The 46,087-nt window shown below is 53.4% G+C and carries 45 protein-coding genes (1 of these 45 cut by a window edge); 16 read left to right on the forward strand and 29 right to left on the reverse strand.

Annotated elements, in window-relative coordinates; genetic code table 11:
• Both cadA and dtpD read left to right on the forward strand, forming a co-directional pair.
• Positions 1 to 160, forward strand: the end of a protein-coding gene (gene cadA / locus ACLJQJ_RS17910) for a lysine decarboxylase CadA (protein WP_001100652.1). The gene continues 1,985 nt to the left of window position 1, outside the view; only the last 160 of its 2,145 coding nucleotides appear in the window; its start codon lies off the left edge, out of view; it ends in the stop codon at positions 158 to 160.
• 55 nt (positions 161 to 215) lie between these two features.
• Positions 216 to 1,676: a dipeptide permease DtpD gene (dtpD, locus tag ACLJQJ_RS17915; protein ID WP_000856793.1), complete on the forward strand. Its 1,461-nt coding sequence runs from the start codon at positions 216 to 218 to the stop codon at positions 1,674 to 1,676.
• Positions 1,677 to 1,724: 48 nt separating this feature from the next.
• On the opposite strand, the gene glnB is transcribed toward dtpD, so the two are convergent.
• The 5 genes from glnB to purL form a co-directional block, all read right to left on the reverse strand.
• Positions 1,725 to 2,063: a nitrogen regulatory protein P-II gene (gene glnB, locus ACLJQJ_RS17920; RefSeq protein ID WP_000717694.1), complete on the reverse strand. Its 339-nt coding sequence runs from the start codon at positions 2,061 to 2,063 to the stop codon at positions 1,725 to 1,727.
• Between the two features lie 76 nt (positions 2,064 to 2,139).
• Complete coding sequence (gene glrR, locus ACLJQJ_RS17925; protein ID WP_024131115.1) at positions 2,140 to 3,474, reverse strand: two-component system response regulator GlrR; 1,335 nt, start codon at positions 3,472 to 3,474, stop codon at positions 2,140 to 2,142.
• Positions 3,474 to 4,238 carry a two-component system QseEF-associated lipoprotein QseG gene (gene qseG / locus ACLJQJ_RS17930; protein ID WP_001054239.1) on the reverse strand — a complete coding sequence of 255 codons (765 nt, stop codon included), beginning with the start codon at positions 4,236 to 4,238 and terminating at the stop codon, positions 3,474 to 3,476. Before qseG ends, glrR begins: the two co-directional genes overlap by 1 nt.
• 1 nt (position 4,239) lies before the next feature.
• On the reverse strand, positions 4,240 to 5,670 hold the full coding sequence (gene qseE / locus ACLJQJ_RS17935; protein WP_001670672.1) for a two component system sensor histidine kinase QseE/GlrK: 1,431 nt from the start codon (positions 5,668 to 5,670) through the stop codon (positions 4,240 to 4,242).
• Positions 5,671 to 6,319: 649 nt separating this feature from the next.
• Positions 6,320 to 10,207, reverse strand: coding sequence for a phosphoribosylformylglycinamidine synthase (gene purL, locus ACLJQJ_RS17940; protein ID WP_063809319.1), 3,888 nt, complete (start codon positions 10,205 to 10,207; stop codon positions 6,320 to 6,322).
• Between the two features lie 21 nt (positions 10,208 to 10,228).
• Here purL and ACLJQJ_RS17945 point away from each other — a divergent pair, with 21 nt between their 5' ends.
• Positions 10,229 to 10,462: a hypothetical protein gene (locus tag ACLJQJ_RS17945; RefSeq protein WP_001747289.1), complete on the forward strand. Its 234-nt coding sequence runs from the start codon at positions 10,229 to 10,231 to the stop codon at positions 10,460 to 10,462.
• Entirely contained in the window at positions 10,463 to 12,007 is a 1,545-nt protein-coding gene (gene mltF / locus ACLJQJ_RS17950; protein ID WP_000734249.1) for a membrane-bound lytic murein transglycosylase MltF, read from the forward strand.
• A gap of 50 nt (positions 12,008 to 12,057) precedes the next feature.
• Here the strand turns inward: mltF and tadA are convergent, their stop codons facing one another.
• The 4 genes from tadA to murQ are packed head-to-tail and all read right to left on the reverse strand — an operon-like array spanning position 12,058 to position 15,538.
• The gene (tadA, locus tag ACLJQJ_RS17955; protein ID WP_001134564.1) at positions 12,058 to 12,609 is read right to left on the reverse strand and encodes a tRNA adenosine(34) deaminase TadA; all 552 of its coding nucleotides are present in this window, start codon (positions 12,607 to 12,609) and stop codon (positions 12,058 to 12,060) included.
• Between the two features lie 24 nt (positions 12,610 to 12,633).
• Positions 12,634 to 13,269: a phosphatidylglycerophosphatase C gene (gene yfhb, locus ACLJQJ_RS17960; protein ID WP_000253558.1), complete on the reverse strand. Its 636-nt coding sequence runs from the start codon at positions 13,267 to 13,269 to the stop codon at positions 12,634 to 12,636.
• A 3-nt stretch (positions 13,270 to 13,272) separates the two neighbouring features.
• Complete coding sequence (locus tag ACLJQJ_RS17965; RefSeq protein ID WP_063809648.1) at positions 13,273 to 14,634, reverse strand: PTS transporter subunit EIIC; 1,362 nt, start codon at positions 14,632 to 14,634, stop codon at positions 13,273 to 13,275.
• 10 nt (positions 14,635 to 14,644) lie between these two features.
• Positions 14,645 to 15,538 (reverse strand): N-acetylmuramic acid 6-phosphate etherase, encoded by an 894-nt coding sequence (gene murQ / locus ACLJQJ_RS17970; protein WP_001048535.1) that lies wholly within the window; start codon positions 15,536 to 15,538, stop codon positions 14,645 to 14,647.
• Between the two features lie 115 nt (positions 15,539 to 15,653).
• On the opposite strand from murQ, the gene ACLJQJ_RS17975 reads away from it, so the two are divergent.
• Complete coding sequence (locus ACLJQJ_RS17975; protein WP_000995694.1) at positions 15,654 to 16,502, forward strand: MurR/RpiR family transcriptional regulator; 849 nt, start codon at positions 15,654 to 15,656, stop codon at positions 16,500 to 16,502.
• A 38-nt stretch (positions 16,503 to 16,540) separates the two neighbouring features.
• Here ACLJQJ_RS17975 and ACLJQJ_RS17980 read toward each other — a convergent pair whose 3' ends face one another.
• Positions 16,541 to 17,458: an oxidoreductase gene (locus tag ACLJQJ_RS17980; RefSeq protein WP_000684023.1), complete on the reverse strand. Its 918-nt coding sequence runs from the start codon at positions 17,456 to 17,458 to the stop codon at positions 16,541 to 16,543.
• A gap of 21 nt (positions 17,459 to 17,479) precedes the next feature.
• Positions 17,480 to 18,676 carry an OFA family MFS transporter gene (locus tag ACLJQJ_RS17985; protein ID WP_001276364.1) on the reverse strand — a complete coding sequence of 399 codons (1,197 nt, stop codon included), beginning with the start codon at positions 18,674 to 18,676 and terminating at the stop codon, positions 17,480 to 17,482.
• A gap of 115 nt (positions 18,677 to 18,791) precedes the next feature.
• Between ACLJQJ_RS17985 and ACLJQJ_RS17990 the strand changes: the two genes are divergently transcribed.
• Both ACLJQJ_RS17990 and ACLJQJ_RS17995 read left to right on the forward strand, forming a co-directional pair.
• Positions 18,792 to 19,718, forward strand: a complete 927-nt coding sequence (locus ACLJQJ_RS17990) for a LysR family transcriptional regulator (RefSeq protein ID WP_001022463.1) — start codon at positions 18,792 to 18,794, stop codon at positions 19,716 to 19,718.
• A gap of 37 nt (positions 19,719 to 19,755) precedes the next feature.
• Positions 19,756 to 20,016 (forward strand): YfhL family 4Fe-4S dicluster ferredoxin, encoded by a 261-nt coding sequence (locus ACLJQJ_RS17995; protein WP_001196291.1) that lies wholly within the window; start codon positions 19,756 to 19,758, stop codon positions 20,014 to 20,016.
• A gap of 111 nt (positions 20,017 to 20,127) precedes the next feature.
• On the opposite strand, the gene acpS is transcribed toward ACLJQJ_RS17995, so the two are convergent.
• From acpS to rseD, 12 genes are all read right to left on the reverse strand, one after another.
• On the reverse strand, positions 20,128 to 20,508 hold the full coding sequence (gene acpS, locus ACLJQJ_RS18000) for a holo-ACP synthase (protein ID WP_000986043.1): 381 nt from the start codon (positions 20,506 to 20,508) through the stop codon (positions 20,128 to 20,130).
• Positions 20,508 to 21,239: a pyridoxine 5'-phosphate synthase gene (gene pdxJ / locus ACLJQJ_RS18005; RefSeq protein WP_000818964.1), complete on the reverse strand. Its 732-nt coding sequence runs from the start codon at positions 21,237 to 21,239 to the stop codon at positions 20,508 to 20,510. Before pdxJ ends, acpS begins: the two co-directional genes overlap by 1 nt.
• Positions 21,240 to 21,250: 11 nt before the next feature.
• A complete protein-coding gene (recO, locus tag ACLJQJ_RS18010) occupies positions 21,251 to 21,979 on the reverse strand; it encodes a DNA repair protein RecO (protein ID WP_000399380.1) in 729 nt (242 codons plus the stop codon).
• 11 nt (positions 21,980 to 21,990) lie between these two features.
• The gene (era, locus tag ACLJQJ_RS18015; RefSeq protein ID WP_000102230.1) at positions 21,991 to 22,896 is read right to left on the reverse strand and encodes a GTPase Era; all 906 of its coding nucleotides are present in this window, start codon (positions 22,894 to 22,896) and stop codon (positions 21,991 to 21,993) included.
• Positions 22,893 to 23,573: a ribonuclease III gene (rnc, locus tag ACLJQJ_RS18020; RefSeq protein ID WP_001068341.1), complete on the reverse strand. Its 681-nt coding sequence runs from the start codon at positions 23,571 to 23,573 to the stop codon at positions 22,893 to 22,895. Before rnc ends, era begins: the two co-directional genes overlap by 4 nt.
• 273 nt (positions 23,574 to 23,846) lie before the next feature.
• A complete protein-coding gene (gene lepB / locus ACLJQJ_RS18025) occupies positions 23,847 to 24,821 on the reverse strand; it encodes a signal peptidase I (RefSeq protein WP_000002559.1) in 975 nt (324 codons plus the stop codon).
• Positions 24,822 to 24,837: 16 nt separating this feature from the next.
• Positions 24,838 to 26,637, reverse strand: coding sequence for a translation elongation factor 4 (gene lepA / locus ACLJQJ_RS18030; RefSeq protein ID WP_000790154.1), 1,800 nt, complete (start codon positions 26,635 to 26,637; stop codon positions 24,838 to 24,840).
• Between the two features lie 250 nt (positions 26,638 to 26,887).
• The gene (gene rseC, locus ACLJQJ_RS18035; RefSeq protein ID WP_000589087.1) at positions 26,888 to 27,367 is read right to left on the reverse strand and encodes a SoxR-reducing system protein RseC; all 480 of its coding nucleotides are present in this window, start codon (positions 27,365 to 27,367) and stop codon (positions 26,888 to 26,890) included.
• Positions 27,364 to 28,320: a sigma-E factor regulatory protein RseB gene (gene rseB / locus ACLJQJ_RS18040; RefSeq protein ID WP_000812021.1), complete on the reverse strand. Its 957-nt coding sequence runs from the start codon at positions 28,318 to 28,320 to the stop codon at positions 27,364 to 27,366. The genes rseC and rseB overlap by 4 nt, the downstream gene beginning before the upstream one ends.
• A complete protein-coding gene (rseA, locus tag ACLJQJ_RS18045; RefSeq protein ID WP_001168374.1) occupies positions 28,320 to 28,970 on the reverse strand; it encodes an anti-sigma-E factor RseA in 651 nt (216 codons plus the stop codon). The genes rseB and rseA overlap by 1 nt, the downstream gene beginning before the upstream one ends.
• Before the next feature lie 31 nt (positions 28,971 to 29,001).
• A complete protein-coding gene (gene rpoE / locus ACLJQJ_RS18050; protein ID WP_000003307.1) occupies positions 29,002 to 29,577 on the reverse strand; it encodes an RNA polymerase sigma factor RpoE in 576 nt (191 codons plus the stop codon).
• Positions 29,574 to 29,738: a rpoE leader peptide RseD gene (gene rseD / locus ACLJQJ_RS18055; RefSeq protein ID WP_014344135.1), complete on the reverse strand. Its 165-nt coding sequence runs from the start codon at positions 29,736 to 29,738 to the stop codon at positions 29,574 to 29,576. The genes rpoE and rseD overlap by 4 nt, the downstream gene beginning before the upstream one ends.
• Positions 29,739 to 30,002: 264 nt before the next feature.
• On the opposite strand from rseD, the gene nadB reads away from it, so the two are divergent.
• Positions 30,003 to 31,625 (forward strand): L-aspartate oxidase, encoded by a 1,623-nt coding sequence (nadB, locus tag ACLJQJ_RS18060; RefSeq protein WP_000989187.1) that lies wholly within the window; start codon positions 30,003 to 30,005, stop codon positions 31,623 to 31,625.
• Here the strand turns inward: nadB and trmN are convergent.
• Positions 31,610 to 32,347 (reverse strand): tRNA(1)(Val) (adenine(37)-N(6))-methyltransferase TrmN, encoded by a 738-nt coding sequence (gene trmN / locus ACLJQJ_RS18065; RefSeq protein WP_000083343.1) that lies wholly within the window; start codon positions 32,345 to 32,347, stop codon positions 31,610 to 31,612. The genes nadB and trmN overlap by 16 nt on opposite strands.
• A 129-nt stretch (positions 32,348 to 32,476) precedes the next feature.
• Between trmN and srmB the strand changes: the two genes are divergently transcribed.
• On the forward strand, positions 32,477 to 33,811 hold the full coding sequence (gene srmB / locus ACLJQJ_RS18070) for an ATP-dependent RNA helicase SrmB (RefSeq protein WP_000219174.1): 1,335 nt from the start codon (positions 32,477 to 32,479) through the stop codon (positions 33,809 to 33,811).
• A gap of 17 nt (positions 33,812 to 33,828) precedes the next feature.
• Here the strand turns inward: srmB and ACLJQJ_RS18075 are convergent, their stop codons facing one another.
• The gene (locus ACLJQJ_RS18075) at positions 33,829 to 34,728 is read right to left on the reverse strand and encodes a LysR family transcriptional regulator (RefSeq protein ID WP_077950950.1); all 900 of its coding nucleotides are present in this window, start codon (positions 34,726 to 34,728) and stop codon (positions 33,829 to 33,831) included.
• Between the two features lie 102 nt (positions 34,729 to 34,830).
• Here ACLJQJ_RS18075 and eamB point away from each other — a divergent pair, with 102 nt between their 5' ends.
• Complete coding sequence (gene eamB, locus ACLJQJ_RS18080) at positions 34,831 to 35,418, forward strand: cysteine/O-acetylserine transporter (protein WP_063809646.1); 588 nt, start codon at positions 34,831 to 34,833, stop codon at positions 35,416 to 35,418.
• Positions 35,419 to 35,479: 61 nt separating this feature from the next.
• Here eamB and grcA read toward each other — a convergent pair whose 3' ends face one another.
• A complete protein-coding gene (gene grcA, locus ACLJQJ_RS18085) occupies positions 35,480 to 35,863 on the reverse strand; it encodes an autonomous glycyl radical cofactor GrcA (RefSeq protein WP_000627811.1) in 384 nt (127 codons plus the stop codon).
• Positions 35,864 to 36,181: 318 nt separating this feature from the next.
• Here grcA and ung point away from each other — a divergent pair, with 318 nt between their 5' ends.
• The gene (gene ung, locus ACLJQJ_RS18090; protein WP_000179978.1) at positions 36,182 to 36,871 is read left to right on the forward strand and encodes a uracil-DNA glycosylase; all 690 of its coding nucleotides are present in this window, start codon (positions 36,182 to 36,184) and stop codon (positions 36,869 to 36,871) included.
• 115 nt (positions 36,872 to 36,986) lie between these two features.
• Here the strand turns inward: ung and ACLJQJ_RS18095 are convergent, their stop codons facing one another.
• On the reverse strand, positions 36,987 to 38,024 hold the full coding sequence (locus tag ACLJQJ_RS18095; RefSeq protein WP_000997368.1) for a tRNA/rRNA methyltransferase: 1,038 nt from the start codon (positions 38,022 to 38,024) through the stop codon (positions 36,987 to 36,989).
• Positions 38,025 to 38,227: 203 nt separating this feature from the next.
• Between ACLJQJ_RS18095 and trxC the strand changes: the two genes are divergently transcribed.
• The 5 genes from trxC (at position 38,228) to ACLJQJ_RS18120 (ending at position 43,952) form a co-directional block, all read left to right on the forward strand.
• Positions 38,228 to 38,647, forward strand: a complete 420-nt coding sequence (trxC, locus tag ACLJQJ_RS18100; protein WP_001098732.1) for a thioredoxin TrxC — start codon at positions 38,228 to 38,230, stop codon at positions 38,645 to 38,647.
• A gap of 72 nt (positions 38,648 to 38,719) precedes the next feature.
• On the forward strand, positions 38,720 to 39,400 hold the full coding sequence (tapT, locus tag ACLJQJ_RS18105; RefSeq protein ID WP_000183642.1) for a tRNA-uridine aminocarboxypropyltransferase: 681 nt from the start codon (positions 38,720 to 38,722) through the stop codon (positions 39,398 to 39,400).
• A gap of 53 nt (positions 39,401 to 39,453) precedes the next feature.
• Complete coding sequence (pat, locus tag ACLJQJ_RS18110) at positions 39,454 to 42,114, forward strand: protein lysine acetyltransferase (RefSeq protein ID WP_000082638.1); 2,661 nt, start codon at positions 39,454 to 39,456, stop codon at positions 42,112 to 42,114.
• Between the two features lie 114 nt (positions 42,115 to 42,228).
• The gene (pssA, locus tag ACLJQJ_RS18115) at positions 42,229 to 43,584 is read left to right on the forward strand and encodes a CDP-diacylglycerol--serine O-phosphatidyltransferase (protein ID WP_000949286.1); all 1,356 of its coding nucleotides are present in this window, start codon (positions 42,229 to 42,231) and stop codon (positions 43,582 to 43,584) included.
• A 44-nt stretch (positions 43,585 to 43,628) separates the two neighbouring features.
• The gene (locus tag ACLJQJ_RS18120) at positions 43,629 to 43,952 is read left to right on the forward strand and encodes a YfiM family lipoprotein (protein WP_001264478.1); all 324 of its coding nucleotides are present in this window, start codon (positions 43,629 to 43,631) and stop codon (positions 43,950 to 43,952) included.
• Here ACLJQJ_RS18120 and ACLJQJ_RS18125 read toward each other — a convergent pair.
• Complete coding sequence (locus ACLJQJ_RS18125; RefSeq protein ID WP_000807818.1) at positions 43,949 to 45,250, reverse strand: MFS transporter; 1,302 nt, start codon at positions 45,248 to 45,250, stop codon at positions 43,949 to 43,951. The two genes, ACLJQJ_RS18120 and ACLJQJ_RS18125, sit on opposite strands and share 4 nt — an antisense overlap.
• A 103-nt stretch (positions 45,251 to 45,353) precedes the next feature.
• Positions 45,354 to 45,809 carry a DUF4385 domain-containing protein gene (locus tag ACLJQJ_RS18130; RefSeq protein WP_000985653.1) on the reverse strand — a complete coding sequence of 152 codons (456 nt, stop codon included), beginning with the start codon at positions 45,807 to 45,809 and terminating at the stop codon, positions 45,354 to 45,356.
• Between the last annotated feature and the right edge of the window lie 278 nt (positions 45,810 to 46,087).

Below are 46,087 nucleotides of genomic sequence, written 5' to 3' on the forward strand. Positions count from 1 at the left end.
TGAAATGATCACCGAGGAAAGCCGTCCGGTACTGGAATTCCTGCAAATGCTGTGCGAAATCGGCGCTCACTATCCGGGCTTCGAAACCGATATCCACGGCGCCTATCGTCAGGCAGACGGACGTTACACCGTTAAGGTGCTGAAAGAAAATACGAAATAAGTACCAAAGGGAAGTGGCTTGCCACTTCCCTTTTTTCACGCAGCAAGGAGACTTTATGAAAACACCCTCACAACCGCGCGCGATTTTTTACATCGTGGCGATTCAAATTTGGGAATACTTCAGCTTTTACGGCATGCGTGCCTTACTCATCCTTTATCTTACCCACCAGCTTGGTTTTAATGACAGCCACGCGATCAACCTCTTCAGCGCCTACGCCTCTTTAGTTTACGTTACCCCTATTCTTGGCGGCTGGCTTGCCGACCGCCTGCTTGGCAACCGCGTGGCGGTTATCACCGGCGCCTTATTGATGACGCTGGGTCATGTGGTATTGGGCTTAGAATCTGATTCAACGCTGAGTTTATATGCGGCGCTGGCCATTATTATCTGCGGCTACGGCTTGTTTAAATCCAATATTAGCTGTCTGCTGGGCGAACTTTACGCCCCTGATGACAACCGCCGCGACGGGGGATTCTCGCTGCTCTACGCCGCCGGGAATATTGGATCGATAGCCGCGCCGATCGCCTGTGGTCTGGCGGCGCAGTGGTATGGCTGGCATGTCGGCTTTGCGCTGGCGGGCGTCGGAATGTTCATCGGCCTGCTCATCTTTTTAAGCGGTCATCGCCACTTTCAGCAGACGCGCGGTGTTAATCGCCCCGCGCTGCGGGCGGTTAAATTCGCCCTTCCAACCTGGGGTTGGCTGGTATTAATGCTGTGTATCGCGCCGGTATTCTTCACCCTCCTGCTGGAAAATAACTGGTCTGGCTATGTGCTGGCCATTGTCTGCGTCTTCGCGGCGCAACTTATCGCCCGTATTATGGTTAAATTTCCCGAACACCGTCGCGCCTTGTGGCAAATCGTTCTGTTAATGATCACCGGCACTCTCTTTTGGGTTCTGGCGCAGCAGGGCGGAAGTTCGATCAGTTTATTCATCGACCGTTTTGTCAACCGCCACTGGCTGAATATGACCGTCCCCACCGCATTGTTCCAGTCGGTCAATGCGATTGCGGTGATGGCGGCGGGCGTGGTGCTGGCGTGGCTGAGCAGCCCGAAAGAGAGCGCCCGCTCGGTGCTGCGCGTCTGGCTTAAATTTGCCGTGGGGCTGGTATTGATGGGCGGCGGTTTTATGCTGTTGGCGCTAAACGCGCATCAGGCCCGGTTAGACGGGCAGGCATCAATGGGAATGATGATCGCAGGGCTGGCGCTGATGGGCTTTGCAGAGCTGTTTATTGATCCGGTCGCGATGGCGCAAATTACCCGCCTCAACCTGCCTGGCGTCACGGGCGTACTGACCGGTATTTATATGCTGGCGACCGGCGCGGTCGCTAACTGGCTGGCTGGCGTCGTCGCGCAACAAACCACGGAATCGCAAATTAGTGATACGGCGGTAGCCGCCTATGGACACTTTTTCTCGCAAATGGGCGAGTGGACGCTAAGTTGCGTGGCGCTGATCGTCGCCATTGTCGGCCTGAGATGGGTTTGCACCCGGACAACATCGGCGCTACCGCAGGGCGATTAAACGGTGGTTCGCTGCCCACAAGGAGGGGACGGGCAGCGAATCGGCACATCAGATAGCCGCGTCGTCTTCTTCGCCAGTACGGATACGAATAACGCGGGCGACATCAAAGACAAAGATCTTACCGTCGCCGATTTTCCCCGTCTGCGCGGTACGAATGATGGTATCAACACAGGTATCCACGATGTCGTCAGGCACAACGATTTCAATTTTTACCTTCGGCAGAAAATCCACCATATATTCCGCGCCGCGATACAGCTCGGTGTGGCCTTTTTGACGGCCAAAGCCTTTGACTTCAGTGACCGTCATGCCGGTAATACCTACCTCGGCCAGCGCTTCACGGACATCGTCCAGCTTGAAGGGTTTAATAATCGCATCAATCTTTTTCATGCTATTCCTTGAAAAGGTCGCCTGTGTTTTGATCGGTTAAACGTAACATATTTCGCGCTACTTTACGGCATGAAAACTACTCTTTGAAATCATTCGCATCCAGTTCGTGACGGGAGAGTAGCTTATAGAATTCCGTGCGGTTGCGCCCCGCCATCCTTGCCGCGTGCGTCACGTTACCTTTGGTAATTTGCAGTAACTTGCGCAGATAGTTCAGTTCAAATTGGTTTCGCGCTTCGGCAAAGGTGGGCAGCGCGGTGTTTTCGCCTTCCAGCGCCTGTTCGACCAACGCATCGCTGATCACCGGCGAAGAGGTTAACGCCACGCATTGTTCAATGACGTTGACCAGTTGGCGCACGTTGCCCGGCCAGCTTGCCGTCATCAGCCGTTTCATTGCATCAGTAGAAAAGGCGCGAACAAACGGTTTATGCCGCTGTGCCGACTGTCTGAGCAGATGATTAGCCAGCAGCGGAATATCCTCGGTACGCTCCGCCAGCGCCGGAATTTTCAGGCTCACGACATTCAGCCGGTAGTACAAATCTTCACGAAATTCGCCCCGCGCCATCGCCTTCGGCAGATCGCGGTGCGTCGCGGAAATAATTCGCACATCGATATCAATATCGCGATTGCTGCCCAGCGGCCTGACTTTGCGCTCCTGTAACACCCGCAGCAGCTTCACCTGTAACGGCGCGGGCATATCGCCAATTTCATCCAGAAACAGCGTGCCGCCTTCCGCCGCCTGGAACAACCCTTCACGATTGCTTACTGCGCCGGTAAAGGCGCCGCGCGCATGGCCGAATAATTCGGACTCCAGCAACTGTTCCGGCAACGCGCCGCAGTTGATGGCGACAAACGGCTTGTTACTGCGCGGGCTGGCATTATGAATCGCCTGTGCGAAAATCTCTTTCCCGGTGCCGCTTTGTCCGTTAATCAATACGCTGACATCCGACTGCGCGACCATGCGCGCCTGTTCAAGCAGTCGCAGCATCAGCGGGCTACGGGTAACGATAGCGTTGCGCCAGCTATCGTCCGTCGCGGGAGCGGACTGCTCCAGCGCTTCATCTATCGCTTTATATAACGCGTCTCTGTCGATCGGCTTCGTCAAAAAGCTGAATACGCCTTTCTGGGTAGCGGCCACCGCATCCGGAATGGAACCATGCGCCGTCAGAATGATAACCGGCATTCCCGGCTGTACTTTCTGAATTTCTGTGAACAGTTGCATACCATCCATTTCGTCCATGCGCAGGTCGCTTATTACCAGATCCACTTTTTCCCGATGTAGTACCCGTAGTCCTTCCTGGCCGCTCTCTGCGGTCACGACGCTGTATCCTTCACTGGTCAGGCGCATACCGAGCAATTTCAGTAATCCGGGATCGTCATCGACCAGCAGCAGGTGCGCCGGTTTACGGCTTATCATGGCGTTACCTCATCTTGTGACGGCGACGGCGCCGCGCCATCTTCAGACGTCGCGGGTTTGTCATTCGTATGCGGCGTATCGGCGTTGTAATTCCCTGCCGGTTTTCGTGTCGAAAGCTGGCGCTCAATATCGGTTAAACTCTCCAGCTTACGGGTGGTAAGATCGAGCTGCGTTTGCAAGGCCTGTTGCTGCTGGCGCAGCGCATCCAGCTCACTATCTGACGTTTGCTGGAGTTTGCTATAACGCTGACGTTCGGCAGAAAGCGCCAGTTGCAGCGCCTGACCGTCATGCCAGATTTGGTAGACGGGCCGTACCTGAGCCGGTATTTGCGCGCTTAACGCCTCCAGACGGGTCACGATGGCGCGCCGCTCCGGCGGCGTAATTTTTGCATCCGCCAGTAAAATCCCGCGCCTGAAGGCATTTTGCCAGTTATCATCCGTCAACGCGCGCGCCTCTGCGCGCGACTGAACCGGCATCAGACGATCGGCGCAGTCAATCGTGCGTAGCCAGTACAGCGGATTCGTCTCCACCGCCTGCCCGCGTAGCGACCAGATATCCGCGCACGCCGTCGGGAGATAATCCGCCAGTTGATAATGGGGGAGCGTGTCCTGCGCTGCGCTACCGGGCAGTTGCTGTGAAGCATGGGGAACACATGCTGTCAGCGCCAGACACGATATGCCCACCGGTATTCCCCACCGCAAAAGGCATCGTTTAATAGTTTGGACGAAAACGTGTGACATACGCACCAGGCTTAAATTCATATTAGTGTTTGTCAGATGCAGGCAATGGCAGCGAGATGCGAAAACAAACTTCCTGCGCGTTGTCATCCACCAGTTGGATCTCTCCCTGCATTCGACGAATACAATCTCTGGCGATACTCAGCCCTAACCCACTGCCTTTTACCGCCCCTTTTCGCTGGTGGCTTCCCTGGAAAAAAGGCTCAAAAATCATTTCTCTTTCGGTTTGCGGAATCGGTTCGCCGCTATTAACCACATCGATATAAACCGTGGAGCCCTGAGAGCGACTACGGATACAAATGTTACCGGATTCAGCGCCATAGTGCACCGCGTTGGAATAGAGATTATCCAGCACGCTCATCAGCAACATGGGCTCTGCTATGCAGCGTTCGGCCTCCAGGTCGACATCGGTATGCATCATTTTAGCGCGGGCAGGCAAACTGTGGGCGGAAACCACCATATCCACAAGCGGCGCGATATCGACCGCTTCCAGCTCTGTGGCACTGTCTACCAGTTTCCGGTTGTAATCAAGCAATTGCTCAATCAATTTTTGTAAATTACGACTGCTGTCATCCAGAATATCGACCACCTCTTTTTGCTCCGGCGTCAGCGGCCCAACCACCTGATCGGCCAGCAGCTCTGTCCCCTCGCGCATACTGGCCAGCGGGGTTTTCAGCTCATGGGACAAGTGACGTAGAAACTGATGGCGCTGGGATTCCAGCCACGCCAGACGCTCACTCAGCCAGATAATGCGCTGCCCCACCGATCGTAATTCACGCGGACCGGTAAAGGTGACGGTATTCCCTAAAGAACGGCCTTCGCCCAGGCGATTAATCATCCGTTCAATTCCTTTCACCGGCCCGATAATCATGCGGGTAAAAAGTAGCACCATCGCCAGGCTCACCAGAAATAGCACCAGCGCCTGCCAGCCGAAAAATTGTCCGCGCTCGGCGATTTCTTGTTGTAACTGCTGCCCACGCGAATAAACCACAGTACGCGTCGCCTGCACCATTTCCGTATTCGCGTTGGCAAAGGCCTCCAGACGCGCGGCCGCTGCCGCTTCCGGGCCGCTATCTTTACACTGCAATTGCGCCAGCGCGTTTAAATCCTGGCGTAACGCCTGATACAACTTATCATCCGGCAATACGCCGGCATGGGCGTCCAGCATATCGCTATAGCGCTTACGCTGGCTTTGATACACTTTTGCAAGCGTCGGATCGTCAAGCACGCAATACTGTCGGTAGCTTCGCTCCATCTCCAGCGCGACGTTGGTCATCGCCTCGCTGCGCCGGGCGTCAATAAGCGTGCTGCGGTTAGTCACCGCAGCCTGATCGCTTAACGCGTTAAGGCTTTGCCACGCCTGCCAGGCCAGAACCAGCAACGGCAGCAGGATCAGCAAAAAGGCCAGCATGACCAATTGTCGTAAAGAACGGGGGAAAACAGACCAGCGCTTCAACGTGTCGCTCACATAAAAGAAGAATAAAAAAGATGCTAACCGAGGGAAGCGCCAGATACAACAAAGCCGGGCTAAACCCGGCTTTGTTATGGAATAAGGCGGTGCCTAACTCGACGTTTCGCCCGGAGGTTGATAAAGCTACGCTATTATCAGAAGTTGGACGGCAGGCACCTTGTTGTGCGTCATTCGAAGTTTATGTAGCGCGTCCCTAAGGGGCTGACATAAGAAGGTGAATGAGCCACTGGTTATCATTATGCAGTAATTGTGCCAACATTCAAAAGACTTTGTTAACACAATGATAGATATGAAAAATATCGCTATTCATGCTAAAAATGGCTCTGTCTGTTTTTTGCCCTTTCTGTCGCCAATCAGCAACACCTGTAACACCTAAAAATAAAACAATTTAAAATCAAATAGTTAAATGTCTCTTTTTGGCGACAACCTATCCCCCACTCATGTCGGGATTTCCCGACACTTTAATCTTGCGGCATAAGCACTAGTTTATTGCCGGATGGCGGCGTAAACGCCTTATCCGGCCTACCGCTTGACGTTCAAGACGGTAGCTTCAACCGCGCTTCCCCGTGGGCCTGATAAGCGCCGTCTACAAAAAAGCCCCTCGTGAAGAGGGGCTTAATGGCTATCGGGCTAATTAACCAAGCTGCTTACGCGCATTACGGAAGATACGCATCCACGGGCTATCCTCGCCCCAGTTTTCCGGGTGCCAGGAGTTGGCGACGGTGCGGAATACGCGTTCCGGATGCGGCATCATAATCGTCACCCGACCGTTTTCGGTCGTCACCGCCGTGATGCCGTTCGGCGAACCGTTCGGGTTAGCCGGATAGGTTTCGGTCACCTTACCAAAGTTATCAACGTAGCGCAGAGCGACCAGGCCTTTGCTCTCAAGCGCGGCAAGATGCGCATCGTCACGCACCTCAACGCGCCCTTCCCCATGGGAAACCGCAATCGGCATCTGTGAGCCTACCATTCCTTGCAGCAGCAGCGATGGGCTTTGCGTCACTTCCACCAGGCTGAAGCGGGCTTCGAAGCGGTCAGAATGGTTACGTACAAAACGCGGCCACAGTTCGCTGCCCGGGATCAGCTCGCGCAGATTCGACATCATCTGGCAACCGTTGCACACCCCAAGCGCCAGCGTCTGCGGACGATGAAAAAAGGTTTCGAATTCGTCGCGCACCCGATGGTTAAACAGAATGGATTTCGCCCAACCTTCGCCCGCCCCCAGCACGTCGCCGTAGGAAAAGCCGCCGCAAGCCACCAGCGCATGGAAGTTGCCCAGACCGATACGACCGCCCAGCAGGTCGCTCATATGGACGTCAATCGCGTCAAAGCCCGCACGATGGAACGCCGCCGCCATCTCCACGTGAGAGTTCACCCCCTGCTCGCGCAGTACAGCGACTTTCGGTCGTGCGCCTGTCGCAATGTACGGCGCGGCGATATCTTGATTAATATCAAACGACAGCTTCACGTTGAGGCCCGGATCGGCATCATTCGCTTTCGCCTCGTGTTCCTGGTCAGCACATTGCGGATTGTCGCGCAGACGCTGCATCTGCCAGGTCGTTTCCGCCCACCAGACACGCAGCGTAGTGCGGCTTTCGCTGAATACCGTCTGGTCATTAGCGGTAATCACAAAGCGATCGCCAGCCAGGGCCTGACCAAGGTAGTGGACGCAGTCAGCAAGACCGTACTGCGCCAACAGCGTTTCGACCGCGTCTCTGTCTTCAGCGCGTACCTGAATCACGCCGCCCAGCTCCTCGTTGAACAGTGCGGCCAGATGGTCATCGCCCAGCGCGGCGATATCGACCTGCACGCCGCAGTGGCCGGCAAAGGCCATCTCGGCCAGCGTCACCAGCAGACCGCCGTCGGAACGGTCGTGCCAGGCCAGTAATTTACGCGCAGCGACCAGCGCCTGCATGGCGTCATAGAAGCCTTTCAGTTGCGCGACGTCACGCACGTCCGCAGGTTTGTCGCCAAGCTGACGATAGACCTGCGCCAGCGCCGTTGCGCCCAGCGCGTTGTGGCCCTTGCCAAGATCGATCAGCAGCAAGGCGTTATCTTCCGTTGACAGCTGCGGCGTAAGGGTGTGACGCACGTCTTCCACGCGAGCAAATGCGGAAATCACCAGCGACAGCGGCGAGGTCATTTCGCGCTGTTCGTTGCCTTCCTGCCAGCGGGTTTTCATCGACATCGAATCTTTACCCACCGGAATGGTCAGGCCAAGCTGCGGACAGAGTTCCTCTCCCACCGCTTTAACCGCGTCATATAAACCAGCATCTTCGCCAGGATGACCGGCTGCCGCCATCCAGTTAGCGGAAAGCTTGATGCGCTTGATATCGCCAATCTGCGTCGCGGCAATGTTAGTCAACGCTTCACCGACGGCCAGACGGGCGGAAGCGGCAAAGTCCAGCAGCGCCACCGGCGCGCGCTCGCCAATCGACATCGCTTCGCCGTAGTAGCTGTCGAGGCTGGCGGTAGTGACCGCGCAGTCAGCCACCGGGACCTGCCACGGGCCAACCATCTGGTCACGCGCCACCATACCGGTGACGGTACGGTCGCCAATAGTGACAAGGAAGGTTTTTTCCGCCACGGTCGGCAGATGCAGAACACGATTTACCGCGTCGGCAATCGTGATATCCGCGCGGTTCAGCGCATCGCCTTTCGCCTTCAATGTTTGCACATCGCGGGTCATTTTCGGCGTTTTGCCCAGCAGGACATCCAGCGGCAGGTCGATCGGCTGATTGTCGAAATGGTTATCATGCAACGAGAGATGCTGTTCTTCGGTAGCGTCGCCAATGACCGCATACGGCGCGCGTTCGCGCTTACACAGTTCATCGAACAGCGGCAACTGGTCAGCCGCGACCGCCAGCACATAGCGCTCCTGGGATTCGTTACACCAGATTTCCAGCGGGCTCATGCCCGGCTCGTCGCTAAGAATGTCGCGCAGTTCGAATTTCCCGCCGCGCCCGCCGTCGCTCACCAGCTCCGGCATGGCGTTGGAGAGACCGCCCGCGCCCACATCATGGATAAACAAGATTGGGTTAGCGTCGCCCAACTGCCAGCAGCGGTCGATCACTTCCTGGCAGCGGCGTTCCATTTCCGGGTTATCGCGCTGAACAGAGGCAAAATCGAGATCCGCATCAGACTGGCCGGAAGCCATTGAAGAAGCCGCCCCGCCGCCGAGGCCGATATTCATCGCCGGGCCGCCAAGGACGATCAGCTTCGCGCCAACAACGATCTCGCCTTTCTGCACGTGATCGGCGCGAATATTACCGATCCCGCCCGCCAGCATGATCGGCTTATGGTAGCCGCGCAGCTCTTCGCCGTTGTGGCTGTTCACTTTCTCTTCATAAGTACGGAAGTAACCGGTCAGCGCCGGGCGACCAAATTCGTTGTTAAACGCCGCGCCGCCCAGCGGGCCTTCGGTCATGATATCCAGCGCGGTGACAATACGTTCCGGCTTGCCAAAATCCTCTTCCCACGGCTGTTCAAAGCCCGGAATACGCAGGTTGGAAACGGAGAAGCCCACCAGCCCGGCTTTTGGTTTCGCGCCACGCCCGGTGGCGCCTTCATCACGAATTTCGCCGCCGGAACCGGTCGCCGCCCCCGGCCACGGAGAGATAGCGGTTGGGTGGTTATGCGTTTCGACCTTCATCAGAATGTGCGCGGGCTCCTGATGAAAATCGTAACGGCCAGTATTGTGATCGGCGAAGTAGCGCCCCACCGCAGATCCTTCCATCACCGCGGCATTGTCTTTATAGGCAGAGAGCACATAGTCCGGCGTGGTTTCGAAGGTGTTTTTAATCATTTTAAACAGCGACTTCGGCTGCGGTTTACCGTCGATAATCCAGTCGGCATTAAAAATCTTGTGGCGGCAGTGCTCGGAGTTCGCCTGGGCGAACATGTACAATTCGATATCGTTCGGGTTGCGCCCCAGTTTGGTAAACGCCTCCTGCAAATAGTCGATTTCATCTTCCGCCAGCGCCAGACCAAGACGCAGGTTGGCGTCAATTAACGCCTGACGGCCTTCTCCCAGCAGATCGACACTGGAAACCGGCGCAGGCTGATGGTGGATAAACAGTTTTTCCGCATCGGTTAAAGAAGAGAACACCGTCTCCATCATACGGTCGTGCAGCTCTGCGGCCACTTGTCGCCACTGTTCCGCCGTCAACGTCGAAGCCTCGATATAGTACGCTACGCCACGCTCCAGACGATCAATCTGTTGCAGGCCGCAGTTGTGGGCGATATCCGTTGCTTTTGAAGACCAGGGGGAGATGGTACCAGGACGCGGTGTGACCAACAGGAGTTTACCCGCCGGCGTATGGCTGTTAAGCGCCGGGCCGTATTGCAACAGACGGGTAAGCTGCGCCTGCTCGCTATCATTTAACGGGGCGTTCAGGTCAGCAAAATGGACATACTCAGCGTATATATTGTGGACCTGGAGGTTGGCAGCCTGAAAGCGCGCCAGCAGTTTATTGATACGGAATGCAGACAGTGCAGGCGAACCACGCAGAATTTCCATCATAAGTCTCTCGTCTTCTAAGCTTTGGTGTGCGCAAGGGGGGAAACGGCCGTCATTATAAAGAATCTGACGCGCCGACGAAACCGTTTGCGTAGAAATAAAATCACCGCTTTTTCTTGTCATACGGTGCGGCTATCGTTGCGAATAAGTTGCCAACTGGCGCATTGTTACGCAAAATGCCGCTCATTAATGACTTATCTATTGCAGCAAAACATCTTTTTCAGCCCGAGGCAACGCACGATCCAGAGAATTAACTAATTGAAAAAATTAAAGATTAATTATCTGTTCATCGGCATATTGACGCTGCTGCTGGCAGCAGCCCTTTGGCCCTCAATCCCCTGGTTCGGTAAAACCGAAAACCATATCGCCGCGATTCAAGCCCGGGGGGTACTGCGCGTCAGTACGATCGACTCGCCATTAACCTATTCCGTTATCAACGGTAAAAAATATGGTCTGGACTATGAACTGGCGCAGCAGTTCGCCAACTATCTCGGCGTGAAGCTGAAAGTGACGGTACGCCAGAATATCAGCCAGTTGTTTGACGATCTGGATAACGGCAATGCCGACCTGCTCGCGGCTGGGCTGGTCTACGACAGCGCGCGCGTTAAAAACTATCAGCCTGGTCCCATGTATTATTCGGTTTCGCAACAGCTCGTCTACCGGGTCGGACAATATCGCCCACGTTCGCTGGCGACCGTTAACGAGAATCAGCTTACCATTGCGCCAGGGCACGTCGTGGTCAATGATTTACAGCGTTTAAAAGAGACAAAGTTTCCCGATCTGAGCTGGAAAGTGGATGATAAAAAAGGCTCGACGACGCTGCTGGAAGAGGTCATCAGCGGCAAACTGGATTACACCATTGCCGATTCAGTGGCGATCAGTCTGTTTCAGCGCGTTCATCCCGAGCTGGCCGTGGCGCTGGACGTCACGGATGAACAGCCCGTGACCTGGTTTAGCCGACTGGACGACGATAATACGCTCTCCGCCGCGCTGCTCGATTTTTTCAATTCGATCAATGAAGACGGTTCTCTGGCGCGGATCGAAGAGAAATATCTGGGACATGGCGATGATTTCGACTACGTTGATACCCGCTCTTTCCTGCGAGCGGTGGATAACGTCCTGCCGGAGCTGGAACCGTTATTTAAAAAATATGCCAAAGAGATAGACTGGCGCCTGCTGGCGGCGATTTCTTATCAGGAATCGCACTGGGATCCGCTGGCGACCTCGCCAACCGGCGTGCGCGGCCTGATGATGCTGACTAAAAATACCGCCCAAAGTCTGGGGCTGACCGACCGTACCGATGCGGAGCAAAGCATCAGCGGCGGCGCTCGCTATCTTGAAGATATGATGGCTAAAGTTCCCGAAACCGTTCCGGAAGACGAGCGTATCTGGTTTGCCTTAGCCGCCTACAATATGGGTTATGCGCACATGCTCGATGCCAGATCGCTGACGGTAAAAACCAAAGGCAATCCGGATAGCTGGACCGATGTGAAGCAGCGTTTGCCTCTGTTAAGCCAAAAACCGTATTACAGTAAGCTAACCTACGGTTACGCGCGTGGACATGAGGCTTATGCTTATGTGGAAAATATCCGTAAATACCAGATAAGTTTAGTGGGGTATTTGCAGGAAAAAGAAAAGCAGGAAGCGGAAGCCATGAAACTGGCGCAGGATTACCCGGCGGTGTCGCCGGAGGAGCTGAATAAAGCGCCCTTCCCCCTCCTGTCGTTTTTATCGCAGTCATCAGGCTACCTGACGCATTCGCCGTCTTTACTGTTTACGCCGCAGAAGAAAGAAGAAAAATAGCGCGATGGTCTTATCGGATGGCGACGCGCAACGTCTTATCCGGCATTGCGCTATACTGTCGGCCCCGCGCCTTCCGCACGGTCGGCTTTCTTCAGGGCTTTAATTTCCTGACGACGCATACGGAAAAAATCACTGAGCAGCGTCGCACATTCATCGCGCAGCACCCCTTCAATAATGTCGACCCGGTGATTCATTCCCGGATGGTGCAGCACATCAATTAGCGATCCGGCCGCGCCGGTTTTTGCATCGCGCGCGCCAAAGACAACGCGTCCAATGCGGCTATGCACCATAGCGCCTGCGCACATCACACAGGGTTCCAGTGTGACATACAGCGTGGTATCCAGTAACCGATAATTCTGCAATACCAGACCGCCCTGACGCAGCGCCATTATTTCAGCATGCGCAGTAGGATCGTGGCGGCCAATGGGTCGGTTCCAGCCTTCGCCAATGACGCGATGGTTATGCACCAATACCGCGCCAACCGGAACCTCGCGTTCGTCCCAAGCGCGTTTCGCCAGCGTCAGCGCGTGGCGCATCCAGTATTCGTGATCTAATTCGACATCAGACAAAGAGGTAACTCCGGTAATGAAAGCGGGCGGCATTATACACAGACGCTATGCGTTTCACTATTCGAGCTGCTGCAACTCGCCGTGCGGCGTCACCCGCCAGCGATGCTGGCAAAAATAAAGCAGCGGGTTATCCTGTTTGCTGTCGCTGTAGCCGCTATAAAGACGCAACGGCGTACCGATTTTACGTTCCAGTTGCGCGACTTTTTCATGGCCCAGACAGCGCACGGTTAATACCCAGCCGCCATACCGTCGCGCCATCTGGCTGGCGATGAGGTTAACGCGCGGCAGCCACGGCGTATCAAAATAGACTTGCTCTACCAATGATTGCGGAGAACCGGTAATAAGCCAGATATCCGCGTCAGAGCTCAATAGATAGGTGGTCAGACGCTCCTGTACGACCGGAAACGCCGTGACGTTAGCGCGAAACCAACGGACAAAATCCGCCTGATGCGCCTGCAAACGCGTTTCGCTATGGCCAAAAGTACAGCCCCACAACAACAGACTCATCGGCCAGCGGGCCGCACGCCCTTTGACCAGTAAACCGATACCGATAATGGGTAACAACGGCAGTACGAGCAGCGCATTTAGCGGCTGACGGCGCAGCAAATAACGCAGAAAACTGCCGAACATATCCTGTTGATGTAACGTTCCATCCAAATCAAAAAAGACGACACGACGCTCGTGGCTGACCAAACCTTACTCCTCTGGATCATTGAACCCCAGCAGCCAGGTAAAAATAAACCCGGCAATTACCGCTATTAAATAGCCTAACAGATAGAACAGGACTTTTCCGGCAACAATTGTTAATGCCAGCGGCAAACCGGAAATACCAAAGGTAATTACCGTCGCCACTTTCCAGTAGCTGATCAACGCCCCGCCTACCGCGCCGCCGAGGCAAGCGCCAATAAATGGCTTACCCAATGGCAGCGTGACGCCAAAAATCAGCGGCTCGCCAATCCCCAGCAGTCCGACAGGAAGCGCGCCTTTAATCACCTTTTTGAGTCGCGCATTGCGGGTTTTCATCAGTACGGCAATGGCCGCGCCTATCTGACCAACGCCCGCCATCGCCAGGATGGGAAACAGCGCGTTATAGCCGTGCGCTTGCACCAGCTCCACATGAATAGGCACCAGCCCCTGATGCAGCCCGGTCAGTACCAACGGCAGGAAGGTTCCGGCTAACACCGCGCCCACCAGAAAACCGCCGCGATCGATAGCCCAGGACGCGCCGTGAGCAATAGCGTCTGAAATCCAGCCGCCAAGCGGTTGCAGAGCGACAATCGCTACCGCGCCGGTGATAACAGTCGTCAATAAAGGGTTAAGAATTAACTCCAGCGACCCCGGCAGCAGCTTACGGAACTGGCGCTCAATCCAGCACATTAACGCCACCACCAGCAGGACGGCGATAACGCCGCCCCGTCCCGGCTGAAGCGCCTCGCCAAAGAGCGTAATCTGCGCCAGTTGCGGGCTGGAAAGGATCCCCGCCATCACGCCGCCTAACGCCTGCGATCCGCCAAAGACTTTCGCGGTATTGATGCCAACCAGAATGTTCATGATAGCGAACACCGCGCTGCCAAATATCCCCATCAGGCCCAGCAGGTTAGGATAGTGGACGGCAACATCGCCAACGACATCCGGACGTTTAAGAATGTTGATAATGCCGGTAATCAAGCCGGATGCGATAAAGGCGGGGATAAGCGGTATAAAAACATTCGCCAGCTTACGCAACGCATCGCTCATCGGCGCTTTATACTTCGCTTTCGCCTCGGATTTGGTACGCGCCATAGCATCGTCCGGCTTTACACCACCTGCGGCAATCTGCACGCGCATCGCATCAACCACCTGCGCAGCCTTCCCCGGCCCAACGATCAGCTGATGTTGCTCCCCTTGCTTTACGTATCCACTGACGCCAGGCAACGCTTTTAAGCGCGGAATATCCAGTTGGCTGTCGTCCTGTACCTCCACCCTGACTCGCGTCATACAGTTTTCCAGGCGCAGAATATTTTGCTCTCCGCCGATACCACGTAAAATGTCGCTGGCGAGCGCTGCCGTCTTATCCATACACACCTCTTTAGTGTTCTAACGCCGCCCTTAAAAAGCCCTGATGAGCGGCGAGTTTTTCCCTGGCGGCTGCAGCATCCAGCCCCGTAAGCGCCATCAAAATGGCGGGCTTAACCTCAAAATCGGTCTGTTTCAGCAACGTTTCCGCCTCTTCACGACCTATCCCGGTCGCTTCAACGACCATCCGACACGCGCGATCGACCAGTTTGACGTTGGTGGCTTTCATATCCACCATCAGGTTCTGATAGACCTTACCGAACTTCACCATCGCGCCGGTAGAAATCATATTGAGCACCATTTTCTGCGCGGTGCCGGATTTCAGCCGCGTGGAGCCGGTAAGCGCTTCCGGCCCGACAACGGGCGAAATAGCGATATTAGCCTCCCGCGCAATAGGCGAATCTGGATTACAGGAGACGGCAACAGTGGTACAACCGGACTGTCGCGCATAGCGCAGGCCGCCAATCACATAGGGTGTACGACCCGACGCCGCGAGCCCCACGACCAGATCCTGTTCTTGCAGATTTAGTGCGACAAGATCGTCTTCGCCTGCCTGTTGGCTGTCTTCCGCGCCTTCGACCGCTTTCAGCAACGCGCCCGGCCCGCCGGCAATCAGCCCGACGACCAGACCGTGCGGAACGCCAAACGTCGGGGGGCATTCTGAGGCATCCAGTACGCCAAGCCGACCACTGGTGCCCGCGCCCATATAGATGATACGTCCGCCAGACTTCAGCGCCGCCGCCGCGGCATCCACCGCACGCGCAACGTCAGGCAGAGTGGCTTTTACCGCTTCCGCTACCCGCGTATCCTGTTCATTAAAACGCTTAACTAATTCAGGAGTAGGCAACGCATCCAGATCCATCGTTTGCGGGTTACGGGTTTCAGACACTAAGGTACCAAGATTCATTTTTGTCCCTCTGGAATTTTTAATTCATAATAAGCGTCCATGATGGAATAGAATATTCCCCCAGGCGAGTGAAATTTCGTTTTGTCGTCGCCATCACGTTTCGCAGGAGCTGCCCATGAACTGTTTGATTCGTATTCGCCAGCGTTATCCGGATCTCGCGCAAAGCGACAGGAAACTGGCGGATTATCTGCTCGCGCAACCGGATACGGCGCGGCATCTGAGCTCGCAGCAACTGGCGGCCGAAGCGGGCGTCAGCCAATCCAGCGTAGTCAAGTTCGCGCAAAAACTGGGGTTTAAAGGGTTTCCGGCGTTGAAACTGGCTATCAGCGAAGCGTTGGCCAGCAATCCTAATCCGCATTCCGTTCCCGTTCATAACCAGATTCGCGGCGACGATCCGATGCGCCTGGTCGGGGAAAAATTAATTAAAGAGAATGTGGCGGCGATGCACGCCACGCTGGACGTTAACAGTGAAGAAAAGCTGTTAGAAAGCGTCACGATGCTGCGCCACGCCCGCCGTATTGTGATCACCGGGATTGGCGCCTCTGGGCTGGTGGCGCAAAATTTTGCCTGGAAGCTACTGAAGATTGGCATTAACGCGGTGGTTGAGCGCGATATGCACGCCCTGCTGGCGACGGTGCAGGCGCTGGCGCCGGAGGATCTGCTGCTGGCGATCTCTTATTCCGGGGAGCGGCGCGAGCTGAACCTGGCGGCGGACGAAACATTACGCGCAGGCGCGAAAATCCTGGCCATTACCGGTTTTTCTCCCAACGCCTTGCAGCAGCGCGCCACCCGCTGTCTGTATACGATTGCCGAAGAGCAGGCGACGCGCAGCGCCGCTATCTCCTCGACACATGCGCAAATGATGTTGACCGACTTACTGTTTATGGCGCTGGTACAACAGGATTTAGAGCGGGCGCCGGAGCGTATTCGCCATAGCGAGGCGCTGGTAAAAAAACTGGTATGAAAATGGCTCTTCCGCCTCATGCAGAAGAGCCATCAAGTTTATTGCGCTTCTTTCGCGTGAATCAATTGCGTCAGGAGTGTGTTAACCGGTACGGCAATATTGTTCTGAGCGCCGATTCGCGCAATCGCACCATTTAAATAGTCGATTTCAGTCAGTCGGCCTTTATGTAAATCCTGATGCATAGAAGGATAGTGGTGGCCGCTCTCACGCGGATCGAACACTTTCTTCACCGTATTCATCACCATTTGCTCAGTCAACGGAATATTCTGGCTGGCAGCAACTAACACAAACTCATCAACTACCGCTTGCGCTAAATCTAAAGCACCAGGCCGCTGACCAAATCCGCCGACATTACAATCCAGTAGCGCGCAATAGGTGTTCATTACGCTATTAAAGGCTGCTTTCTTCCAGATCGATAATAATACGTCAGGGCTTATTTCAGCATTCAATCCAGCGCTATTAAGGGTGGCAATGACCTTAGCCTCTTGAGCCGAATCCTGGCTGGCTATCGGCTGCAGTTCAATCGTTCCGGTACCGGTGGCCATAATATGCCCAGCCCCCTCCAGTTCGCTGGACCATAACGTCACACCCGCATAGATTTTCTGCCGATCGACATATTTCTCCAGCGTTTCGATATTTCCCAGGCCGTTAGATAAAATCATCACGACCTTCGCGGCTGGCAGTAATGGCTTGATACGCTGTAACATGCTATCCAGCTGCATGGCTTTGGTAAACAGAATAACCAGCTCAAACTCCCCCTGGGATTCATCGGCCAACATAGCAGGGATGGGGTAATACTTCTGAGTCGTTTCCGTTTCGACAAACAACCCCTTGCTACGAATAGCGTCGACATGCTCCTGCCAGCCATCAATAAGCGTCACGTCGTGCCCGGCCTCCAGCAGCATATAGCCAAAACGACACCCCATAGCGCCTGCACCTGCGATTGCAATTTTCATTTTTATTTCCTTATTATCTGATTAATGAATTTTGGCTAAAACCGTTGCGACATATTTTTTCGTTATCAGGGTCAACACGACTCCAATAAGCAATAGCACCGTTGTCAAAATAAATACTGTATTGTAGCTTCCGGTATATTTTGCAATAGCGGACGTGACGTAAGGAGCAATAACCGCACCGACGGCAAAACCAAAATACATAAAGCCGTAGTTTAGTCCCTGGTTACGCATACCAAAATTCTGGCTGGTCAAGCCAGGGAAGATAACTAATATACCGGCATAAGCAAAGCCCACGCCCAGAGCGCTGAAATAGAATACCGAAGTATTGCCATTGAAGAAAAATAACAGCAGCATACACAAGCAAGTAAAGAGGTAAACAATAACCAGCGTATTATAGCCGCCTAATTTATCGGTTAACCCTCCCCAGAACAGGCGACCGATCGAGTTAAATATCGAGACCAGGCTAACGACTAATGCACCAGACAGTAAACCGTACTGCGTCATACCAATTTGCGCAGAGCTTGAGCTAATTACCATCCCAGAGAACACGCCCAGCGCCAGAATCATAAACAGCAGCCAGAAGCGCAGATCTTTCAGCATGTGCCGATAGTCTTTATCCAGTGGCGACGCTTTAATTCCTCCACTATCTTTTGCTGGCGCGCTACGAATAAAGAACTGGACGATAAAAATAACCACCAGATAAACAATACCCAGATATAACAACGCCCGACTAACATCGTGAGTTTGCGCCATAAAATATTCGGCCAGGCGGGTGCAAAGTAGCGTCCCGACGCCAACACCCGCCAGTACGATACCGCTGGCCAGACCGCGACGGTCAGGGAAAAATTTCAGAATATTATTAAGATTACCCGTAAAAGCCAGGCCCGATCCCAACCCGGCAATGACGCCGTAGGTTAAAAACAGCATGGGCAAATTATCCACAAACCCGGACAAGATAAAACCTAAAGAAAACAGGATACCGCCGATAACTATCGCCTGCTTTCCTTTACCATTGTCGATCATTCTCCCGCCCCAAATCATCGGTAAAGGAATGATCCCCATGTTGATAGAGAATGCTAACGCCAGCGTAGCCGGATCCCAGTGATATTGCGCCATGAGTGGTGTTTTGAAATAGCTAAATGCGTAGACGCCCCCGAGCACAAAATTGATGCACACGTGAGCGGCAAGCATTCCCCAGCGGTTGATTGATGCCGACATAATTTTCCCTTTTTAAAATGCACTGATCACAGTTTAAAAAAAGCAAAATAGGCAAACAATTTGGTATTTTTTATAATCGTTATAACAAAACCCAATCGATTGGCATTAAATTTTAATGAATATCAAACAACTACATTCCTTCCTGATATTGTGTGATGAATTACATTATGGTCGGGCAGCCAGTCGCCTGTTTATCACTCAGCCATCATTAAGTCAGCAAATCAAACAACTTGAGTCATCACTTAAAACAATATTATTTAAGCGAAAAGGCAGAGGAATTAAATTAACAAAAGCAGGCATTATTTTGCAACGACACGCTAACAAAATAATGCTGGATTTAAAAAATGCCGAAAATGAGCTTCTTCCCTATCAGGATCAACAGCGCGATACTATTTCAATCGGGGTGTCAGGCAGCTACCTGGTCCTGCCCGCTTTTCGCAACTTTATGGCGCACCATCCGGAAATATCTTTAAATGTTAAAGAGTTCTCAACTGAGCAAACCATTAAAAAGCTGACGGATAGCGCCGTTGATATTGGCATTGTTTATCGAACAGCGCTCCCTGCCCAGCTAAGCTCGACCATGCTGTTTGAAGATGAAATTATCGCTGCAATCCCACTTTCTCATCCTCTGGCGACACGCGAACGTCTGCATCTAAAAGATTTAAACGACCAGCCCATTATCGTGCTTAATGACTCTCTGCTATTAAGAGGGATCATCACCACTGAATTTAATAACCGCAAAGTCGTTCCTAACGTCATCTGCGAACTGGATAACCACTACTCATGCCTTGAGTATGCCGAAGCGCAGATTGGCATCGCATTTATTACCCGCTCGCTAACCCATTTATCGACACCCAAAAATGTTCGCCTGGTTTCACTGGGCATCCCCGCATTTTTTATTCCTGTCATGCTGGTGCACAGTAATGACCTTTCACTGGATAACGCAACCATCTGCCTGCTCAAGCAGATCAAAAATTTTTACACTGTAGATAACAAATCAGCGCCAGAAAAGAGCTGGCCCGAGCAGAAAATAGGCGTATAATGCCCGCCCGATTTGTGTTGTTTCTGAGAATTTCCTGATGGCGCTGTTAATCACCAAAAAATGTATCAATTGCGATATGTGCGAGCCGGAGTGCCCGAATGAGGCGATTTCAATGGGCGACAGCATTTATGAGATTAACAGCGACAAATGCACCGAGTGTGTAGGCCATTACGAAACGCCGACCTGTCAGAAAGTCTGCCCGATCCCCAATACGATTTTGCAGGATCCCGCCCATGTCGAAACCGAAGAACAGTTGTGGGATAAGTTTGTTCTGATGCATCACGCAGATAAACTGTAAGCGGGTTAACGCACTTCCAACGCAACAATGCCTGATGGCGCTATGCTTATCAGGCCGACAATATATCGGCCTGTAGGTCAGATAACGTGTTTACGCCGCCATCCGACAAATCTAACTCTCCAGAATGACCGTAGCGCAGGCGTAATGGCGTTCATCGGCCAACGTGACATGCATGTGCGCCACACCGAGTTTTTCCGCCAGCGTTAACGCCTCGCCCCACAGCCGCAAACGTGGTTTTCCCAGCTCATCGTTAAACACTTCGAACTGATTAAACGCCAGACCGTTGCGGATGCCGGTGCCAAAAGCTTTCGCTGCCGCCTCTTTGACCGCAAAACGCTTGGCGAGAAAACGCACCGGCTGCTGATGCGTCTCCCAGATAGCCCACTCGTTGTCACTGAGCACACGCCTTGCCAGACGTTCGCCGGAACGGGAGATCACTGCCTCAATGCGGGCAATCTCTACAATATCCGTTCCCAGGCCGAGAATCGCCATTAGCCGCGCGCTTCCAGCATCAAACGTTTCATTTCAGCCACCGCCTCTTTCAGCCCCGTCATCACCGCCCGACCAATAATGGCATGACCGATATTGAGCTCGTGCATTTCCGGAAGTGCGGCAATAGCTTTGACGTTATGGTAGGTCAGGCCATGACCCGCATTTACTTTTAGCCCCAGACGGGCCGCCAGGGTCGCGGCGCTGGCAATACGCGCCAGCTCTTTTGCCTGTTCCGCATCGGTTTCTGCGTTGGCGTAGCAGCCGGTATGGATTTCGATAAACGGCGCGCCGACTTCCGCCGCCGCGTTGATTTGCGCTTCATCGGCATCGATAAAGAGCGAAACCTGGATGCCAGCCGCCGCCAGGCGCGCACAGGCATCACGCATTTTATCGCGCTGTCCGGCCACATCCAGGCCGCCTTCGGTGGTGACTTCCTGGCGTTTTTCCGGTACCAGACAACAGAAATGCGGCCTGGTTTCTACGGCGATCGCCAGCATCTCTTCGGTCACCGCCATCTCCAGATTCATACGCGTATGCAGCGTCTGACGCAGAATGCGCACATCGCGATCGGTAATGTGGCGACGATCTTCGCGCAGGTGTACGGTAATGCCGTCCGCGCCTGCCTGTTCAGCAATAAACGCCGCCTGTACCGGATCCGGATAGTCGGTGCCGCGCGCATTACGTAACGTGGCAATGTGGTCAATATTGACGCCTAACAGTAATTCAGCCATGACAATCCTCGTTAATCTTTCTTCGTTTTTACTGTGCGTTTGGGCATAAATTGCCGGAACAGCTCCCGGCTTTTTAACGGTTTTCCCCCAAGATACGGCTTTAATGCCATACGGGTAAAGCGTTTAGCGGCACGCAGGGTATCTACATCCGGAAATTCCCGCGCCTCCAGCGCTTTCAGGTGCCGTCCGGTAAAGGTGTTGTTATCGATGACGACGCTGGCGAAAAAGCCTTTTTCTTCGCGGTAACGGTAGGTCATGGTGTCATCCACCCGTTCGCCGCTGCCTGCACAGTGGGTGAAATTGACGCCATACCCCAGATGACCCAGCAACGCCAGTTCGAAACGTCGCAACGCCGGTTCAGGCGAGCCGGTGGTTCCCGCCAGCGCCTGAATACAGTTCAGATAATCAAAAAAGAGTTCGGAGAAGCGCGTTTCATATTCCAGTACGCGAGAGAGGAGTTCGTTGATGTACAGGCCGCTATAGAGCGTAATACCGCTTAACGGCAGCGCCAGAGAAACTGCCTCGGCGCTGCGCAGGGTTTTCACCTCGCCGCGTCCGCTGTAGCGTAGCAATAACGGCGTAAAAGGCTGTAACGCGCCTTTCAGATTGGAACGTTTAGATCGCGCGCCTTTGGCGACAAGGCGCACGCGCCCCGATTCTTCCGTGAAGACGTCCAGCATCAGGCTGGTTTCGCTCCAGGGGCGACTGTGCAGGACAAATGCGCGCTGCCACCCTTCCACGCTGTGTTAACTCACAGATCGTCTACGTAACCGAGACTGCGCAGAGCGCGTTCGTCATCGGCCCAGCCGGATTTCACTTTCACCCACAGTTCCAGGTGTACCGGCGCTTCAAACATCTCCTGCATGTCTTTACGCGCTTCAATACCAATGGTTTTGATTTTGGCGCCTTTGTTGCCAATCACCATCTTCTTCTGCCCTTCGCGTTCGACGAGGATCAGCCCGTTGATATCATAGCCGCCGCGTTCGTTGGTAACAAAACGTTCAATCTCAACGGTAACGGAATACGGCAGCTCGGCGCCGAGAAAACGCATCAGCTTTTCACGAATGATTTCAGACGCCATAAAGCGCTGAGAGCGATCGGTGATGTAATCTTCCGGGAAGTGATGAATCGCTTCCGGTAAATGTTTACGCACGATACCGGCAATGGTATCGACGTTCATACCCGTTTCAGCAGAGATGGGTACGATATCAAGAAAGTTCATCTGGCTTGCCAGGAACTGGAGGTGCGGCAGCAAATCGGCTTTTTCCTGCACGTTATCCACCTTGTTAACGGCGAGAATAACCGGCGCTTTGCCATCGCGCAGTTTGTTCAGGACCATTTCGTCGTCCGGCGTCCAACGGGTGCCTTCCACAACGAAAATCACCAGCTCAACGTCGCCAATCGAACTGCTCGCCGCCTTATTCATCAAACGGTTAATGGCGCGCTTTTCTTCCATATGCAGTCCCGGGGTATCGACATAGATTGCCTGATACGGGCCTTCGGTATGAATACCGACAATGCGGTGGCGCGTGGTCTGCGCTTTACGGGAAGTGATCGAAATCTTCTGCCCAAGCAGTTTGTTCAGCAAGGTGGATTTGCCAACGTTCGGACGTCCGACGATGGCAATAAATCCGCAATAAGTTTTATCGGTGCTCATTCCAACTCCAGTTTTTTCAGCGCCTGTTCGGCGGCAGCCTGCTCCGCCTTACGACGGCTGGAACCCGTGCCAACCACCGGTTCGCTCAGGCCGCTGACCTGGCAGTGGATAGTAAATTCCTGATCGTGCGCCTCGCCGCGTACCTGCACAACCAGGTAAGATGGCAGCGGCAGATGGCGACCCTGCAAATACTCCTGCAAGCGCGTTTTAGGATCTTTTTGTTTATCGCCCGGACTTATCTCATCCAGACGGGTTTTATACCAGTTAAGGATTAACTGCTCGACGGTCTGGATATTGCTATCGAGAAATACTCCGCCGATTAACGCTTCCACGGTGTCCGCCAGAATGGACTCCCGACGAAATCCGCCGCTTTTTAATTCGCCCGGCCCTAAACGCAGGCACTCGCCTAAATCAAATTCACGGGCTAATTCCGCCAGCGTATTACCACGTACCAACGTGGCGCGCATACGGCTCATATCTCCCTCATCCACCCGTGGGAAACGGTGATAAAGCGCGTTAGCGATAACGAAGCTCAGGATTGAATCGCCTAAAAACTCCAGGCGTTCGTTATGTTTACTGCTGGCGCTGCGGTGAGTTAATGCCTGCTGCAACAGCTCCTGATGATTAAAAGTGTAGCCCAGCTTCCGTTGAAGCCGATTAATTACGATGGGGTTCATGCGATACCAATAAATGAATGCGTCAACAATCCAGCACACGAAACAGACCTGATACACGTCATCTGTCCTGCCGCATCGCTGCAGCGGAAAGAAGGTTGTCTATAACCAACGCTGTTTCGTGTGCCGTGGCGACCAAACGGCGCCAACCTAAAACTTCGGGGGAATATTCTATACACAACGACAGGGGATGTCGTTAGTCTGAGGGAATTTATCCAGGAAATAATTCACGCTGCCGCTAAAAAGACGACAGCGTGAACGATCATTTCGTCACAGTTAGTGAATACCGCCGATACGACTCAGGCGTACGCCTGTCGGCCACTCCCCTTCCTGCTTGTCAAAGCTCATCCAGATAGCGACCGCTTTACCGACCAGATTCGCTTCCGGAACAAATCCCCAGTAACGGCTATCCGCGCTGTTATCGCGGTTGTCGCCCATCATGAAATATTGTCCCGGTGGTACAACCCAGGTCGCCAGCGGTTGTCCTGGCTGTTGGTAATACATGCCCAACTGATCCTGAGCTATCGGCACCATCAGGATGCGGTGCGTCACATCGCCCAACGTCTCTTTACGTTCGGTCAGGCGAATGCCGTTTTCTTTCGTCTCGTTTAGCGGAACCTCAAAGAAACCGCTGGTCGCTTCTCCGCCGTTACGGCGGGCAAAGGTCTGTACAAAATCGCTCGGCTCAACGTTAGAGTAGGTAACCGGCAGCGCATTTTCGCACGCCTGACCGGAGCTACAGCCAGGCTGAATCGTCACCTCTTTCGCAACCGGATCATAAGTGATTTTATCGCCCGGCAAACCGACGGCGCGTTTGATGTAATCTAACTTAGGATCTTCCGGATATTTAAATACCACAATATCCCCGCGCTTTGGATGACCGGTTTCAATCAGGGTTTTCTGGTAGATCGGATCTTTAATGCCGTAGGCAAATTTTTCCACCAGAATAAAATCGCCGATAAGCAGTGTCGGCATCATTGAGCCTGACGGGATCTGAAAGGGTTCATAAAGAAATGAACGAACGATCAGAACGATCGCCAGAACCGGGAAAACCGACGCCCCGGTCTCCAGCCAGCCCGGCTTAGGCGCCACTTTATTGAGCGTAGCGTTATCCAGCGCATCTCCCGACGCCGTTTGCGCGGCAGCCTGGCGCGCCCGACGTTTTGGCGCGAAAACAAACTTATCAACGCACCATAAAATGCCCGTCACCAGTGTGGCTATCACCAGAATCAGGGCAAACATGTTCGCCATGCCAACTCCTTAGGGATTATTTATTGTCTTTACCGACATGCAGAATGGCGAGGAACGCCTCCTGAGGCAGCTCGACGTTACCGATCTGCTTCATGCGTTTCTTACCTTCTTTCTGTTTCTGCAGCAGTTTTTTCTTACGACTGATATCGCCGCCGTAGCACTTCGCCAGCACGTTTTTACGTAACTGTTTTACCGTCGAACGGGCAATAATATGCGTACCAATCGCCGCCTGAATCGCAATATCAAACTGCTGGCGTGGAATCAAATCTTTCATCTTCTCCACCAGCTCGCGACCACGGCTTTGCGAGTTATCGCGGTGCGTGATCAGCGCCAGCGCATCGACACGCTCGTTGTTGATTAACACATCAACACGCACCATATCGGAAGCCTGGAAGCGCTTGAAGTTATAATCCAGAGACGCATAGCCGCGCGACGTTGATTTCAGACGGTCAAAGAAGTCGAGCACCACTTCCGCCATCGGGATTTCATAGGTCAACGCGACCTGGTTACCGTGATACACCATGTTAGTTTGTACGCCGCGTTTCTCAATACACAGCGTAATAACGTTACCTAAATAGGCTTGTGGTAACAGCATATGACATTCGGCGATAGGCTCGCGCAGTTCATAAATGTTATTCAACGGCGGCAGCTTGGAGGGGCTATCAACATAGATAGTCTCTTTCGCCGTTGTTTCTACTTCATAAACCACGGTCGGCGCAGTGGTGATCAGATCCAGATCGTATTCGCGTTCCAGACGCTCCTGAATGATCTCCATGTGCAACAGGCCGAGGAAGCCGCAGCGGAAACCAAAGCCCAGCGCCGAGGAGCTTTCCGGTTCATAAAACAGTGAGGCATCGTTCAGGCTCAGCTTGCCGAGCGCGTCGCGGAAACTTTCATAATCGTCGGAGCTGACCGGGAACAGACCTGCATAGACCTGCGGTTTCACCTTCTTAAAGCCCGGCAACGCTTTTTCCGCTGGGTTACGCGCTGAGGTTAAGGTATCGCCAACCGGCGCGCCGAGGATATCTTTAATGGCGCAGACCAGCCAGCCTACTTCGCCGCACTTCAGCTCGGTACGATCAACCTGTTTCGGCGTGAAAATCCCCAGGCGGTCAGCGTTGTAGGTCTGCCCGGTGCTCATCACTTTAATTTTGTCGCCTTTACGCATGGTGCCGTTTTTAATACGCACCAGCGATACCACGCCCAGGTAGTTATCGAACCAGGAGTCAATAATCAGCGCCTGCAGCGGGCCGTCCGGATCGCCTTGCGGCGGCGGGATATCGCGCACCAGGCGTTCCAGAACATCCGTCACGCCGACACCCGTTTTGGCGGAGCAGCGTACCGCGTCCGTCGCATCAATACCGACAATGTCTTCGATTTCTTCCGCCACACGCTCCGGATCGGCGGCCGGCAGGTCAATCTTGTTAAGCACCGGCACCACTTCAAGATCCATTTCCATCGCGGTGTAGCAGTTCGCCAACGTTTGCGCTTCTACGCCCTGGCCGGCATCCACCACCAGCAGCGCGCCCTCGCAGGCGGCTAACGAACGGGAAACTTCATAGGAAAAGTCAACGTGTCCCGGCGTGTCGATAAAGTTCAGTTGATAAGTTTCACCATCAGACGCTTTAAAATCCAGCGTCACACTCTGGGCTTTAATAGTAATACCGCGCTCACGCTCAAGATCCATCGAATCAAGTACCTGAGCTTCCATTTCACGGTCAGACAGGCCACCGCAGATCTGGATAATACGGTCAGACAGCGTCGATTTACCGTGGTCAATGTGAGCAATGATCGAAAAGTTACGTATGTTCTTCATAGAGATAAATTATTATGCCTTACGCCTGGTTGACCAGACTTTAGAGGTCGCTGTTCTGAGCTTAACGTCTGTTTTAACTGAAACGCCGCATTCTACACTACAACGCTAAGGCGAGGAAATGTTCATAGTGTAAGGAGAGCGGGAACTGGAAAACGCCTCGCTTTTTCCTGTAAAACACCGCAACGCAGGAAAAGCGCATGTTTATCGGGACAACAACCCAACGCGGCAGGTGTACCGTTGGGCAAAACGTTTACTGGCGCGTTTCGATTGAGGTAGTTTCGACGCGAACAAGGTCCGGCGGGAGGGCAACGTTTAAAATCACCGGCTGCCAGGCGTCGCGCTCCGCCAGTTTTCGGGAATAGCCGCGGGCAACCAGAAAACCGCCCACGCCGCCCAGCACGGCCCCGCTTAATGCGGCAAGGTCAGATCCAAACAGCATCTGAAAAAGCGCCGCACAAAGAAATAGCCCTGCTAAAGGCGACATATAGACCAGCAACGCCGAACCTAAAAGGCTTTTTTCGGCGATGCCCAACTCGACTTTCTGCCCCGGCGCCAGCGGCTCCGCGCTTGGCACAACAATGGTATGGGTGGTTTGCGGCCCTAATTTATTCAGCACGCGACTGCCGCATCCCGCACGGGAGGCGCAGCTGCTGCATGACGCTTTAACGTCGCAGCTCACCACCGCCTGACCATTCTGCCAGGAGACAACGGTTGCCCACTCTTTAATCATTGTACTGCCCTGAATTTGATACTGTCGGCAATGCGCTTCGCCGTTTGCGGCGGAAGCTCGCCGACAATGGTGATTTCCGCGTTGTCGCGAACGCTGCTATAAACCGTTCGGCGCCCGGTGCGCAGCATCTGATCGCTGCTGTTTTGCGTCGCCCGGTTCACATTGACGGAAAAGCTAAACAGACCGTCAGAATAAAGCCGCGATTCGATAGGCAGGTTATCCATCGTCGGCAACGGACGACGGCTGCTGGAAACTTCGCTAAAGCCTTGCGGCACCCAGGATGGACTCCAGTTAAATTTCGTTTTTTCGCCACCGGGAACAGAAAGCAGCGGCGGCAGATTCGCCTTCGCCAGCGCCTGCATGTTGCTGCCGATATCCTGACTCACCGTGAACGCAATAACGCGGAACTGCTCCAGCGTCTCGCCATCGCGATCCAGCAGATCAACGCGCATCGGCAGTTTGGTGTCCATGTCCATCCAGACGATATAGCTGTAACGCGTACCATCGCGCGCCACAACGCGGATAACTTCGCACAATCTGTCTGCGATACGGGTGCGACCGACGGAAATAAAGTCGTAGTAAGGCGCCAGACGCTTGAAATCGGTGTAAATCAGGGAAGGCAGAGAATCGACAATATAATCACCGTTCAGGGTGAACGGCTCAAGGCCCGGTTCAAAATAACTGATTTCATTACCACGCTGTACGACCTCCCGGCGGGGACCGTCCAACTGTAGCAATTGCGCAAGCGGGCGACTATCCAGGCGTGCGTGTCGATAACGCAGAGATTCAACGCCTTGTTTCGTGATGCTGACGAATGACAGCTCGTAATTCAGTGACTGACTGGCGATGTTCATCTGCTGCAATAACGCCCCGGACGCAGGGTCGGCCGAGGCGTTTACTGAGAAGAACAGGCTAGCCGCCACAAGGGACATGGCAAACCAAAGTTGCTTCATTACTGCGATTGCGTTCCTAAAGTTTGGATTCCTGGCACCTGTACCGCGGCTTGCTGGGTTTGCGCCTGCTCAAACTGAAGCTGTTCGGAGTGCAGTCGGCGCTGCAGTTCATAGTCCTGCAACATGGCATTAATGCGACGACGCTGCTCCTGTACCTGCTGTTGCTGACTGCCGACAGGCGCTGCTTCAGAAGGCACTCCCAGACTTACCGGGCTAGCTTTCCCCATCATAGGCAGGGTATTGAAAACCGGCGTTTCAGGTTGTTGGGATGTTTCAGATTGCCCATTATAGTGCTGGACACCGACGATAACTGCAAGTGAAACGCACGCCGCCACGCCCATTTGGGTAAGCTGCGCCGCCCACGGACGCACTTTTTTCCAGAACGGCATTTTCTGCCATTGCTGCGGAGCGGGTTGGGCCTCAGGGATTAATGGCGACACCTGACGTACTGGCTCGTTTTCAATAGCGGCCATCACGCGAGCGGATATATCGAAATGGAGAACGTCAGGCGTATCCCCCCGCATTGAATCGCGGATCAGGTGATAACTCTCCCAGGTTTTCTGCATTTCCGGGTCGTGCGTAAGCGCTTTGAGCAGCTCACTATCCAACGTTTCGCCATCCATCAAAGCGGAAAGTTTTTCTTTCTGCATGCCTAATACCTTTTCCAGTATCCCGCTATCGTCAACGCCTGATAAGCGGTTGAACTTTATTATCAATAGCTTCCCGCGCCCGGAAGATACGTGAACGCACCGTCCCCACCGGACAATCCATGATAGCCGCTATCTCTTCATAGCTCAGGCCATCCAGCTCCCGTAAGGTGATTGCCATACGTAAATCTTCCGGGAGGGACTCAATAGTTCGGAAAACTATCTGTCTCAGTTCTTCTGACAACATTAAGTTCTCAGGGTTCGAAATTTCTTTCAGCGCGCCGCCGCTTTCAAAGTTTTCTGCTTCAATCGCGTCTACATCACTGGAAGGCGGACGACGCCCCTGCGCAACCAGGTAGTTCTTCGCGGTATTGACCGCAATACGATACAACCAGGTATAAAAAGCGCTATCCCCCCGGAAAGAATCCAGCGCGCGATAGGCCTTAATAAATGATTCCTGTACGACATCGGGAACGTCGCCCGATGGCACATAGCGGGAAACCAGACTCGCCACTTTATGCTGGTAGCGCACTACCAGTAAGTTAAAGGCTTTCTGATCTCCCTTCTGGACCCGTTCAACCAGGACCTGGTCCGTTAACTGCTCGCTCATCCGAGGTAATGTCTCCCCAAACCAAATTTCCACGCGCTTTCGAAACGCCACTCCATAAGCCGCACTATGAGCAAGCAACAGGTTAGAGTGTCTATGTTTCGTAAAGTTCCGTTACGCATTTGTTTTTGTTTGTCATGTTGTAGACAGGTCTTATCTTCCATTATAAGTCTACAGATGCTGAACAACGCACTATCTGTACAGAAATGCCCATTTCGTCGTTTGCAGAGTAACCTAACAGCATCTTTATTTCACTACAAAATCCGACGCTAACACCCTGCCCTATAAAATATTTTTTGCCGTTTATCTCTCGCCGTATTTTTATTTTATGTTTAATAAGCACAACACCAGCGAAATCATCACGTGCTTTTTAGCGCCATATAGTGCTAATCTGCCGCAACCGTGTTTAGTAAATTAAACAAAAAACCATGATGACAACTCCTGAACTGTCCTGTGATGTGTTAATTATCGGCAGCGGCGCGGCCGGACTCTCGCTGGCGCTGCGTCTGGCTGAAAAGCATAAGGTTATCGTCCTGAGTAAAGGGCCGGTGAGCGAGGGCTCCACGTTTTATGCGCAGGGCGGTATTGCCGCCGTGTTTGATGAAACCGACAGTATTGCGTCGCATGTCGAAGATACGCTGATTGCCGGTGCCGGAATTTGCGATCGCCACGCGGTGGAGTTTGTCGCCAGCAACGCCCGTACCTGCGTGCAGTGGCTTATCGATCAGGGCGTCCTGTTTGATACGCATGTCCAGCCAAACGGCAAGGAGAGCTATCATCTCACGCGTGAAGGCGGCCATAGTCATCGCCGTATCCTTCATGCCGCCGACGCTACCGGAAAGGAAGTCGAAACCACGTTGGTCAGTCGGGCGCAAAATCATCCTAATATTCAGGTGCTGGAACGCAGCAACGCCGTTGATTTAATTATCTCCGATAAAATGGGTCTGCCGGGGCCTCGCCGGGTCGTCGGCGCCTGGATCTGGAATCGCAATAAAGAGTGGGTTGAAACCTGTCATGCGAAGTCGGTGGTGCTGGCGACCGGCGGCGCCTCAAAGGTGTATCAATATACCACTAACCCGGATATTTCCTCCGGCGACGGTATCGCGATGGCCTGGCGCGCAGGCTGTCGGGTCGCTAATCTGGAATTTAACCAGTTTCATCCCACCGCCCTTTATCACCCGCAGGCGCGTAATTTTCTCCTTACCGAAGCGCTGCGTGGCGAAGGCGCATACCTTAAACGTCCGGACGGTTCACGGTTTATGCCGGACGTTGACGAACGCGGGGAACTGGCGCCGCGCGATATTGTCGCCCGCGCTATTGACCATGAGATGAAACGACTCGGCGCAGACTGTATGTTTCTCGATATCAGCCACAAGCCTGACGATTTTGTCCGCCAGCACTTCCCGATGATCTATGCGAAACTGCTCGATTTGGGTATGGATTTAACCAAAGAACCGATTCCCGTTGTTCCTGCCGCACACTATACCTGCGGCGGCGTGGTCGTCGATGATTATGGTCGTACCGATGTAGACGGCTTATATGCCATTGGCGAAGTCAGTTACACCGGCCTGCACGGCGCTAACCGTATGGCGTCCAACTCGTTGCTGGAATGCTTAGTGTACGGCTGGTCCGCAGCAATGGATATCGACAGGCGAATGCCTTCTGTCCACAGCGTTGACGTCCTTCCCGCCTGGGATGAAAGCCGCGTGGAGAACGCCGATGAGCGGGTGGTGATTCAGCATAACTGGCATGAACTGCGCCTGCTGATGTGGGACTATGTGGGGATTGTGCGCACGACGAAACGGCTGGAGCGCGCCCTACGGCGTATTACTATGTTGCAACAAGAGATTGACGAGTATTACGCCAACTTTCGCGTCTCGAATAATTTACTGGAGCTGCGCAATCTGGTGCAAGTGGCCGAACTGATTGTGCGTTGCGCGATGATGCGTAAAGAGAGCCGGGGGCTGCACTTTACGCTGGATTATCCGCAACAACTGGCTGAATCAGGCCCATCGATCCTTTCGCCGTTAACGCCTCACATAAACAGATAAAATGCCTGGGTCAGCGCCGTATAACTTTCAGAATAATGCTGGTCTGACCCGCGAATCACTAATCTGTCGCTAAAGCACTCCCCGGCTTGCGGGGAGAATGCGAGCAAAACCCGGTGCGGCAAGCGCGCTTCGTTTTCCGCAACGTCAGTACGTAGCCGCAAATGCCATCCCATGTTGAGCGCTTGCTGCGTAAAAGCGTTACCTATTTGTTCCGGCAAGACTACGCAAAAAAAGCCATCTTCGGTAATACAATCCGCCGCAATAGCCAATAACGTCTGGTGATCCAGCGTAGCGGTGTAACGCGCCTGCTCCCGCTGCGGCGTGGCGCATTCCACACCGGGTTCGTAATAAGGCGGGTTGCTGATAATAAGATCAAAGCGTACCGTCTGGCGAGGCGCCCAACGCTGAATATCGTCAGTATGCACCGTTATTCGATGCGGCCAGGGAGAGTGAGCCACGTTTTCCTGCGCTTGCATGGCAGCCCCGGCATCCAGTTCCACGGCGTCAATAGGCACATTGTCATCCGTCCGCTGCGCCAGCATTAACGCCAGCAGACCGCTTCCAGTACCGATATCCAGAATTCGCTTTACATCCGCGACCGGCGCCCACGCCCCGAGTAAAATACCGTCAGTTCCCACTTTCATCGCACACCGATCGTGTGCGACAAAAAACTGTTTAAACGTAAATCCGTTGCGACGAAGAACGGAGCCAGACTGAGACATGTAAAAACAACCTTGCAAAAAACGGCGACAGCGCCGAGTGAAAACAATACCTGAGAAGGGATATCCATACAAACAGATGAAGATTGCGGCCGTAACGTCTATAATCAGCGCCCCACACAGAGGTAGAACATGACTGTAACGACTTTTTCCGAACTTGAACTCGACGAAAGCCTGCTGGATGCCCTCCAGGATAAAGGTTTCACTCGCCCGACCGCCATTCAGGCTGCCGCCATTCCGCCTGCGCTCGATGGCCGTGATGTACTCGGTTCTGCGCCGACAGGCACCGGTAAAACGGCGGCATATCTGCTGCCGGCGTTGCAGCACCTGCTCGACTTTCCGCGTAAAAAATCGGGGCCGCCGCGTATTCTGATCCTGACGCCAACCCGCGAACTGGCAATGCAGGTTGCCGATCACGCTCGTGAACTGGCTAAGCATACTCATCTGGATATCGCCACGATTACCGGCGGCGTGGCCTATATGAACCATGCTGAAGTGTTTAGCGAAAACCAGGATATCGTGGTCGCCACGACGGGCCGTCTGCTGCAATATATAAAAGAAGAGAATTTTGACTGCCGGGCGGTTGAAACACTGATCCTTGACGAAGCTGACCGGATGCTCGACATGGGCTTCGCTCAGGACATTGAACATATCGCTGGTGAGACCCGCTGGCGTAAACAGACGATGCTGTTCTCCGCCACGCTGGAAGGCGATGCGATTAAAGATTTTGCCGAGCGTCTGCTGGAAGACCCGGTTGAGGTTTCCGCCAATCCGTCAACCCGCGAGCGTAAGAAAATTCACCAGTGGTACTACCGTGCAGACAATTTCGAACATAAAGTTGCGCTGTTGAAGCACCTGCTAAAACAAGACGATGCAACCCGTTCTATCGTGTTTGTACGTAAACGTGAACGCGTCCATGAACTGGCTGAAACGCTGCGTCTGGCAGGGATCAACAATTGCTATCTTGAAGGTGAGATGGCGCAGATCAAACGTAACGAAGGTATTAAGCGTCTCACCGACGGTCGCGTTAACGTGCTGGTCGCGACCGACGTCGCGGCACGCGGGATTGATATTCCTGACGTCAGCCACGTCATTAACTTCGACATGCCGCGCAGTGGCGATACCTATCTGCATCGCATTGGTCGTACAGGCCGTGCTGGTCGCAAAGGCACTGCAATCTCGCTGGTTGAAGCCCACGACCATCTGTTGCTGCTGAAAATCGGTCGCTACATCGAAGAGCCGCTAAAAGCGCGCGTCATTGATGAGCTTCGCCCGACCACGCGTGCGCCCAGCGAAAAGCTGACCGGCAAACCGTCGAAAAAAGTGCTGGCGAAACGCGCCGAGAAGAAAAAAGAGAAAGAAAAAGAGAAGCCGCGCGTGAAGAAACGTCACCGCGATACAAAAAATATCGGTAAGCGCCGCAAGCCAAGCGGTACGAAAATGCAGGAGCAATCCAGCGAAGAGTGATGATAATGCCGGGTTCGTTAACCCGGCATTTTTTTATCTTCCACGGTAAAACACGCCTCCATACACTGCATAAATATCTGCATTGCCGGGCTGACCGCTTTCCCGGCATGATGGGCGCACAGCGCCATGATCGATAGCGACGGCGCGCCAAACGGCAGCTCTTTCAACTGACCGGTACTAAGTTCTCGTTCAACGGTAAAACGTGGTAAAAAGCTGATGCCCAGGTTAGCAGCCACACACTGTTTAATGCTTTCAATACTCCACAGTTCAATGGTGTTTTCCAGCGTAATCCGCCTCTGCCGTAGCTTACTTTCAAACAGCTGGCGGAAGACACATTGCGGTTCATTGATGATGAAGCTGCAGGGGATATGCTGATCTGGCTGCGTAAAATCAGCATCCTGTAGCAGTGGAGAGGCCACCAGCGCCAGCGACTGCTCCCCCAGTTGCTGCATCGTGAGCGCGTCATCATTACCTACGCGATAAAAAACACCCAGATCGACCTCATCATTCAGCAACGCATCACGTATCACATAGCAATTCAGCGACTGTAGCGACAATCTGACATTCGGCGCTCGCAGCTTAAAACGTTGTAAAACCTGCGGCATTTTGTACGCCAGTAAGGTTTCACCTGTCGCCACGCGCAGCTCTCCGCCGGGTTCCGCATCCTGCCTTGCGGCTTCACGAATCGACTCCATCACACGCGTCAATTCATGGATATGCGGCATCAGCTTTTTCCCCTCAGTGGTCAGGCACATTCGGCGCCCTATTTTCTCGAACAGTTGCAGGGAAAACTCACGTTCAAGCTGTTGAATATGAAAAGTTACCGTCGACTGAGTGCAGCACAGCTTTTGCGAAGCCCGCAGAAACGAGCCCTCTTCCACTACCGTTTTCAGCGTAATAAACCGACGCAGATCCATAACCACCAACCTATCGAAAATCTCGAATTCAGAATTAAAAAACATTCATTTTTTTAAATATTTCATATCGGGTACTGTCTGCTAAAACAGAGGAGATGACAAGTGACACCGATGCTTTTAAGCGCTTTCTGGACTTATACATTAATCACCGCCCTTACCCCCGGCCCTAACAATATTCTCGCGCTTAGCGCAGCAACTGCACATGGTTTTCGGCAGAGTATTCGTGTACTGGCAGGTATGAGTCTGGGATTTTTGGTCGTTATGCTGCTGTACGCCGGGATCGCGTTTTCCCTTGCGGTTATCGATCCGGCAATCATTCATTTACTCAGTTGGGTGGGGGCTGCGTATATCCTGTGGCTGGCGTGGAAAATTGCCACCAGTCCAGCGGCGGATGAGAATGTCAGACCAAAACCGGTTGGCTTTTGGGTAAGCTTTGGCCTGCAGTTTGTGAACGTCAAAATTATTCTGTACGGCATTACCGCTCTGTCTACATTTGTTTTACCGCAAACGCAGGCGCTGAACTGGGTCATCGGCGTCAGTATATTGCTGGCATTGATCGGCACGTTCGGTAATGTGTGCTGGGCGCTGGCGGGACATCTGTTTCAGCGGGCGTTTCGCCATTATGGTCGCCAGTTAAATATCATTCTGGCGTTACTGCTGGTGTACTGCGCGGTGCGGATTTTTTACTGACACAAATAAAACAAAAGCGGAAAAGGCCCGGCCTCTTCCGCTTGTTATTACCGGATAAGCCTTACAGGCTTTCGGTAAAGGTACGAGCGATAACGTCGCGCTGCTGTTCCGGCGTCAGGGAGTTAAAACGCACCGCATAACCAGAAACACGAATAGTCAGCTGCGGGTATTTTTCCGGATGCTTAACCGCATCTTCCAGAGTTTCACGACGCAGAACGTTAACGTTCAGATGCTGACCGCCTTCAACGCGTACTTCCGGTTTAACTTCCATCGGAATTTCACGGTATTCAATCTCGCCCAGTTTGCTGACAGCCACAACTTCATCTTCAGCAAAGCCGGATTTTGCAACGATGCAGCGCGCTTCGCCTTTTTCGCTGTCCAGCAGCCAGAAGGAATTCAGCAGGTCGTCGTTAGCGGCTTTAGTAATCTGGATACCTGTAATCATGTGATGCCTCCCCAGGCAAAATTATTTGATTTCGGTCGGCCTAATCCCGGCCAATTGGTAAAACCATTGTTGCTTGAGTGTATATATACCCTTCGATCACCCTTCATTCTTTGATTTAAATCAATAAAAACCACACCATAAAAAGGGTGATGAAGGGAATTTATTGTTTTACATCAACTTACACCATTCAGACCTATAAACTTTTTACATAAATTTTCAACTATCTTTTGTAGGTAACCGTTTTTGTAGCACGCAGGATTTTGCACTGCAGAAAGAAGCAGTTAAGCTAAGGGAACTGGAAATTCGCAGGAGAGCGAGATGGCGACTGAGTTAACCTGGCACGATGTGCTGGCTGATGAGAAACAGCAACCTTACTTTATCAATACGCTTCACACTGTTGCTGGCGAGCGTCAGTCGGGTATCACGGTCTACCCGCCGCAAAAAGATGTGTTTAATGCCTTTCGCTTCACGGAACTGGGCGACGTTAAGGTGGTGATCCTGGGACAAGATCCTTACCACGGCCCCGGCCAGGCACATGGTCTGGCGTTTTCCGTGCGTCCTGGGATCGCTCCCCCGCCGTCATTAGTGAATATGTACAAAGAGCTGGAAGCCTCCATTCCCGGCTTTGTTCGCCCCGCGCACGGTTATCTGGAAAGCTGGGCACGCCAGGGCGTACTGTTACTGAATACGGTGCTCACGGTACGGGCAGGCCAGGCGCACTCTCATGCCAGCCTGGGGTGGGAAACCTTTACGGATAAAGTGATAAGCCTGATTAACCAACACCGCGAAGGGGTCGTCTTCCTGCTGTGGGGCTCGCACGCCCAGAAGAAAGGCGCGATTATTGATCCACAGCGCCACCATATTCTGAAAGCCCCGCATCCCTCGCCACTCTCTGCGCACCGTGGATTTTTTGGCTGTAACCATTTTGCGCTAACGAACCAATGGCTGGAACAACACGGCGAGAAAACTATCGACTGGACGCCAGTATTACCGGCTGAGAGTGAATAACGTTGGCGACTCGCCGTTTTATCGCCCGGATAACGGCGCGAAAGCGCCTTGTCTGACCGGGCGGCAGGAAGTACATCATTGGCCCGGCGCGCGTTGCGTCACCGGGCTGCAGCCCTTACGCTTTATTCTGTCGCCACCACTCGGCGAGCAGCACGCCTGTCGCAACCGACACATTCAGGCTTTCCACGTTCCCGGTGCCGTTAATTTTCACGCACAGATCGTCGGGTTCGCGCGCCGCTTCCGGCAGGTAGTCATATTCACGGCCTAAGACCAGCACCATCTTTTCCGGCAGGGTCGTACTAAAGAGCGCCTGACCGCGATCGCTGGACGTCGTCACCACGGTGTACCCCGCCTGACGAAAATCATCCAGTACGTCAACAATGCTTTCACCAGTAATCGGCTGGACATGCTCCGCCCCGCCTTCCGCAGTACGAATCGCCGCGCCGGACTCCAGCAACGCCGCATCCTGTACCACCACGCCCTTCACGCCGAAGTGCGCGCAGCTACGCATCATGCCGCCCAGATTATGCGGGTTAGCGACATCTTCCAACGCCAGCACGCAGTCTTGATCCGCCGCCTGCTTTACCCATTGCTTAACGGTCGTACCGTTACGCTTTTTAATCAGGAAGCAAACGCCGCCGTGGTGCTCGGTGCCGGAAGCTTTTGCCAGTTCGGCTTCATCCACCACATGGTAGGCTTTACGATTCGCCGCCATCCAGCGCAAGGCTTCTTTAAAGCGCGGGGTCACGCTTTGGATAAACCAGGCGCGAACGATAGCATCCGGGCGGCTCTGGAATAGCGCCTGGCAGGCATTTTCGCCGTAGACGCGTGTCTCTTCCGCACGCTGGCGACGCAAAACTTCAGGGTCAATAAAACTTTTACCGCTAATACCACCATGATCGACTTTTTCAGGCGTTTCATCGCCTGGCGCGCGGGACACGGTGCGCCACGGCGAAGTTTCATGTTTACGGTCACGGCTCTGATTATTTCGCTCATCACGGGCGGGGCGACGTCCACCGTCAGTGCGAGACTTTGCTGGGCGGCCTCCCCCTTTCCCGGTACGCGGGTTATGGGTGCGTTTATCAGAGTCATCATCACTACGGACATACATCACTTTGACTTTGCCGCTTTTGTTTTTTAATTCATCGTTCATGCTTTTCTCCACCAGCGCTGCGCGAAGCGCGAAGATTACCCGATGTGCATCCGGTTAGCCATGATTTCGTTTAAAAGCTTGCGACTATTGTACTCATTGAATAAAACACATTGTTGTTTAGCACAGACTCCTCGATAATATGTAACATTATAGAAACATCCCGCGCGTAGCGGGACGTCTTCCGACGTATTCAGAGGTTAGCTATGAACACCGTTTGTACCCATTGTCAGGCCATTAACCGCATCCCCGACGATCGGCTTCAGGATGCGGCAAAATGTGGACGCTGCGGTCATGAGTTGTTTGACGGAGAAGTCATTAATGCGACCGGCGAAACGCTGGACAAACTGTTGAAGGACGATCTTCCAGTGGTGATCGACTTTTGGGCCCCCTGGTGCGGCCCTTGCCGTAACTTTGCGCCAATCTTCGAGGATGTCGCAGAAGAGCGCAGCGGTAAAGTCCGTTTCGTCAAAGTGAATACCGAGGCGGAACGGGAACTCAGCGCCCGTTTCGGTATTCGCAGCATCCCGACGATTATGATTTTTAAACATGGACAAGTGGTCGATATGCTTAATGGCGCAGTGCCTAAAGCGCCTTTCGACAGCTGGCTGAACGAAGCGCTGTAAACGCCACGGGGCGCATCTTGTGCCCCGTTTTCACCTCTGCCACAATAGCGTTTTTCTCCGCAAACGCTTTCTATGACCAATAACGCTGTCCTTCAGTTACGCGCCGAACGGCTTGCGCGCGCTACACGCCCTTTTCTTGCCAGAGGCAATCGGGTTCGCCGCTGTCAACGCTGCCTGCTGCCGCTAAAATCTTGCCTGTGTGATACGTTAACGCCTTCTCAGGCGAAAAGCCGTTTTTGTCTGGTCATGTTTGACACTGAACCGATGAAACCCAGCAATACCGGCCGGCTGATAGCCGATATTTTGCCGGATACCGCGGCGTTTCAGTGGTCGCGTACCGAGCCGCCACAGGCGTTGCTGGAGCTGGTACAGCATCCGGATTATCAACCGATAGTGGTCTTTCCTGCGTCCTACGCCGGCGAAGCGCGCGAGGTCATTTCCACCCCGCCCGCCGGGAAACCGCCGCTGTTTATTATGCTGGACGGCACCTGGCCCGAAGCACGTAAAATGTTTCGTAAAAGCCCTTATCTGGATCATCTGCCGGTCATTTCCGTCGATTTATCGCGTCTTTCAGCTTATCGTCTGCGTGAAATCCATGCCGAAGGGCAATATTGTACCGCCGAAGTCGCCATAGCGTTGTTAGATCTGGCGGGAGATACCGAGGCGGCAACCAGTTTAGGTGAACATTTTACCCGTTTTAAAACGCGCTATCTGGCAGGAAAAACGCAACATCCGGGAAACGTCACAGCATAAAATAGCGAAAGCGTTTAAAATTATCCGGTCACTTCTGTGTAAGGGAAACCGGTATGAGCCAGCAAGGACTGGAAGCGCTACTGCGACCAAAATCGATCGCGGTGATTGGCGCATCAATGAAGCCCCACCGCGCGGGTTACCTGATGATGCGTAACTTGTTGGCGGGCGGATTCAATGGCCCCGTCCTTCCCGTGACGCCCGCCTGGAAAGCTGTTTTAGGCGTCATGGCCTGGCCGGATATCGCCAGTCTCCCTTTCACCCCCGATCTGGCTATTTTATGCACTAACGCCAGCCGTAACCTGGCATTACTGGACGCGCTTGGCGCGAAAGGGTGTAAAACGTGCATTATCCTTTCTGCTCCCACGTCGCAACATGAAGAACTTCTTGCCTGTGCCCGGCATTATAAAATGCGTCTGCTGGGTCCAAACAGTCTTGGGCTCCTCGCGCCGTGGCAAGGGCTGAATGCCAGCTTTTCTCCCGTCCCGATTAAACAGGGCAAGCTCGCTTTTATTTCCCAGTCTGCCGCCGTGTCCAATACTATTCTTGACTGGGCGCAACAGCGTGAAATGGGCTTTTCCTACTTTATCGCGCTGGGCGATAGCCTGGATATTGATGTCGATGAACTACTGGACTATCTGGCGCGCGACAGCAAGACCAGCGCGATTTTGCTCTATCTGGAACAGTTAAGCGACGCCCGCCGTTTTGTTTCCGCCGCCCGTAGCGCTTCACGTAACAAACCGATTCTGGTGATTAAAAGCGGCCGAAGCCCGGCAGCCCAGCGTTTACTTAATACCAGCGCGGGAATGGACCCTGCGTGGGATGCGGCCATCCAGCGCGCAGGCCTGCTGCGAGTCCAGGATACGCACGAGCTTTTTTCCGCCGTCGAAACACTGAGCCATATGCGTCCGCTACGCGGCGACAGACTGATGATCATCAGCAATGGCGCCGCGCCTGCCGCGCTGGCGTTAGATGAGTTGTGGTCGCGTAACGGCAAGCTGGCGACGTTGAGCGAAGAGACCTGCCTGCAACTACGGCAGGCGCTTCCCGCGCACATAGATATTGCCAATCCGCTGGATCTGTGTGATGACGCCAGCAGCGAACATTACGTCAAAACGCTGGATATCCTGCTCGCCAGTCAGGATTTTGACGCGCTTATGGTTATCCACTCTCCCAGCGCTGCCGCGCCGGGTACGGAAAGCGCCCATGCTCTGATCGAGACGATTAAGCGCCACCCCAGAGGCAAGTTTGTTACGCTGCTGACAAACTGGTGCGGCGAGTTCTCGTCTCAGGAGGCAAGACGGCTGTTCAGCGAAGCCGGATTACCAACCTACCGCACGCCGGAAGGCACGATTACCGCGTTTATGCATATGGTGGAATACCGGCGTAACCAGAAGCAACTGCGGGAAACGCCAGCGTTGCCGAGTAACCTGACGTCCAATACCGCTGAGGCGCATAATCTGTTACAGCGGGCGATTGCGGAAGGCGCCGCCTCACTGGATACCCATGAAGTACAGCCGATTTTACACGCCTATGGGCTGCACACGCTCCCAACCTGGATTGCCAGCGACAGCGCTGAAGCGGTGCATATCGCCGAACAGATAGGCTATCCGGTAGCTCTCAAGCTGCGCTCGCCCGACATTCCGCATAAATCTGAAGTTCAGGGGGTCATGCTTTACCTGCGGACCGCAAGCGAGGTACAACAGGCCGCGAACGCCATTTTTGATCGTGTAAAGATGGCCTGGCCGCAAGCGCGGATTCACGGTTTGCTGGTACAAAGCATGGCTAACCGCGCCGGCGCGCAGGAGCTTCGTGTGGTGGTCGAGCACGATCCGGTGTTTGGTCCTTTGATTATGTTGGGTGAAGGCGGCGTAGAGTGGCGTCCGGAAGAGCAGGCTGTCGTCGCGCTGCCGCCGCTCAACATGAACCTGGCGCGCTATCTGGTGATTCAGGGCATTAAACAGCGGAAAATTCGCGCCCGTAGCGCGCTGCGTCCGCTGGATATTGTCGGTTTAAGCCAATTGCTGGTCCAGGTTTCAAACCTGATTGTCGACTGCCCGGAAATTCAGCGTCTGGATATCCATCCGCTGCTGGCTTCCGCCAGTGAGTTTACCGCGCTGGATGTGACGCTGGATATTGCCCCGTTTGATGGCGATAACGAAAGTCGACTTGCGGTACGCCCCTATCCCCACCAGCTTGAAGAGTGGGTGGAGATGAAAAATGGCGATCGCTGCCTGTTCCGTCCTATCCTGCCGGAAGATGAGCCCCAGCTGCGACAATTCATCGCCCAGGTCACCAAAGAGGATCTTTACTACCGTTATTTCAGCGAGATCAACGAATTCACCCATGAAGATTTAGCCAACATGACGCAGATCGACTACGATCGAGAAATGGCCTTTGTGGCCGTGAGGCGGATGGACAACGCTGAAGAGATCCTCGGCGTAACGCGCGCGATCTCCGATCCTGACAACGTAGATGCCGAATTTGCCGTATTGGTGCGTTCAGATCTTAAAGGGTTGGGTTTAGGACGCCGTTTAATGGAGAAATTGATTGCCTATACTCGCGATCACGGATTGAAGCGGCTAAACGGTATTACGATGCCAAACAATCGCGGCATGGTCGCGCTGGCCAGAAAACTGGGATTTCAGGTCGATATTCAGCTCGACGAGGGCATCGTGGGATTGACGCTGAATCTGGCCAAATGTGATGAATCGTGAGTAATGTACTGGAAATGTTGACCACTTTAACGGGTACTGATGTTATTATTGCTCGCTTATGTCGTCTGCATAGCACAGAGGACCCTTCAATGAACAGAGAAGAAATGCACTGTGATGTTGTCAAAATTTAAGCGTAATAAACATCAACAACACCTTGCCCAACTCCCTAAGATTTCTCAGTCAGTTGATGATGTAGATTTCTTTTATACTCCTGCTACTTTTCGGGAGACACTGCTGGAGAAAATCGCCAGCGCGACGCAGCGTATTTGTATCGTTGCCCTGTATCTGGAACAGGACGATGGGGGTAAAGGTATACTCGACGCGCTCTATGCGGCTAAACGGCAGCGTCCTGAACTGGACGTGAGGGTGCTGGTCGACTGGCATCGCGCGCAACGCGGGCGCATTGGCGCAGCGGCCTCGAATACCAATGCAGACTGGTATTGCCGACTGGCGCAGGAAAACCCCGGCATTGATGTCCCGGTTTACGGCGTACCGATTAATACGCGAGAAGCGCTTGGCGTACTGCATTTTAAAGGCTTTATCATTGATGATAGCGTCCTGTACAGCGGCGCCAGCCTGAACGATGTCTATCTCCATCAGCATGACAAATATCGTTACGATCGCTACCAGCTGATTCGCAATCGGCAAATGGCAGACATCATGTTTGACTGGGTGACGCAAAATCTGATGAATGGCCGTGGTGTGAATCGTCTGGATAATACCCAGCGGCCGAAAAGCCCGGAGATTAAAAACGATATCCGCTTATACCGTCAGGAGCTGCGTGATGCGTCATATCATTTTCAGGGTGACGCTAATGACGAGCAGCTCTCCGTTACGCCGCTGGTCGGGCTTGGAAAATCCAGTCTGCTGAACAAAACCATTTTCCATCTCATGCCCTGTGCGGAGCATAAGCTCACCATTTGTACCCCTTATTTCAATCTACCAGCGGTGCTGGTGCGGAATATTATTCAGCTACTGCGCGACGGAAAGAAAGTCGAAATCATTGTTGGCGATAAAACCGCGAATGATTTTTACATTCCGGAAGATGAACCGTTCAAGATCATTGGCGCGCTGCCCTATCTCTATGAGATTAACCTGCGCCGCTTCCTGAGCCGTTTACAGTATTACGTCAATACCGATCAGCTTGTGGTGCGTCTGTGGAAAGATGACGACAATACCTATCATCTGAAAGGGATGTGGGTAGATGATAAATGGATGCTACTCACCGGCAACAATCTGAATCCCCGCGCCTGGCGTCTGGATCTGGAAAACGCCATTCTGATCCACGATCCTAAGCAGGAGCTTGCCCCTCAGCGGGAAAAAGAGCTGGAACTTATCCGAACGCACACAACCATCGTAAAACATTATCGTGACCTGCAGAGCATTGCCGACTATCCGATAAAAGTGCGTAAATTGATTCGCCGTCTGCGCCGGATCCGCATCGACAGATTAATTAGCCGTATCCTGTAATCGAAGCCCCGTCCTGTACGGGGTTTTCTCTTAGGAGTGAACTGGTGCGCGTGTTGATTCCTTTTACGGTGTTGTTTCTCTCCGGGTGCAGCCATCTGGCTAACGACCGCTGGAGCGGCCAGGATAAAGCCCAACATTTTATGGCATCAGCGATGCTATCGGCAGCCGGTAATGAGTATGCGCGTCACCAGGGAGTAAGCCCTGACCGCAGCGCAGCGATAGGGCTGATGTTTTCTTTGAGTCTCGGAGCCTCAAAAGAACTCTGGGACAGCCGCCCGGAAGGCAGCGGCTGGAGCTGGAAAGATTTTGTCTGGGATGTCGCTGGCGCGACAACCGGTTACGCTATCTGGCAAATGGCGCGATACTAAAGGCGCAAGCCCTTTCCTTTACGGTGCAACATCAACGAAACCAGGAAAGCCAGAACGGCCATCGCGGTAACATACCAGAAGAACGAACTCTCCATACCAACAGATTTTAGCGACAGCGCGACATATTCCGCAGAGCCGCCAAATAACGCGTTTGCTACCGCATAGGATAAACCGACGCCCAGGGCGCGAACCTGCGCCGGAAACATCTCCGCTTTCAGGATCCCGCTAATCGAGGTATAGAAACTCACAATCAATAGCGCGCACATCACTAAAGCAAATGCGGCATAAGGCGACGTCACATTCTGCAACGCGGAGAGAATTGGAACGGTGAAAAGCGTCGCGAGTGCGCCAAAACATAGCATAGAAGTGCGCCTGCCAATCTTATCGGATAACGCGCCGAATAACGGCTGTACCAACATGAAAACACACAGCGCGACCGTCATAATGCCGCTGGCGACATTGGCATGCATACCTGCTGTATTTACCAGATATTTCTGCATATAGGTGGTGAAGGTATAAAAGCACAGCGAGCCTGCCGCGGTGAAACCAAGCACCATCAAAAAGGCTTTGCGATTACGCCACAAACCTTTCAACGAACCGGCTTCTTTTAATGCGCGAGTCTCATGCTTCGAGGTTTCATCCAGCTGGCGACGTAGCCATAACGCCACAACCGCCAGCACGGCGCCCAGCGCAAAGGGAATACGCCATCCCCAGGCACGAAGCTCAGCATCCTCCAGAACCTGCTGCAAAATCACAACGACCAGCAATGCCAGTAGTTGGCCACCGATAAGCGTAACGTACTGAAACGACGCGAAAAATCCCTTACGACCTTCAAGCGCAACTTCACTCATATATGTCGCGCTGGTCCCATACTCTCCCCCTACCGAGAGCCCCTGAAATAACCTTGCAATAAGTAGCAGCGCCGGTGCCCAGGTGCCGATGGTATCGTAACCAGGTAAGCAGGCAATCACCAGCGACCCCATGCACATCATGCACACCGAAATCAACATTGAGGCTTTGCGCCCGCGTCGATCTGCAATGCGTCCAAACAGCCAACCACCGATAGGCCGCATTAAAAAACCGGCGGCAAAGACGCCTGCCGTTTGCAAAAGCTGAGTAGTGGTATTACCAGAAGGAAAGAAGATATGTGCAAAATAGAGCGAGCAGAAAGAGTAGACGTAGAAATCAAACCATTCCACTAAGTTTCCGGAAGAGGCCCCCACGATAGCCCATATGCGTCGCCGCATCTCCGGAGCCTCAGCGTTGTTTTTATCTATACGCTGAATAATTTCTGCCATACTGTTCTCCTTGTTGCCAGGCTTAATCGGCCTTTTATTTTGGAGATTCAGATTACGCGAGACCAAAAAGTAAATAAAGTGTTAATTATTTGTTTGCTAATTTTTATCCCCACCGTGCCTGATGCTGGCGTTTCCGTTTCAGATAGTCTTCGTCCTGACGAATTTTATCCCACCAACCTTTGAAAACCGTTGCCGCCGCGGCCTTAATAGGATCATTACCCCGTGTATTCAGGCTGCCGTCTTCTGCATACTTTTTACCGCCTTTATAGTTAGCGTATCGCCTGGCGCGGGTGTATCCCATCTGAATAAATTTACGCGCCATGTCCATACCAACGAAATCATCCTGCTGCCGGTAAGCTTCGAACAACTGGTAGATCTGTTCTGCGGATTTCATCGCCGATGCTTCATCTTTATAGCGCCAGAAAGGAAGAATTTCGCTTTTGTAGGGTTCAACCAGTAGCACCCCCTGCTCGCCTCGTCCAACCTGATACAATTCAGGCTGCTGGCGGAAGTCGATGCTGGAAAAGTCCTGCTGGTAGTTAAAAGGTTTGATAGCCAATGAAAATCCTCACTGCTTATATAAGCACGTGTAAAGGATAGTTCATCGTTAACGATTGGGTGGGTTGTGCTCTTATCGGTTCTACAAGAGCACCAGCTTCGTAGGCGGGATAATTCCTGTAGGCCGGATAAGGTGGAGCCGCCATCCGGCAGAAACAGACAAAAACAAAAGGCCCTGTCTTCCGACAGGGCCCTTCGTTTTATTTGATGCCTGGCAGTTCCCTACTCTCGCATGGGGAGACCCCACACTACCATCGGCGCTACGGCGTTTCACTTCTG

It is taken from the genome of Salmonella sp. SAL04202 (assembly GCF_046550775.1).
Lineage (GTDB): Bacteria > Pseudomonadota > Gammaproteobacteria > Enterobacterales > Enterobacteriaceae > Salmonella > Salmonella enterica.

Coding starts and splice junctions, on each gene's coding strand:
- dtpD (WP_000856793.1), top strand. CDS start 216: ATGAAAACACCCTCACAACCGCGCGCGATTTTTTACATCGTGGCGATT.
- glnB (WP_000717694.1), bottom strand. CDS start 2,063: ATGAAAAAGATTGATGCGATTATTAAACCCTTCAAGCTGGACGATGTC.
- qseG (WP_001054239.1), bottom strand. CDS start 4,238: ATGAATTTAAGCCTGGTGCGTATGTCACACGTTTTCGTCCAAACTATT.
- purL (WP_063809319.1), bottom strand. CDS start 10,207: ATGATGGAAATTCTGCGTGGTTCGCCTGCACTGTCTGCATTCCGTATC.
- tadA (WP_001134564.1), bottom strand. CDS start 12,609: ATGCCGCCCGCTTTCATTACCGGAGTTACCTCTTTGTCTGATGTCGAA.
- ACLJQJ_RS17965 (WP_063809648.1), bottom strand. CDS start 14,634: ATGGATAAGACGGCAGCGCTCGCCAGCGACATTTTACGTGGTATCGGC.
- murQ (WP_001048535.1), bottom strand. CDS start 15,538: ATGAATCTTGGTACCTTAGTGTCTGAAACCCGTAACCCGCAAACGATG.
- ACLJQJ_RS17975 (WP_000995694.1), top strand. CDS start 15,654: ATGAACTGTTTGATTCGTATTCGCCAGCGTTATCCGGATCTCGCGCAA.
- ACLJQJ_RS17980 (WP_000684023.1), bottom strand. CDS start 17,458: ATGAAAATTGCAATCGCAGGTGCAGGCGCTATGGGGTGTCGTTTTGGC.
- ACLJQJ_RS17985 (WP_001276364.1), bottom strand. CDS start 18,676: ATGTCGGCATCAATCAACCGCTGGGGAATGCTTGCCGCTCACGTGTGC.
- ACLJQJ_RS17990 (WP_001022463.1), top strand. CDS start 18,792: ATGAATATCAAACAACTACATTCCTTCCTGATATTGTGTGATGAATTA.
- ACLJQJ_RS17995 (WP_001196291.1), top strand. CDS start 19,756: ATGGCGCTGTTAATCACCAAAAAATGTATCAATTGCGATATGTGCGAG.
- acpS (WP_000986043.1), bottom strand. CDS start 20,508: ATGGCGATTCTCGGCCTGGGAACGGATATTGTAGAGATTGCCCGCATT.
- pdxJ (WP_000818964.1), bottom strand. CDS start 21,239: ATGGCTGAATTACTGTTAGGCGTCAATATTGACCACATTGCCACGTTA.
- era (WP_000102230.1), bottom strand. CDS start 22,896: ATGAGCACCGATAAAACTTATTGCGGATTTATTGCCATCGTCGGACGT.
- rnc (WP_001068341.1), bottom strand. CDS start 23,573: ATGAACCCCATCGTAATTAATCGGCTTCAACGGAAGCTGGGCTACACT.
- lepB (WP_000002559.1), bottom strand. CDS start 24,821: ATGGCGAACATGTTTGCCCTGATTCTGGTGATAGCCACACTGGTGACG.
- lepA (WP_000790154.1), bottom strand. CDS start 26,637: ATGAAGAACATACGTAACTTTTCGATCATTGCTCACATTGACCACGGT.
- rseC (WP_000589087.1), bottom strand. CDS start 27,367: ATGATTAAAGAGTGGGCAACCGTTGTCTCCTGGCAGAATGGTCAGGCG.
- rseB (WP_000812021.1), bottom strand. CDS start 28,320: ATGAAGCAACTTTGGTTTGCCATGTCCCTTGTGGCGGCTAGCCTGTTC.
- rseA (WP_001168374.1), bottom strand. CDS start 28,970: ATGCAGAAAGAAAAACTTTCCGCTTTGATGGATGGCGAAACGTTGGAT.
- rpoE (WP_000003307.1), bottom strand. CDS start 29,577: ATGAGCGAGCAGTTAACGGACCAGGTCCTGGTTGAACGGGTCCAGAAG.
- rseD (WP_014344135.1), bottom strand. CDS start 29,738: ATGGAAGATAAGACCTGTCTACAACATGACAAACAAAAACAAATGCGT.
- nadB (WP_000989187.1), top strand. CDS start 30,003: ATGATGACAACTCCTGAACTGTCCTGTGATGTGTTAATTATCGGCAGC.
- trmN (WP_000083343.1), bottom strand. CDS start 32,347: ATGTCTCAGTCTGGCTCCGTTCTTCGTCGCAACGGATTTACGTTTAAA.
- srmB (WP_000219174.1), top strand. CDS start 32,477: ATGACTGTAACGACTTTTTCCGAACTTGAACTCGACGAAAGCCTGCTG.
- ACLJQJ_RS18075 (WP_077950950.1), bottom strand. CDS start 34,728: ATGGATCTGCGTCGGTTTATTACGCTGAAAACGGTAGTGGAAGAGGGC.
- grcA (WP_000627811.1), bottom strand. CDS start 35,863: ATGATTACAGGTATCCAGATTACTAAAGCCGCTAACGACGACCTGCTG.
- ung (WP_000179978.1), top strand. CDS start 36,182: ATGGCGACTGAGTTAACCTGGCACGATGTGCTGGCTGATGAGAAACAG.
- ACLJQJ_RS18095 (WP_000997368.1), bottom strand. CDS start 38,024: ATGAACGATGAATTAAAAAACAAAAGCGGCAAAGTCAAAGTGATGTAT.
- trxC (WP_001098732.1), top strand. CDS start 38,228: ATGAACACCGTTTGTACCCATTGTCAGGCCATTAACCGCATCCCCGAC.
- tapT (WP_000183642.1), top strand. CDS start 38,720: ATGACCAATAACGCTGTCCTTCAGTTACGCGCCGAACGGCTTGCGCGC.
- pat (WP_000082638.1), top strand. CDS start 39,454: ATGAGCCAGCAAGGACTGGAAGCGCTACTGCGACCAAAATCGATCGCG.
- pssA (WP_000949286.1), top strand. CDS start 42,229: ATGTTGTCAAAATTTAAGCGTAATAAACATCAACAACACCTTGCCCAA.
- ACLJQJ_RS18125 (WP_000807818.1), bottom strand. CDS start 45,250: ATGGCAGAAATTATTCAGCGTATAGATAAAAACAACGCTGAGGCTCCG.